72 protein-coding genes, 1 tRNA gene, 1 rRNA gene and 1 riboswitch (1 of these 75 only partly in view) are annotated in these 53,724 nt (G+C 40.6%); of the genes, 53 read left to right on the top strand and 21 right to left on the bottom strand.

What is annotated here, in order from left to right:
- The 6 genes from gcvH to HNQ84_RS11890 form a co-directional block, all read left to right on the top strand.
- Positions 1–381 carry the 3' portion of a glycine cleavage system protein GcvH gene (gene gcvH, locus HNQ84_RS11915; RefSeq protein ID WP_183249784.1) on the top strand. It extends 3 nt beyond the left edge of the window, so only the last 381 of its 384 coding nucleotides appear in the window; its start codon lies beyond the left edge, outside the window; its stop codon occupies positions 379–381.
- Positions 382–414: 33 nt separating this feature from the next.
- Positions 415–663, top strand: a complete 249-nt coding sequence (locus HNQ84_RS11910) for a YusG family protein (protein ID WP_435622241.1) — start codon at positions 415–417, stop codon at positions 661–663.
- 97 nt (positions 664–760) lie between these two features.
- On the top strand, positions 761–1,108 hold the full coding sequence (locus HNQ84_RS11905; protein ID WP_032101142.1) for a toprim domain-containing protein: 348 nt from the start codon (positions 761–763) through the stop codon (positions 1,106–1,108).
- An 8-nt stretch (positions 1,109–1,116) separates the two neighbouring features.
- Positions 1,117–1,386, top strand: a complete 270-nt coding sequence (locus HNQ84_RS11900) for a thioredoxin family protein (protein ID WP_435622240.1) — start codon at positions 1,117–1,119, stop codon at positions 1,384–1,386.
- A gap of 129 nt (positions 1,387–1,515) precedes the next feature.
- Positions 1,516–1,815: a sterol-binding protein gene (locus HNQ84_RS11895; RefSeq protein WP_183249786.1), complete on the top strand. Its 300-nt coding sequence runs from the start codon at positions 1,516–1,518 to the stop codon at positions 1,813–1,815.
- A 64-nt stretch (positions 1,816–1,879) separates the two neighbouring features.
- Positions 1,880–3,172: an O-acetylhomoserine aminocarboxypropyltransferase/cysteine synthase family protein gene (locus HNQ84_RS11890; RefSeq protein WP_435622239.1), complete on the top strand. Its 1,293-nt coding sequence runs from the start codon at positions 1,880–1,882 to the stop codon at positions 3,170–3,172.
- A gap of 39 nt (positions 3,173–3,211) precedes the next feature.
- Here HNQ84_RS11890 and HNQ84_RS11885 read toward each other — a convergent pair whose 3' ends face one another.
- Positions 3,212–3,811 (bottom strand): response regulator transcription factor, encoded by a 600-nt coding sequence (locus tag HNQ84_RS11885; RefSeq protein ID WP_035048553.1) that lies wholly within the window; start codon positions 3,809–3,811, stop codon positions 3,212–3,214.
- Between the two features lie 349 nt (positions 3,812–4,160).
- Between HNQ84_RS11885 and HNQ84_RS11880 the strand changes: the two genes are divergently transcribed.
- From HNQ84_RS11880 to HNQ84_RS11800, 17 genes are all read left to right on the top strand, one after another.
- A complete protein-coding gene (locus HNQ84_RS11880; protein ID WP_435622238.1) occupies positions 4,161–4,634 on the top strand; it encodes a hypothetical protein in 474 nt (157 codons plus the stop codon).
- 303 nt (positions 4,635–4,937) lie between these two features.
- Positions 4,938–5,043: riboswitch (SAM riboswitch) on the top strand.
- 75 nt (positions 5,044–5,118) lie between these two features.
- Positions 5,119–6,147, top strand: coding sequence for a methionine ABC transporter ATP-binding protein (locus tag HNQ84_RS11875; RefSeq protein WP_435622237.1), 1,029 nt, complete (start codon positions 5,119–5,121; stop codon positions 6,145–6,147).
- Positions 6,137–6,805 carry a methionine ABC transporter permease gene (locus HNQ84_RS11870; protein WP_183249800.1) on the top strand — a complete coding sequence of 223 codons (669 nt, stop codon included), beginning with the start codon at positions 6,137–6,139 and terminating at the stop codon, positions 6,803–6,805. Before HNQ84_RS11875 ends, HNQ84_RS11870 begins: the two co-directional genes overlap by 11 nt.
- 17 nt (positions 6,806–6,822) lie before the next feature.
- The gene (locus tag HNQ84_RS11865; protein WP_183249802.1) at positions 6,823–7,647 is read left to right on the top strand and encodes a MetQ/NlpA family ABC transporter substrate-binding protein; all 825 of its coding nucleotides are present in this window, start codon (positions 6,823–6,825) and stop codon (positions 7,645–7,647) included.
- 71 nt (positions 7,648–7,718) lie between these two features.
- Positions 7,719–8,063 (top strand): carboxymuconolactone decarboxylase family protein, encoded by a 345-nt coding sequence (locus HNQ84_RS11860; protein ID WP_183249804.1) that lies wholly within the window; start codon positions 7,719–7,721, stop codon positions 8,061–8,063.
- 183 nt (positions 8,064–8,246) lie between these two features.
- Positions 8,247–9,026 carry a Fe-S cluster assembly ATPase SufC gene (gene sufC / locus HNQ84_RS11855; RefSeq protein WP_009362262.1) on the top strand — a complete coding sequence of 260 codons (780 nt, stop codon included), beginning with the start codon at positions 8,247–8,249 and terminating at the stop codon, positions 9,024–9,026.
- Between the two features lie 15 nt (positions 9,027–9,041).
- On the top strand, positions 9,042–10,346 hold the full coding sequence (sufD, locus tag HNQ84_RS11850) for a Fe-S cluster assembly protein SufD (RefSeq protein ID WP_183249806.1): 1,305 nt from the start codon (positions 9,042–9,044) through the stop codon (positions 10,344–10,346).
- Positions 10,346–11,566, top strand: a complete 1,221-nt coding sequence (locus tag HNQ84_RS11845; RefSeq protein WP_435622236.1) for a cysteine desulfurase — start codon at positions 10,346–10,348, stop codon at positions 11,564–11,566. The genes sufD and HNQ84_RS11845 overlap by 1 nt, the downstream gene beginning before the upstream one ends.
- Entirely contained in the window at positions 11,556–11,996 is a 441-nt protein-coding gene (gene sufU / locus HNQ84_RS11840; RefSeq protein WP_435622235.1) for a Fe-S cluster assembly sulfur transfer protein SufU, read from the top strand. The genes HNQ84_RS11845 and sufU overlap by 11 nt, the downstream gene beginning before the upstream one ends.
- 22 nt (positions 11,997–12,018) lie before the next feature.
- On the top strand, positions 12,019–13,416 hold the full coding sequence (sufB, locus tag HNQ84_RS11835; protein WP_183243904.1) for a Fe-S cluster assembly protein SufB: 1,398 nt from the start codon (positions 12,019–12,021) through the stop codon (positions 13,414–13,416).
- A 78-nt stretch (positions 13,417–13,494) separates the two neighbouring features.
- Positions 13,495–14,343, top strand: coding sequence for a DUF72 domain-containing protein (locus tag HNQ84_RS11830; RefSeq protein WP_435622234.1), 849 nt, complete (start codon positions 13,495–13,497; stop codon positions 14,341–14,343).
- A 12-nt stretch (positions 14,344–14,355) separates the two neighbouring features.
- Positions 14,356–15,174 carry a sulfite exporter TauE/SafE family protein gene (locus HNQ84_RS11825; RefSeq protein ID WP_435622233.1) on the top strand — a complete coding sequence of 273 codons (819 nt, stop codon included), beginning with the start codon at positions 14,356–14,358 and terminating at the stop codon, positions 15,172–15,174.
- A 22-nt stretch (positions 15,175–15,196) separates the two neighbouring features.
- Positions 15,197–16,588 carry a bifunctional metallophosphatase/5'-nucleotidase gene (locus tag HNQ84_RS11820; protein WP_435622232.1) on the top strand — a complete coding sequence of 464 codons (1,392 nt, stop codon included), beginning with the start codon at positions 15,197–15,199 and terminating at the stop codon, positions 16,586–16,588.
- A gap of 53 nt (positions 16,589–16,641) precedes the next feature.
- On the top strand, positions 16,642–16,944 hold the full coding sequence (locus tag HNQ84_RS11815) for a YunC family protein (protein ID WP_183243910.1): 303 nt from the start codon (positions 16,642–16,644) through the stop codon (positions 16,942–16,944).
- A gap of 51 nt (positions 16,945–16,995) precedes the next feature.
- Positions 16,996–17,742 (top strand): sporulation protein YunB, encoded by a 747-nt coding sequence (yunB, locus tag HNQ84_RS11810; protein ID WP_183243912.1) that lies wholly within the window; start codon positions 16,996–16,998, stop codon positions 17,740–17,742.
- Positions 17,743–17,926: 184 nt separating this feature from the next.
- Positions 17,927–19,438 carry a sodium-dependent transporter gene (locus HNQ84_RS11805; protein ID WP_435622231.1) on the top strand — a complete coding sequence of 504 codons (1,512 nt, stop codon included), beginning with the start codon at positions 17,927–17,929 and terminating at the stop codon, positions 19,436–19,438.
- Entirely contained in the window at positions 19,438–19,542 is a 105-nt protein-coding gene (locus HNQ84_RS11800; protein ID WP_183243916.1) for a methionine/alanine import family NSS transporter small subunit, read from the top strand. Before HNQ84_RS11805 ends, HNQ84_RS11800 begins: the two co-directional genes overlap by 1 nt.
- A 20-nt stretch (positions 19,543–19,562) precedes the next feature.
- On the opposite strand, the gene HNQ84_RS11795 is transcribed toward HNQ84_RS11800, so the two are convergent.
- On the bottom strand, positions 19,563–20,534 hold the full coding sequence (locus tag HNQ84_RS11795; protein WP_183243918.1) for a peptidoglycan DD-metalloendopeptidase family protein: 972 nt from the start codon (positions 20,532–20,534) through the stop codon (positions 19,563–19,565).
- 125 nt (positions 20,535–20,659) lie between these two features.
- Between HNQ84_RS11795 and lipA the strand changes: the two genes are divergently transcribed.
- Complete coding sequence (lipA, locus tag HNQ84_RS11790) at positions 20,660–21,574, top strand: lipoyl synthase (RefSeq protein WP_435622230.1); 915 nt, start codon at positions 20,660–20,662, stop codon at positions 21,572–21,574.
- Between the two features lie 49 nt (positions 21,575–21,623).
- Here lipA and HNQ84_RS11785 read toward each other — a convergent pair whose 3' ends face one another.
- On the bottom strand, positions 21,624–22,256 hold the full coding sequence (locus tag HNQ84_RS11785; RefSeq protein WP_435622229.1) for a YhcN/YlaJ family sporulation lipoprotein: 633 nt from the start codon (positions 22,254–22,256) through the stop codon (positions 21,624–21,626).
- A 111-nt stretch (positions 22,257–22,367) separates the two neighbouring features.
- Here HNQ84_RS11785 and HNQ84_RS11780 point away from each other — a divergent pair, with 111 nt between their 5' ends.
- The gene (locus tag HNQ84_RS11780) at positions 22,368–22,643 is read left to right on the top strand and encodes a YutD family protein (RefSeq protein WP_003398297.1); all 276 of its coding nucleotides are present in this window, start codon (positions 22,368–22,370) and stop codon (positions 22,641–22,643) included.
- A gap of 22 nt (positions 22,644–22,665) precedes the next feature.
- On the opposite strand, the gene HNQ84_RS11775 is transcribed toward HNQ84_RS11780, so the two are convergent.
- Both HNQ84_RS11775 and HNQ84_RS11770 read right to left on the bottom strand, forming a co-directional pair.
- A complete protein-coding gene (locus tag HNQ84_RS11775) occupies positions 22,666–22,938 on the bottom strand; it encodes a cytosolic protein (RefSeq protein ID WP_435622228.1) in 273 nt (90 codons plus the stop codon).
- Positions 22,939–22,975: 37 nt separating this feature from the next.
- On the bottom strand, positions 22,976–23,242 hold the full coding sequence (locus HNQ84_RS11770; protein ID WP_435622227.1) for a DUF3055 domain-containing protein: 267 nt from the start codon (positions 23,240–23,242) through the stop codon (positions 22,976–22,978).
- A 115-nt stretch (positions 23,243–23,357) separates the two neighbouring features.
- Between HNQ84_RS11770 and HNQ84_RS11765 the strand changes: the two genes are divergently transcribed.
- From HNQ84_RS11765 to HNQ84_RS11755, 3 genes are all read left to right on the top strand, one after another.
- The gene (locus HNQ84_RS11765; protein ID WP_032101119.1) at positions 23,358–23,798 is read left to right on the top strand and encodes a DUF86 domain-containing protein; all 441 of its coding nucleotides are present in this window, start codon (positions 23,358–23,360) and stop codon (positions 23,796–23,798) included.
- Positions 23,799–23,848: 50 nt separating this feature from the next.
- Positions 23,849–24,481, top strand: coding sequence for a helix-turn-helix transcriptional regulator (locus HNQ84_RS11760; RefSeq protein WP_032101118.1), 633 nt, complete (start codon positions 23,849–23,851; stop codon positions 24,479–24,481).
- 92 nt (positions 24,482–24,573) lie between these two features.
- Complete coding sequence (locus HNQ84_RS11755; RefSeq protein WP_183249832.1) at positions 24,574–25,344, top strand: TIGR01457 family HAD-type hydrolase; 771 nt, start codon at positions 24,574–24,576, stop codon at positions 25,342–25,344.
- A gap of 29 nt (positions 25,345–25,373) precedes the next feature.
- Here the strand turns inward: HNQ84_RS11755 and HNQ84_RS11750 are convergent, their stop codons facing one another.
- The gene (locus tag HNQ84_RS11750) at positions 25,374–25,871 is read right to left on the bottom strand and encodes a phosphatidylglycerophosphatase A family protein (protein WP_183249834.1); all 498 of its coding nucleotides are present in this window, start codon (positions 25,869–25,871) and stop codon (positions 25,374–25,376) included.
- A 134-nt stretch (positions 25,872–26,005) separates the two neighbouring features.
- On the opposite strand from HNQ84_RS11750, the gene yutH reads away from it, so the two are divergent.
- The 5 genes from yutH (at position 26,006) to thrB (ending at position 31,387) form a co-directional block, all read left to right on the top strand.
- Positions 26,006–26,944: a spore coat putative kinase YutH gene (gene yutH / locus HNQ84_RS11745; RefSeq protein WP_435622226.1), complete on the top strand. Its 939-nt coding sequence runs from the start codon at positions 26,006–26,008 to the stop codon at positions 26,942–26,944.
- 47 nt (positions 26,945–26,991) lie between these two features.
- Positions 26,992–27,963 (top strand): 2-hydroxyacid dehydrogenase, encoded by a 972-nt coding sequence (locus tag HNQ84_RS11740; protein ID WP_183249838.1) that lies wholly within the window; start codon positions 26,992–26,994, stop codon positions 27,961–27,963.
- 153 nt (positions 27,964–28,116) lie between these two features.
- Positions 28,117–29,418: a homoserine dehydrogenase gene (locus HNQ84_RS11735; protein ID WP_183249840.1), complete on the top strand. Its 1,302-nt coding sequence runs from the start codon at positions 28,117–28,119 to the stop codon at positions 29,416–29,418.
- The gene (thrC, locus tag HNQ84_RS11730; protein ID WP_183249842.1) at positions 29,418–30,476 is read left to right on the top strand and encodes a threonine synthase; all 1,059 of its coding nucleotides are present in this window, start codon (positions 29,418–29,420) and stop codon (positions 30,474–30,476) included. The genes HNQ84_RS11735 and thrC overlap by 1 nt, the downstream gene beginning before the upstream one ends.
- Entirely contained in the window at positions 30,473–31,387 is a 915-nt protein-coding gene (thrB, locus tag HNQ84_RS11725) for a homoserine kinase (RefSeq protein ID WP_183249844.1), read from the top strand. Before thrC ends, thrB begins: the two co-directional genes overlap by 4 nt.
- A 38-nt stretch (positions 31,388–31,425) precedes the next feature.
- On the opposite strand, the gene HNQ84_RS11720 is transcribed toward thrB, so the two are convergent.
- Entirely contained in the window at positions 31,426–31,662 is a 237-nt protein-coding gene (locus tag HNQ84_RS11720; protein ID WP_003398276.1) for a NifU family protein, read from the bottom strand.
- Between the two features lie 94 nt (positions 31,663–31,756).
- Between HNQ84_RS11720 and HNQ84_RS11715 the strand changes: the two genes are divergently transcribed.
- Entirely contained in the window at positions 31,757–32,062 is a 306-nt protein-coding gene (locus tag HNQ84_RS11715; protein ID WP_183249845.1) for a YuzD family protein, read from the top strand.
- A 37-nt stretch (positions 32,063–32,099) separates the two neighbouring features.
- Here the strand turns inward: HNQ84_RS11715 and HNQ84_RS11710 are convergent, their stop codons facing one another.
- A complete protein-coding gene (locus HNQ84_RS11710; protein ID WP_183243954.1) occupies positions 32,100–33,167 on the bottom strand; it encodes an NAD(P)/FAD-dependent oxidoreductase in 1,068 nt (355 codons plus the stop codon).
- A 166-nt stretch (positions 33,168–33,333) separates the two neighbouring features.
- On the opposite strand from HNQ84_RS11710, the gene HNQ84_RS11705 reads away from it, so the two are divergent.
- Positions 33,334–33,573, top strand: a complete 240-nt coding sequence (locus tag HNQ84_RS11705; RefSeq protein ID WP_183249847.1) for a YuzB family protein — start codon at positions 33,334–33,336, stop codon at positions 33,571–33,573.
- Between the two features lie 4 nt (positions 33,574–33,577).
- Here the strand turns inward: HNQ84_RS11705 and HNQ84_RS11700 are convergent, their stop codons facing one another.
- A complete protein-coding gene (locus HNQ84_RS11700) occupies positions 33,578–34,261 on the bottom strand; it encodes a DUF2225 domain-containing protein (protein WP_183249849.1) in 684 nt (227 codons plus the stop codon).
- Between the two features lie 145 nt (positions 34,262–34,406).
- On the opposite strand from HNQ84_RS11700, the gene dapF reads away from it, so the two are divergent.
- Together dapF and HNQ84_RS11690 are read left to right on the top strand one after the other, a co-directional pair.
- Positions 34,407–35,261, top strand: coding sequence for a diaminopimelate epimerase (dapF, locus tag HNQ84_RS11695; RefSeq protein ID WP_435622225.1), 855 nt, complete (start codon positions 34,407–34,409; stop codon positions 35,259–35,261).
- Between the two features lie 16 nt (positions 35,262–35,277).
- A complete protein-coding gene (locus HNQ84_RS11690; RefSeq protein WP_032101105.1) occupies positions 35,278–35,640 on the top strand; it encodes a HesB/IscA family protein in 363 nt (120 codons plus the stop codon).
- Positions 35,641–35,667: 27 nt separating this feature from the next.
- Here HNQ84_RS11690 and HNQ84_RS11685 read toward each other — a convergent pair whose 3' ends face one another.
- Positions 35,668–36,663, bottom strand: a complete 996-nt coding sequence (locus HNQ84_RS11685; protein WP_435622224.1) for an NAD(P)/FAD-dependent oxidoreductase — start codon at positions 36,661–36,663, stop codon at positions 35,668–35,670.
- Between the two features lie 293 nt (positions 36,664–36,956).
- On the opposite strand from HNQ84_RS11685, the gene HNQ84_RS11680 reads away from it, so the two are divergent.
- The 4 genes from HNQ84_RS11680 to spsC all read left to right on the top strand — a co-directional run bounded on the left by HNQ84_RS11680 (position 36,957) and on the right by spsC (position 39,585).
- Positions 36,957–38,183, top strand: coding sequence for an NAD(P)/FAD-dependent oxidoreductase (locus HNQ84_RS11680; RefSeq protein ID WP_435622223.1), 1,227 nt, complete (start codon positions 36,957–36,959; stop codon positions 38,181–38,183).
- A gap of 93 nt (positions 38,184–38,276) precedes the next feature.
- The gene (locus HNQ84_RS11675) at positions 38,277–38,405 is read left to right on the top strand and encodes a YuiA family protein (RefSeq protein WP_167338106.1); all 129 of its coding nucleotides are present in this window, start codon (positions 38,277–38,279) and stop codon (positions 38,403–38,405) included.
- A 57-nt stretch (positions 38,406–38,462) separates the two neighbouring features.
- Positions 38,463–38,786 carry a YuiB family protein gene (locus HNQ84_RS11670; protein WP_032101102.1) on the top strand — a complete coding sequence of 108 codons (324 nt, stop codon included), beginning with the start codon at positions 38,463–38,465 and terminating at the stop codon, positions 38,784–38,786.
- A 97-nt stretch (positions 38,787–38,883) separates the two neighbouring features.
- Positions 38,884–39,585, top strand: a complete 702-nt coding sequence (gene spsC / locus HNQ84_RS11665; protein WP_032101101.1) for a stationary phase survival protein SpsC — start codon at positions 38,884–38,886, stop codon at positions 39,583–39,585.
- An 18-nt stretch (positions 39,586–39,603) separates the two neighbouring features.
- Here spsC and HNQ84_RS11660 read toward each other — a convergent pair whose 3' ends face one another.
- Positions 39,604–40,188: a biotin transporter BioY gene (locus HNQ84_RS11660; RefSeq protein WP_032101100.1), complete on the bottom strand. Its 585-nt coding sequence runs from the start codon at positions 40,186–40,188 to the stop codon at positions 39,604–39,606.
- A gap of 110 nt (positions 40,189–40,298) precedes the next feature.
- On the opposite strand from HNQ84_RS11660, the gene HNQ84_RS11655 reads away from it, so the two are divergent.
- A complete protein-coding gene (locus HNQ84_RS11655; protein WP_435622222.1) occupies positions 40,299–40,448 on the top strand; it encodes a hypothetical protein in 150 nt (49 codons plus the stop codon).
- On the opposite strand, the gene HNQ84_RS11650 is transcribed toward HNQ84_RS11655, so the two are convergent.
- The 3 genes from HNQ84_RS11650 to HNQ84_RS11640 form a co-directional block, all read right to left on the bottom strand.
- Positions 40,436–40,732 carry a YuzC family spore coat inner layer protein gene (locus tag HNQ84_RS11650; RefSeq protein WP_032101099.1) on the bottom strand — a complete coding sequence of 99 codons (297 nt, stop codon included), beginning with the start codon at positions 40,730–40,732 and terminating at the stop codon, positions 40,436–40,438. The genes HNQ84_RS11655 and HNQ84_RS11650 overlap by 13 nt on opposite strands.
- Before the next feature lie 61 nt (positions 40,733–40,793).
- A complete protein-coding gene (locus HNQ84_RS11645; protein ID WP_435622256.1) occupies positions 40,794–42,107 on the bottom strand; it encodes an ArsB/NhaD family transporter in 1,314 nt (437 codons plus the stop codon).
- A 34-nt stretch (positions 42,108–42,141) separates the two neighbouring features.
- Positions 42,142–42,570: a hypothetical protein gene (locus HNQ84_RS11640; RefSeq protein WP_435622221.1), complete on the bottom strand. Its 429-nt coding sequence runs from the start codon at positions 42,568–42,570 to the stop codon at positions 42,142–42,144.
- A gap of 113 nt (positions 42,571–42,683) precedes the next feature.
- Here HNQ84_RS11640 and HNQ84_RS11635 point away from each other — a divergent pair, with 113 nt between their 5' ends.
- The 4 genes from HNQ84_RS11635 to HNQ84_RS11620 all read left to right on the top strand — a co-directional run bounded on the left by HNQ84_RS11635 (position 42,684) and on the right by HNQ84_RS11620 (position 45,206).
- Positions 42,684–42,881: a hypothetical protein gene (locus HNQ84_RS11635; protein WP_032101096.1), complete on the top strand. Its 198-nt coding sequence runs from the start codon at positions 42,684–42,686 to the stop codon at positions 42,879–42,881.
- 53 nt (positions 42,882–42,934) lie between these two features.
- On the top strand, positions 42,935–43,447 hold the full coding sequence (locus HNQ84_RS11630) for a superoxide dismutase family protein (RefSeq protein ID WP_032101095.1): 513 nt from the start codon (positions 42,935–42,937) through the stop codon (positions 43,445–43,447).
- A gap of 92 nt (positions 43,448–43,539) precedes the next feature.
- Positions 43,540–44,040: an Lrp/AsnC family transcriptional regulator gene (locus tag HNQ84_RS11625; protein ID WP_032101094.1), complete on the top strand. Its 501-nt coding sequence runs from the start codon at positions 43,540–43,542 to the stop codon at positions 44,038–44,040.
- Positions 44,040–45,206: an aminotransferase gene (locus tag HNQ84_RS11620; protein ID WP_435622220.1), complete on the top strand. Its 1,167-nt coding sequence runs from the start codon at positions 44,040–44,042 to the stop codon at positions 45,204–45,206. Before HNQ84_RS11625 ends, HNQ84_RS11620 begins: the two co-directional genes overlap by 1 nt.
- Positions 45,207–45,222: 16 nt before the next feature.
- On the opposite strand, the gene HNQ84_RS11615 is transcribed toward HNQ84_RS11620, so the two are convergent.
- Complete coding sequence (locus HNQ84_RS11615) at positions 45,223–45,588, bottom strand: helix-turn-helix domain-containing protein (protein WP_009362214.1); 366 nt, start codon at positions 45,586–45,588, stop codon at positions 45,223–45,225.
- Between the two features lie 130 nt (positions 45,589–45,718).
- Between HNQ84_RS11615 and HNQ84_RS11610 the strand changes: the two genes are divergently transcribed.
- Positions 45,719–46,063 (top strand): CvfD/Ygs/GSP13 family RNA-binding post-transcriptional regulator, encoded by a 345-nt coding sequence (locus HNQ84_RS11610; RefSeq protein ID WP_435622219.1) that lies wholly within the window; start codon positions 45,719–45,721, stop codon positions 46,061–46,063.
- Positions 46,064–46,078: 15 nt separating this feature from the next.
- Here the strand turns inward: HNQ84_RS11610 and HNQ84_RS11605 are convergent, their stop codons facing one another.
- Entirely contained in the window at positions 46,079–46,312 is a 234-nt protein-coding gene (locus tag HNQ84_RS11605; RefSeq protein WP_004892293.1) for a DUF378 domain-containing protein, read from the bottom strand.
- Positions 46,313–46,441: 129 nt separating this feature from the next.
- On the opposite strand from HNQ84_RS11605, the gene HNQ84_RS11600 reads away from it, so the two are divergent.
- The 3 genes from HNQ84_RS11600 to HNQ84_RS11590 all read left to right on the top strand — a co-directional run bounded on the left by HNQ84_RS11600 (position 46,442) and on the right by HNQ84_RS11590 (position 49,540).
- Positions 46,442–47,602, top strand: a complete 1,161-nt coding sequence (locus HNQ84_RS11600; RefSeq protein ID WP_435622218.1) for an iron-containing alcohol dehydrogenase — start codon at positions 46,442–46,444, stop codon at positions 47,600–47,602.
- A 110-nt stretch (positions 47,603–47,712) separates the two neighbouring features.
- Entirely contained in the window at positions 47,713–49,062 is a 1,350-nt protein-coding gene (locus HNQ84_RS11595) for a glucose-6-phosphate isomerase (protein ID WP_435622217.1), read from the top strand.
- Between the two features lie 73 nt (positions 49,063–49,135).
- The gene (locus HNQ84_RS11590) at positions 49,136–49,540 is read left to right on the top strand and encodes a YugN-like family protein (protein WP_435622216.1); all 405 of its coding nucleotides are present in this window, start codon (positions 49,136–49,138) and stop codon (positions 49,538–49,540) included.
- Here HNQ84_RS11590 and HNQ84_RS11585 read toward each other — a convergent pair.
- Positions 49,532–50,500 (bottom strand): potassium channel family protein, encoded by a 969-nt coding sequence (locus HNQ84_RS11585; RefSeq protein ID WP_435622215.1) that lies wholly within the window; start codon positions 50,498–50,500, stop codon positions 49,532–49,534. The two genes, HNQ84_RS11590 and HNQ84_RS11585, sit on opposite strands and share 9 nt — an antisense overlap.
- 102 nt (positions 50,501–50,602) lie before the next feature.
- Between HNQ84_RS11585 and HNQ84_RS11580 the strand changes: the two genes are divergently transcribed.
- Entirely contained in the window at positions 50,603–50,782 is a 180-nt protein-coding gene (locus HNQ84_RS11580) for an H-type small acid-soluble spore protein (protein WP_435622214.1), read from the top strand.
- Between the two features lie 29 nt (positions 50,783–50,811).
- On the opposite strand, the gene HNQ84_RS11575 is transcribed toward HNQ84_RS11580, so the two are convergent.
- The 4 genes from HNQ84_RS11575 to HNQ84_RS11565 all read right to left on the bottom strand — a co-directional run bounded on the left by HNQ84_RS11575 (position 50,812) and on the right by HNQ84_RS11565 (position 52,303).
- Positions 50,812–50,884, bottom strand: a tRNA-Ala gene (locus HNQ84_RS11575).
- Positions 50,885–50,929: 45 nt separating this feature from the next.
- Complete coding sequence (locus tag HNQ84_RS14320) at positions 50,930–51,301, bottom strand: HD-GYP domain-containing protein (protein WP_492226403.1); 372 nt, start codon at positions 51,299–51,301, stop codon at positions 50,930–50,932.
- Positions 51,302–51,318: 17 nt separating this feature from the next.
- On the bottom strand, positions 51,319–51,513 hold the full coding sequence (locus HNQ84_RS14315; protein WP_492226402.1) for an HD-GYP domain-containing protein: 195 nt from the start codon (positions 51,511–51,513) through the stop codon (positions 51,319–51,321).
- Positions 51,514–51,625: 112 nt separating this feature from the next.
- On the bottom strand, positions 51,626–52,303 hold the full coding sequence (locus HNQ84_RS11565; protein ID WP_435622213.1) for an MgtC/SapB family protein: 678 nt from the start codon (positions 52,301–52,303) through the stop codon (positions 51,626–51,628).
- Positions 52,304–52,351: 48 nt separating this feature from the next.
- Between HNQ84_RS11565 and HNQ84_RS11560 the strand changes: the two genes are divergently transcribed.
- Together HNQ84_RS11560 and HNQ84_RS11555 are read left to right on the top strand one after the other, a co-directional pair.
- A complete protein-coding gene (locus HNQ84_RS11560) occupies positions 52,352–53,218 on the top strand; it encodes a DMT family transporter (RefSeq protein WP_245191164.1) in 867 nt (288 codons plus the stop codon).
- A 198-nt stretch (positions 53,219–53,416) separates the two neighbouring features.
- Positions 53,417–53,724, top strand: a 16S ribosomal RNA gene (locus HNQ84_RS11555); the annotation flags it as partial.

Genomic DNA, 53,724 nt, shown 5'->3' with positions numbered 1-53,724 from the left:
AACATTCCAAAAGAGCTACGTTATTCACAAGAACATGAATGGGTGCGTGTCGAAGGAAGTACGGTTCGTATCGGGATTACGCATTTTGCTCAGTCAGAGCTCGGCGATATCGTATTCGTTGAATTGCCAGAAGTCGGGGCACAACTCACAGCGAACGAACCATTTGGTAGCGTGGAATCAGTAAAAACTGTGTCTGAATTATACGCTCCAATTAGCGGAAAAGTAGTAGCTGTGAATGAAGAGTTGAACGACAACCCAGAGTATGTAAACGAATCACCGTATGATAAAGCATGGATGATCGTCATTGAGCCGAGCGATCTAAGTGAAGTGGACAACTTGTTAACAGCGGAACAATATGAACAAATGATTAACGAAGACTAAAAAAGAACTTGCAGGGCACCCTATACAACAGGGGTGTCTTTTTTGCTAAAACAAACAACAATGGATATTACACAACACGTCATCGGCAAATTGAATGAAAACGGTGATTTTCAATTGTTTTATGACAATGAATGTGTTGGGCAATTCGTCCGAGAATCGAATACGTTTAAGTTGAAACATGGATATGAACAGCAAAATGGGCGCATATTGAAAAGCGTGACAGTTACTGAAAATCCAGACGCAAAATACGTCGATTGTGATACAGAAGGTGGTTGGTGTTAAGGGCAGCGACATCGCTGTCCTTTTCTATGGGATAAAAGGGGAAAAAGTGTGCGATCACGAATATAATATACATAAATAAATGTACAAGGTGATGACGATGGCGATTGTTGAAGTAGAAAAAGTGATTATTGTCGAAGGGCGCTCAGATAAACGAAAAATCGAAAGTATCATTAGTGAACCTGTTGAAATTATATGTACAAACGGAACGCTTAGCACCACCAAACTTGATGAATTAATCGATGCTTTGTACGATAAAGATGTGTACATTTTAGTTGATTCCGATGAAGCAGGGGAAAAATTGCGTCGTCAACTTCGTCGAGAGTTTCCTCATGCTGAGCATTTATATATTGATAAAATGTATCGTGAGGTGGCAGCCGCTCCGAAGCATCACATCGCGGTTGTATTATTAAGTGCAAACATTGATGTACACGCACAATATTTATAGAAAGTTGTGTGATTGTCGTGAAAGTTGTCTATATGTACACACCATTATGTGGCACGTGTCAAGTGGCAAGTCGAATGGTTGATGTACTTGAACAGTTATTGCCAACCGTTACATTTGAGCGTCAAGATTTAAACTATGTGCCGGACAAAGCGGTTGAGTGGTGCATTGAAAGCGTTCCTTGCTTACTTATTTTTCAACATGGCGAACTTGTACAAAAAATATACGCCTTTCATTCGGTTCCATACTTATACGAAACGTTGCGAAAGCTGACTGAATAAGCCAGCTTTCGACATATTTCTTGGGAAATTGGCGAGGAAGAAAGACATTTGTCGAGCGTTTATAGCAGGAACTACTCGTCCTCATATGGAAACAATGGATATGAGAAATATGGGACGGGGGGCGGTTGAATGAACATGTTAACACCGATTTTGCCGAGTGACTGTTTATATATTCAATTGCAATGGGAAAATGAGCAAATATTATTGTGTATATCAAAAGAGGGCATTCGTCGTGTTGAAGAGGTAAATGCGGAGCGAATGATTACGATACGCGGTTCAGCACAAGCGATGATGTCATTATTAAAAGGTTCGTTAAAACTCCAACAACAGCTTCGCTTAAATGAATTATCCGTCACAGCATCGTTTCGTCACATTTTATTGTTAGAGTCGATCTTTTTTCTTGCTAAACCGTACGACCTTGTTCATTGACGAGCTATTTTTATCGTGTTAAAATTCAAAATATTCAACAATTATTCGTGCAGGAGGAGAAACGATGAAATTTGAAACGATTGCTGTTCATGGCGGATTGCAAACCGATCCAGTAACGAAAGCGCGTGCGGTGCCAATTTATCAGTCCAATGCGTATTTGTTTGATCATACGGAGCATGCGGCAAACTTATTTGCATTAAAAGAAGCAGGATACATTTATACGCGCATTCATAATCCGACGGTAACGGTGTTTGAAGAGCGTGTCGCTCAACTTGAAGGGGGCATTGGTGCTTTAGCGGCTGCGAGCGGCATGGCTGCTATTACGATGGCAATATTAAACGTCGCTCAAGCCGGGGATGATATTGTGTCTGCTTCTACGCTGTATGGAGGGACGTACAATTTGTTTGCAAATACGTTGCCGAAATACGGCATTACGACCCATTTTGTCGATCCATCTGATCCAGAAAATTTCCGTGCTGCCATTACGCCGAAAACGAAAGCTATTTTCGCGGAGACGATCGGCAATCCAAGCTTGCACGTGTTAGACATTGAAGCGGTCGCCCACATTGCTCACGAAGCAGGCATTCCGTTGATTATTGACAACACGTTTGCAACTCCGTACCTTTGCCGACCAATCGAGCATGGAGCAGATATCGTCGTTCATTCGGCAACGAAATGGTTGCTCGGTAACGGAACGACGTTAGGTGGTATCATTGTCGATGGTGGAAAATTTGATTGGAATTCGCCGAAGTTTCCAGCGTTTACGGCGCCAGATCCAAGTTACCATAATCTCGTATACGCAGAAATCGGTGCGGCGGCGTATATCGTGAAAGCGCGCGTGCAATTGTTGCGTGACTTAGGTCCGGCGATTAGCCCATTCAACGCGTTTCAGTTTAATTTAGGACTGGAAACGTTACACGTCCGCATGAAAGAACATATTGCCAATACGAGAAAAATTGTTGATTATTTAAACAACCACCCTGCAGTCAATTGGGTGTTGTACCCTGAACATGACAATCATCCAGCGAAAGAGTTGGCAAAAAAATATATGCCAAAAGGAGCAGGAGCAGTCGTTGTATTTGGTATTCAAGGTGGCCGTGAAGCAGGAGCGACATTGATTAACAACGTCAAGCTTTGGTCGCATGTTGCGAATGTCGGCGATGCGAAAAGTTTAATTATCCATCCAGCAAGCACGACGCATCAACAGTTAAGTGAAGAAGATTTACAAGCATCCGGCGTAACGGAAGATATGATTCGTTTATCGGTCGGTATTGAAAATGTCGATGATTTAATCGAAGACTTAGAACAAGCGATCGAAGCGGCAACAGGTGTACGTTCGATGTATTCGCGGGTGTAGGGATGAAAGGTGCTAGTTAGATTTTTCGACTAGCACCTTTCATTTTATGAGTTGCCATCGTAGCGCTTGAGCAACCGCTCCTGTTCGTGACAAAACCCCTAATTTTTCGAAAATAGAAGAAAGGTGCCGTTCAAACGTTCGTTTACTCATATTTAGATGTTCGCTGATTTGTACACTTGTTTTATCGTCTGCTAACATTTGTAATATATCTATTTCAATTTTTGTCAAACAACTTGTCATGTGACATGTAGCTTCACTGTCAAGTAAAAGAAGTCTCTCTCCTTCATTGCTGTGGCGAATCGCATGTGCCAAATGAGTAGAAACTTTTTCTTTTGATAATATCACGGATACACCTGCTTCATATGCACATAGAGCGAATGGTGGATAGTTGCATAGCGTAATGACATTTATCATAGGGTGTGTTTTCTTCGCACTTTTTATCCAGTCCAATACTTTTATTATGTGCATGTGCATATTTATCACAATGACATCTGGTACATGTATATGTATGAGAGTCTCTAGTGAATCAATACAAGAAATAGAACCGACAATAGTTATTCCTCTCTCTTCTTCTAATAATTTTTCCAAACCAAGCAAATAGACAGGATCGGAATCAACAAGCAATGTACGAATAGTCATGCGATTTCCCTCTCTACTCTTTTCCTAAATTCTACTTCATTTAATAAACTTTGTCATTTATTTTGAAGAAAATGGCGGATTTTCGCCAAAAAATTGGCGGAAAATACTGATTTTTTTTTTTTTTATTCTTGATAAATTGAAAATAGCTGATCAGCTATTTTTTGAAGTTAGGAGGAGCATAAGCAATGTATAAGTTAAAATAAAGAACTTCCGATTTTTATCTAAAACAGGCTAACATAGCATATCTCGGATGAGTAATCAATTAAATAAGAATTAAGATCTCTAAAATCCACGGTACTGATGTTCAACTAGCATTATGAGTAAATATACGATGTGAGGAGAAAAAGTAATGAAAATTAAATTTAAAAATTTGGTTTTAGCTACTACCCTAGCATTTGCTTTTACCCTGTCATTAGAGGGTTTTTTTGGATCGTTAATTACAACTGAAGCTAGTACTCTCCAGAAGCAAGTATATAAAGAGGGGAATGTAACAATTACAGTTACTCCTACAGTAGGGAGTTCAATAGCCAATTTAAGCAATTCAAAGTCAAAAATTACCCCACTTGATACTATCGTTCGAGGAAATAAAAAGACGAAAACAGTTCAGAGTATGTATGGTACGGTCACAATGACAGTTACTTATGATCGAAATCTAACAACTAAGACTTCTACGATTACGGGGATTTATTCTTTAGAAAACACCGACTCTTACTTGAAATTAGTTGATAAATGGTATACTTCCAGTGTTGCACAAGCCGACTACTATGACTCATTTCATAAAGTTTATGTAACGATTAGAATTACAAAAGAAGAATGTGATTAATGTATTCACTCAGCCTGTAGCTATATAGATACAATCGAAAAGTTTACCCTCATTTTTTTGGACTGAAGGGGCTGATCGAAAACGTATTAGTGTTTTGGATCAGCCCTTTACTCTTTCGCGTAAGCGGTTGTTGCTCGGTCGCCCGACATTAGCAATATAATGATTTCTTATATTGAAGTCAAAAAATGAAGTCAAAAAATTTTTTATTGACATCGTCCTTCTTTCGATGATATACTCACATTCGTAGTTCAGCATCATTCTTGAATACATTAAAACGTTAACTGAATAAAGCGTTTAAAAGAGCTCTTATCAAGAGAGGTGGAGGGATGTGCCCGATGAAACCCGGCAACCGTCAGCGCTGCTGAAATGGTGCCAATTCACACAAAGCGTTTGCTTTGAGAGATAAGAGACAGAATGGACGATTCGCGCCTTTCTGTTCTCTTGAGCAGAAAGGCTTTTTTCATGGAAGGAAGGTGACAGCAACGTGATCACATTATCGAATGTAACAAAAGTGTACAAAGCAGCAAGTGGGAATGTAACGGCAGTCGATCATGTAAACTTGCATATCGAACAAGGAGAAATTTTCGGCATCATCGGTTATAGTGGGGCAGGGAAAAGTTCCCTCATTCGATTGTTAAATGGACTAGAAAAGCCGACAAGTGGTGAAGTCATTGTCGATGGAAAAGATATGGGGAAAATTAGCGGAAAGCAGTTGCGTCAAGCGCGCCAACAAATCGGGATGATTTTCCAACATTTTAATTTACTTTGGTCGCGAACGGTGCGTGAAAACATTGCTTTTCCGTTAGAAATTGCAGGCGTGCCGAAAGAAGAACGAATGAAACGCGTCGATGAACTCGTTCAACTTGTCGGTTTGCAAGGGAGAGAACATGCGTATCCGTCACAACTGAGCGGAGGACAAAAGCAGCGCGTCGGCATTGCGCGCGCATTAGCGAACAACCCGAAAGTGTTATTATGTGATGAAGCAACGTCGGCGCTTGATCCACAAACGACCGATTCAATTTTAGATTTGCTTGTTGATATTAACAAACGCCTCGGCTTAACGATCGTATTAATTACACACGAAATGCACGTTATTCGTAAAATTTGTGATCGTGTAGCGGTAATGGAAAACGGAAAAATTGTCGAAATGGGCGAAGTGCTTCACGTGTTCCGTAAGCCAGAACAACCGATTACGAAACGATTTGTTCAGCAAGTCACAGAGCCGGAGGAAACAAAAGAAGCGATGTTGCATCTTCTTGAACGTTATCCGAACGGGAAAGTCGTTCAACTTACGTTTGTCGGCGAAGCGGCTGAGCAGCCGCTCATTACACAACTTATTCGCCAATTCGATTTGAATATAAATATTTTACAAGGGAAAATTTCACAAACGCATCACGGTTCATACGGGGTGTTGTTCATTCACTTAGATGGTGCGAATGAAGAAATTGAGCGAGCGCTCGCTTTTATTCGCCAGCAAGAAGTTGAAGTGGAGGTGTTGGCGAATGTCCAATGAACTATTTCCGAATGTCGTTTGGGAAAAAATATGGGCGGCAACGATGGAAACGTTGTATATGACCGCTATTTCTGTTGTAGCAACATTTGTGCTCGGTATTTTACTTGGGTTGTTGTTGTTTCTAACGTCTAAGGGAAACATATGGGAAAATCGTTTGATTAACGGTGTGATCGCATCGTTCGTCAATATTTTCCGTTCCATCCCGTTCATTATTTTAATTATTTTGCTCATTCCGTTTACAAAGCTCGTTGTCGGCACGATTCTTGGAGCGAATGCTGCGCTACCAGCGCTTATTATTGGTGCTGCACCGTTTTATGCACGCATGGTTGAAATTGCGCTTCGTGAAATTGATAAAGGTGTCATTGAAGCGGCAAAAGCGATGGGAGCGACGACGACAACAATCATTTGGAAAGTGCTTCTTCCAGAAGCGCTCCCTGCCCTTGTATCTGGGATTACGGTAACAGCGATCGCGCTCGTTGGTTACACAGCGATGGCAGGAGTTGTTGGTGCTGGGGGGCTTGGAAACTTAGCGTATTTAGAAGGATTTCAACGCAACAATAACGACGTCACGTTTGTTGCGACAGTGCTCATTTTAATCATCGTCTTTATTATTCAGTTTATTGGTGACTTTGTCACTTCTAAAATAGATAAACGATAAAAAGGAGGAAGAAACAGATGAAAAAATGGATTTCTCTACTTGTTGTTGCAATGGTTGTTTTAGCGCTTTCTGCTTGCGGAAAAAGCGAAAGTGCGGAAGAAAAGACGAATAAGCTTGTCGTTGGGGCATCAAACGTGCCACATGCGGAAATTTTAGAACAAGCAAAACCGATTTTAAAAGAAAAAGGTATTGAATTAGAAATTGTGACATTCCAAGATTACGTATTACCGAACAAAGCGTTAGCAGATAAAGAGTTAGATGCAAACTATTTCCAACACATTCCTTATTTAGAAGCACAAATGAAAGAACATGGCTATGACTTTGTAAATGCTGGTGGCATTCATATTGAGCCAATCGGCGTATACTCTAAAAAATATAAAAGCCTTGAAGAGCTACCAAACGGTGCGAAAATTATTATGAGCAACTCGGTTGCTGACCACGGTCGCATTTTATCGATGCTTGAAGAAAAAGGGTTAATTAAGTTAAAAGAAGGTGTCGACAAAACGAAAGCAACTGTTGATGATATCGTTGAAAATCCGAAAAATTTAGTGTTTGAAGCAGATGTCGAAGCAGGATTGCTTCCACAAGTATATAAAAACAACGAAGGAGATGCAGTATTAATTAACGCAAACTATGCGTTAGATGCTGGTTTAGATCCAGCAAAAGATCCGATTGCGGTTGAATCGCCAGAAAACAACCCATATGTGAACATTATTGCCGTTCGCAAAGGTGACGAAAAACGTAAAGAAATTCAAACGCTTGTAGAAGTATTGCAATCAAAAGATATTCAAGACTTCATTTTACAAAAGTATAATGGCGCAGTTATTCCAGCGACAAAATAAGGATGTCCAATCGGGCATCCTTTTATATTTTTTGAAAAACGACGCATGATAAAAAGGAAGGAGGAGTGCATATGTCGATGGAACAATTTTTGCACGAATATAAGCAAGGGTTAGGAACGTTTACGCAACATATGCCGAAAGTTGGGCAAACGTTTAACGCGTTTACAGAAGCATGTTTTGCAGAAGGTGAGTTGTCGAAAAAAGAAAAGCAATTGATCGCATTAGGCATTAGCGTCGCCAAACAAGATGAATATTGCACCATCTATCATACGAAAGGGTGCATTGATGAAGGAGCGACAGAAGAAGAAATATTTGAAGCGTGCGCCGTTGCGGCTGCTTTAGCGGGTGGAGCGACGATGAGCCAAGCGGTTACGCTCGTTCGGCAATGTGTTGATGAATTTACTCGCATGCATTAAAAGGATAGGGAGGTCTCCTATCCTTTTTTACATACGTGATTAAGCGAACAAACTTTAGAAACAAAAAAGTATCAAAATGCTTGCAATAAGGTTGCTAATACTTTTCATCTGTTATAAAATTGTAATGAGAATAAAATGAGAATTACGTTTTATGAATATAAGTGAAACTGGAGGTATTTTTTTATGGCAACATTAACGATTAAAGATCTTCACGTTGCAATTGACGGAAAAGAAATTTTAAAAGGTGTTAACCTTGAAATTAAAGGCGGCGAGTTTCATGCAATTATGGGACCGAACGGAACAGGAAAATCGACATTATCTGCGGCCATTATGGGTCATCCAAAATATGAAGTAACAAAAGGAAGCATTACATTAGATGGTCAAGATGTATTAGAAATGGAAGTAGACGAGCGTGCTCGTGCTGGGTTGTTTTTAGCGATGCAATATCCGAGCGAAATTAGCGGTGTGACAAATGCCGACTTCTTGCGTTCAGCGATTAATGCGCGTCGTGGAGAAGGAAACGAGATTTCATTAATGAAATTTATTCGTCAACTAGATGAAAAAATGGCGTTTTTAGAAATGAATCCAGATATGGCGCATCGTTATTTAAATGAAGGATTTTCAGGCGGAGAGAAAAAGAGAAATGAAATTTTGCAATTAATGATGTTACAACCGAAAATTGCAATTTTAGATGAAATTGACTCAGGTCTTGACATTGATGCATTAAAAGTTGTTGCAAAAGGTGTTAATGAAATGCGTAGCAGCGACTTCGGCTGTTTAATCATTACGCACTATCAGCGTTTATTAAACTATATTACACCAGATTATGTGCATGTCATGATGCAAGGACGTATTGTAAAATCTGGTGGTCCAGAGTTAGCACAACGTCTTGAGGCGGAAGGATACGATTGGATTAAAAAAGAGCTAGGCATTGAAGATGAAGTCGTTGAGCAAGAAGCGTAAGCGTTAGGAGGATTTGTGATGATTGAGACGAAACTACCATTCGACCAACAGTATGTACGCTCTTTTTCTGAAGGGCGTGGAGAACCGGACTGGCTTTTACATGTTCGCTTACAAGCTCTTGCACAAGCGGAACAACTTCCTTTACCGAAGCCAGATAAAACAAAAATTGATCGTTGGAATTTCACGCAATTTTCTACTCATCTCGTTGAAAGTGCGCCACTTTCTTCGTTAGAAGAGTTGCCAGAAGAAGTGAAAGTGCTAATCGATATCGACGAAGAGCAAAAAAACGTATATGTGCAACGCGATCATACATGTGCATACGTATCGCTTGCTGATGAATTAAAAGAAAAAGGTGTCATTTTTACAGACTTAGCGACAGCTGTCCGTGAACATAGCGAGCTTGTGCAAAAATATTTTATGGACGGCGTGAAAGTAAACGAACATCGCCTGGCTGCGCTTCATGCTGCACTTGTAAACGGCGGAATGTTTGTATACGTACCAAAGCACGTGCAAGTGAATGTGCCGTTGCAAGCGGTATATGTGCATGAAAAAGCGGAAGCGTTATTTAACCATGTCATTATTGTTGCGGACGTCGGTAGTAAAGTAACGTATGTCGAAAACTACATTTCAACATGTGAACGTTCCGAAGCGATCGTTAACATCATTGCGGAAGTGTTTGCATTAGACGACGCGCAAGTATTTTTCGGCGCCGTGGATAGTTTAGCAAAAGGGACAACGACATATGTGAACCGTCGCGGCATTACGGGGCGTCATGCACGCATTGAATGGGCGCTCGGTTTAATGAACGACGGAAACACGATTTCAGAAAACGTCACGCGCCTCATTGGCGACGGCTCATTCGGCGACACGAAGACGGTTGTGGTAAGCCGTGGAGAGCAAGTACAAAACTTTACGACAAGCGTCATCCATTACGGAAAGCATACAGAAGGCTACATTTTAAAACATGGCGTTGTGAAAGATGAAGCGACTTCCATTTTTAACGGTATTGGTAAAATTGAGCACGGGGCATCGAAATCAAACGCAGAACAAGAATCACGTGTGCTTATGTTAAGCCCAAAAGGACGCGGGGATGCGAATCCGATTTTATTAATTGACGAAGATGATGTGACAGCCGGTCATGCGGCATCTGTCGGTCGTGTTGATCCGACGCAATTGTATTATTTAATGAGCCGTGGTATTTCGAAAACGGAAGCAGAGCGATTAATTATTCATGGCTTTTTAGCGCCAGTCGTCAATGAAATTCCGATTGAACGTGTGAAAAAACAATTAATCGAAGTGATCGAAAGGAAAGTTAAATGATGAACGTAAAAGAACTTCGTCAACTATTTCCGATTTTAGATCAACAAGTAAACGGCAAGCCACTCGTTTATTTAGATAGCGCGGCGACGTCACAAAAACCGTTGTCGGTCATTGAAGCGATTGACAATTATTATCGTCAATACAATTCAAACGTTCATCGCGGCGTGCATACGCTTGGTACGAAGGCAACCGATGCATACGAAGGGGCGCGCGAAAAAGTGCGTCGCTTCATTGGTGCTGCCTCAACGGAAGAAATTATTTTTACACGCGGGACGACAACGGCGATTAATCTAGTGGCGGCAAGCTACGGTCGCGCTAACGTGCGTGAAGGCGATGAAATTGTCATTACGTACATGGAGCACCATAGCAACATCATCCCATGGCAACAAGTTGCCAGACAAACAGGGGCAACGTTAAAATACATTCCGCTTCAACCAGACGGCACGATTCGCTTAGCAGATGTGGAACAAACAGTCACGTCGAACACAAAAATTGTGGCTGTGATGCACGTATCAAACGTACTCGGTACAATTAACCCAGTAAAAGAAATTGCGCAAATCGCGCACAAAAACGGTGCCGTTGTTGTTGTTGACGGGGCGCAAAGTACGCCGCATATGAAAGTGAACGTACAGGAGCTAGATTGTGATTTTTATGCGTTTTCAGGCCATAAAATGTGCGGGCCGACAGGTATTGGCGTATTATACGGTAAAAAACGCTTACTTGAGCAAATGGAGCCTGTTGAATTTGGTGGCGAAATGATTGATTTCGTTGGTTTGTATGAGTCAACATGGAAAGAGCTTCCGTGGAAATTTGAAGGCGGCACGCCAATTATCGCAGGAGCGATTGGTTTAGGAGCTGCGATCGATTTCCTTGAACAAATTGGGTTAGATTATATTGCTGAGCATGAACATCGTTTAGCACAATATGCACTTGAACAGCTGTCAACAATTGACGGGTTAACGATTTACGGTCCGAAAGAACGGGCAGGGCTCGTGACATTTAATATTGACGGTGTTCATCCGCACGATGTTGCGACCGTTTTAGACGCTGAAGGCATTGCTGTTCGTGCTGGTCACCATTGTGCGCAGCCGCTCATGAAATGGCTCAACGTGACAGCGACTGCACGGGCAAGTTTTTACTTATACAATACGGAAGAAGAAATTGACGCACTTGTTTCAGCATTAAAGAAAACGAAGGAGTATTTTAGCTATGTCTTTTAATAGCCATTTAGATACGCTGTATCGACAAGTCATTATGGATCATTATAAAAATCCGAGAAATCGTGGTGTGTTAGAGGGGGAGCACGTCGATATAAATATGAACAACCCGACGTGTGGCGATCGCATTCACTTAACATTAAAAATAGAAGATGGGAAAATTGTCGATGCGAAGTTTGAAGGAGAAGGCTGTTCTATTTCGATGTCTTCTGCATCGATGATGACAGAGGCGATTAAAGGAAAAACAATTGAAGAAGCGCTTAAGCTATCAACGATTTTTTCCGACATGATGCAAGGAAAAGATTATGACGATTCCATCGATTTAGGTGATATTGAAGCACTTCAAGGAGTGTCAAAATTCCCAGCTCGCATTAAATGCGCGACATTAGCTTGGAAAGCAATGGAAAAAGGATTGCATGAGCAACAAGGCTAGTCATAAAAAGGAGGCGAACGAGATGGCGAAAAAAATGCCAGAAATCGGTGAATATAAGTACGGTTTCGCCGATAAAGATGTATCTGTTTTCCGCGCTGAGCGCGGATTAACGCGTGAAATTGTAGAAGAAATTTCGCGCATGAAAAATGAACCAGAGTGGATGCTCGAATTTCGCTTAAAAGCGTTAGATATTTTTTACAGCATGCCGATGCCGCAATGGGGTGGCGATTTATCAAGCTTAGATTTCGATGAAATTACGTATTACGTCAAACCTTCAGAAAAATCTGGGCGGTCATGGGATGAAGTGCCGGAAGAAATTAAAGCAACGTTCGATAAGCTCGGTATTCCAGAAGCGGAACAAAAATATTTAGCAGGAGTATCGGCGCAATACGAGTCAGAAGTTGTATACCATAACATGAAAGAAGACCTAGAGAAACTAGGTGTCATTTTTAAAGATACAGACTCGGCGTTAAAAGAAAATGAAGATTTATTCCGTGAGCATTGGGCGAAAGTCGTTCCGCCGACAGATAATAAATTTGCGGCACTGAACTCTGCCGTTTGGTCGGGTGGTTCGTTCATTTATGTGCCAAAAGGTGTAAAAGTCGACACACCGCTGCAAGCGTATTTCCGCATTAACTCGGAAAATATGGGACAGTTTGAGCGGACATTAATTATCGTTGATGAAGGGGCGCATGTTCATTATGTGGAAGGCTGTACGGCGCCTGTCTATACGACAAACTCACTTCATAGCGCAGTCGTTGAAATTATCGTGAAAAAAGGTGCGTATTGCCGTTATACGACGATTCAAAACTGGGCAAACAACGTCTTTAACCTTGTGACAAAGCGTGCCGTTTGCGAAGAAAACGCAACGATGGAATGGATCGATGGAAATATCGGTTCAAAATTAACGATGAAATACCCAGCAGTCATTTTAAAAGGAGAAGGCGCGCGTGGTTTGACACTTTCGATTGCGATTGCTGGCAAAGGACAACATCAAGACGCAGGTGCAAAAATGATCCATTTAGCACCAAACACGTCATCGACGATCGTATCAAAATCAATTTCGAAACAAGGTGGAAAAGTCACATATCGCGGTATCGTTCATTTTGGACGGAAAGCGGATGGCTCTCGCTCAAATATTGAGTGCGACACGCTCATTATGGATAATCAATCGACATCTGATACGATTCCATACAATGAAATTTTAAACGACAACATTTCGCTTGAGCATGAAGCAAAAGTGTCGAAAGTATCAGAAGAACAACTATTTTATTTAATGAGCCGCGGCATTTCTGAACAAGAAGCGACAGAAATGATCGTTATGGGCTTTATTGAGCCATTTACGAGAGAATTACCGATGGAATACGCCGTTGAAATGAACCGACTCATTAAGTTTGAAATGGAAGGTAGTATTGGTTAATCAACAGCTGATGATCTGCGTGCGGCAGATCATCGGCTTTTTTTGTATGTTATGGTAAGATAAATGTAGGTGATGCATATGATTTATGTCGGATTAACGGGATGGGGCGACCATGACAGTTTATATCCGTCACGGCTTGCGTCAAAAGATAAGTTACAAGCGTATGCCGCTCATTTTCCAACCGTTGAGGTCGATGCGTATTTTTATGCGATTCAGCCACGCCAGAACGTTGAAAAATGGACGATGGAAACACCGGAATGTTTTCAATTTATCGTTAAAGCGTATCAAGGAATGACGGGTCATCAACGTGGTGATATTCCGTATGCAAATAAAGATGAGATGTTTACAGCATTTTTACAATCGATTGAGCCGTTTCAGCAGGCACATAAGCTTGGGATGGTATTATTCCAATTTCCACCGTGGTTCGATTGTCAAAAAAAGCATGTTCACTATTTGCGTTGGTGTCGGGAGCGAATGGGAGATGTCCCTGTGGCGCTTGAATTTCGTCATCAATCGTGGTTTTCGCCTTCCTTTTACGAAAAGACGTTACGTTTTATGGAAGAAGAGCGATGGATTCATAGCATTTGTGACGAACCGCAAGCAGGAGAAGGATCGGTACCGACCGTTCTTCATCCAACTGATGCGCATAAAACACTCATTCGTTTACATGGACGAAATGTAGCTGGCTGGAATAAACGAGATGATGAAAATTGGCGTGCTGTTCGTTATTTATATCGATACAATGAGCAAGAGTTACAAGAGTGGGTACATCATATTCGCATGCTACAAACGAAATGTGAACACATTTACGTCTTATTCAACAATAACTCAGGTGGAGATGCCGCTCATAATGCAAAGCAGCTCCTGCGGATGTTAGGCATTGAATATACGAACTTAGCACCGCGTCAATTAGACTTGTTTTCATAATGGGGGATGAGAATGGAATATATATTTCTTTTACTGATCGGCTTTTTAGCAGGAACGATCGGAAGCCTTGTCGGTTTAGGGGGAGGGGTGATTATCGTTCCCATGCTTCTTTTTTTAAGCGCGGCACATGTATTGCCAACCATTTCACCACAAGTAGCGGTTGGCACATCGCTTGTCGTCATTATTTTTAATGGGTTATCATCAACTTTAACATATATGAAGCATAAAATGGTGGACTATAAAAGCGGTTTATTTTTCTTCATCGGTAGTGGGCCAGGGGCAATGCTTGGTGCATGGGTGAATCAACATGTGCATATGCAACATTTTTCGCTTTATTTTGGATTATTTTTAATTGCTGTTTCGTTTTTGCTTATGTTTCAATCTCGGCTATCACCGTCTAGCAAACGTACGTTTCCTGTTGTACGGACATATGTTACGAATGAAGGGGAGGAAGTGACGTACGGGTATCATCCGCTCATCGCCACATTCATTTCGTTTGTTGTCGGATTTGTCGGCGGGTTTTTCGGAATTGGCGGTGGATCGCTTATGGTGCCTGCGATGATTTTATTATTTTTGTTTCCTCCCCACGTAGCTGTTGCCACATCGATGTTTATCGTTTTTTTATCGTCCATTGTTAGCTCACTAACTCATGTGCTTATAGGAAATGTTGCATGGACGTTTGCGCTTTCGCTTATCCCGGGTGTATGGATTGGAGCGAAATGTGGAGCATGGCTCAATCGACGATTAAAAGGAAAAACGGTCGTGACGTTATTACGAATTGTGCTTATTTTACTCGGCGTTCGTTTAATTATGCAAGGGCTTGGATTGTAAAAAGAAAGGTGTGTTGCAAACGTTGAGGGAGACAATACATATTTATCATACAAACGATGTGCATAGCCATTTTGAACGATGGCCGAACATTGTTCGTTATTTACAAAACGAGAGAAAAAAGCATCAGAAAAATCGCGAGCATATGGTGTTGCTCGATATCGGTGACTTTATTGATCGGTTTCATCCGCTGACAGAGGCATCAGGCGGAAAGGCAAACGTCATTCTTTTAAACGATGCAGCATACGATGCAGTCACAATCGGGAATAACGAAGGGATTACACTTAGTCATGAACAGCTTGATACGTTATATGCACATGCCAAGTTCCCTGTTATTGTCGCAAACGTTTTTTATGAAAACGGAGAGCGTCCGCACTGGATGAAGCCGTATGTTATCATGACGTTTGGAAACGTCCGCGTTGCGTTTATTGGGGTGACGGTTCCGTTTCAGACATTTTATGAGCTGCTTGGATGGCGCGTTGCCAATCCGTTTGATACGGTTGTTCAACTTATTGAAGAGCTTTCGGAAAAAGTGGATGCGATCGTTTTATTATCTCACTTGGGAGTGAATGATGATGAAAAAATGGCGGAAACATTTCCACAATTAACGGCGATTTTAGGTGGTCATACGCATCATGTATTTGAACACGGAAAACGAGTGAATAAAACGTTGCTTTGTGGAGCTGGAAAATTTGGACATTATGTTGGGTGTTTAACCTTGACGATCGATAAAAATGGTCGAAAAGTTGATACACATGCCTATGTACAACATATGGATGCAGTTGAACATGCATGCGAGGAAACGAAGCAAAAGTTAAATGATATGATTGAGCAAGCAACTAATGCGCTGGCACAACCGATTGTATATTTGCCTGAGTCGCTGACGATCGATTGGTTTTCACCATCGCCATTAGCAAACGTTCTTGCTCAAGCATTAAACGAATGGTGTGAGGGCGATGTGGCGATGGTGAATGCAGGGGTACTACTGTCTTCGCTCCCGAAAGGTGTTGTGACGAAAGGAGATATTCATCGCATTTGTCCACATCCGATTAATCCGTGCAAAGTATATTTGCGCGGAAGTGAATTAAAAGAAGTTATTTTACAAGCGGAAACGGAACAAATGAGGCAGTTACGGGTGAAAGGATTCGGATTTCGTGGTGAAGTGATGGGACAAATGGTGTACGACCGTATCACTGTTGAAAAAGGGCAACTGATTGATGGTCAAGCACATGTGCGTCGCATTTTCATTAATCACCAACCAATTGAAGAGCAAAAAACGTATGCCGTCGCAACGATTGATATGTTTACGTTTGGTCACTTATATCCAGAAATATATCGCGCGAAAAAGAAATATTATATGCCAGAAATGTTGCGTGATGTGCTTGCATGGAAGCTAAAAAACATGTATCAACAATAGGCACCCTTCGTTCCTTTATTCATACATTGAATAAAGGAAAGGAGCGTGAATATATGATTGAGGTAAAACCGTTATGGATTAGCGGAGAACCTTTTACAGCCATTTCTGTTCAGTTGCCTAAAACAACGTTATTAGCTGTTGCCAATAATAAAGGATATATTATGTGTGGAGCGTTAGATGTGGCGCTGTTAAATGAAAAATTGCGTGATCGAGGCATTATCGCAGGAAGAGCGGTAGGAGTGCGAACAATTGACCAACTGTTAGAAGCGCCGCTTGAGTCTGTTACATTTGCTGCTGAACAATTAGGTATTTCGCGTGGAATGAAAGGAAAAGACGCTTTGCTTCTTATGAAATAAAATAATAATCCCCTGCTTGATCGCATACATATAGCGTGAGAGGGGGGATTTTTGTTGTACCAACAACTACGTAAACGAAGAAAACCGCTACCCGTCCGCTATATCTTTTTAATTACGTTTGTTTTTTTTATCATTTCGACTGTCGGAAGCCTTTGGTTTATTAATAGAGGAATCGAGCCGACACTTATGGCAATCGCCGAAAAAGAAACGCGCCGTTTAGCTAATTTAGTCATTAATAACGCAATTAGTCAACAAATTGCGGAAGATGATTTTAATGTTGAAAACTTCATCAAAATTGAAAAAGATGGACAAGGGAAAATTTCAGCCATAGATTTTAATGCGACTGTCGTGAATCGCGTATTAGCAAAAACGACAAATCGTGTGCAGAGAAATTTAAAGGCAGCTTCAGAAGGAAAATTATCAGCGCTTGAATTTCCTGACGTTCAAGTTGAAACAGAAAAGGAAAAAGGAATTATTTATTACATCCCTCTCGGACAAGCAACGAATAACGTATTGTTAGGAAATCTAGGACCGCGTATCCCGGTTCGTTTTTATGTCATTGGCGATGTTCATTCGGATGTAAATAAAAATATTCGTCCGTTCGGAATAAATAATGCTTTAATAGAAATAGCAATTCATATCGAAGTAAATGTGCAAATTATTATTCCATTCGCAACAAAAACTGCAACGATTCAAAACGATATTCCTGTGGCGATTCAAATTATTCAAGGGGAAGTTCCTCAATTTTATAACCAAGGTGGAGATGGAAATACATCTATCGAGCTTCCTATTGAATAATAAAAATTCTGAAAATTTTATTTTTTAAAATATTATTTTGACAAAAGGCTTGTCCGTTGATATACTTAAAACTAAAATGAAACAAAAAAGTCTGAAAAATTAAAATAATCGAACAAGGGGGTGCTTGTATTTTCTACATTCTTGCATTTTAAAGATCACAACTGACTAAGGAGGGTATTTTGTTATGGAAAATCGTCAACAATGGGGCACACGCGCTGGATTTATTTTAGCAGCGGCTGGCTCGGCAATTGGGTTAGGAAACATCTGGAGGTTCCCAGCTGTCGCATATGAAAATGGTGGAGGGGCATTTTTTTTCCCGTATTTATTCGCTTTATTAACAGCAGGGATTCCAATTCTTATATTGGAATTTGCGCTTGGACATAAGTATCGTGGTTCAGCACCGTTAACGTTTGCTCGTCTCAGCAAAGGAGCCGAATGGATCGGTTGGTGGCAAGTGCTTATTTCATTCGTTATTTCGACGTATTATTCCGTCGTTATCGCATGGGCAATGTCTTATACGTATTTTGCTTTTACGTCAAAATGGGGAGAAAACACAGGAGACTTTTTGTTCGGTGAGTATTTGAAACTAGCGGAAACACCGGGGACGTTCGGCAGTTTAGTCCCAGCTGTCCTTATTCCACTTCTTCTTGTTTGGGTTATTAACTTGGCGGTTTTATATAAAGGTGTTCGTAAAGGAATTGAAGCAGCAAATAAAATTTTCTTACCAACGCTCATTGTTCTTTTCTTTATCATCGTCATTCGTGCAGTAACGTTAGATGGAGCGGTTGAAGGATTAAATGCCTTTTTTAAACCAAACTGGGATCAAATTATGAACGGAAAAGTATGGCTTGCTGCATATAGCCAAATTTTCTTTAGCTTATCGATTGCGTTCGCTATTATGATTACTTATTCGAGTTATTTACCAAAAAAATCGGATATTACAAATAACGCATTTATTACAGGTTTTGCAAACTCTGGGTTCGAACTATTAGCTGGTATTGGCGTATTTAGCGTCCTTGGCTTTTTAGCACAACAACAAGGTGTAGAGGTAAGCGAAGTCGTTAAGGGTGGCGTTGGATTAGCGTTCGTTGTCTTCCCGCAAATCATTAATCAGTTTCCTGCGTTTAATGAGCTTTTCGGCGTGTTATTTTTCCTTTCATTAACGTTAGCAGGTCTTACATCGCTTATTTCTATTTCAGAGACGTACGTTTCAGCAGTTCAAGAAAAATTCGGTATATCACGCACAAAAGCTGTTCTTGGCGGTGGTGGAGTCGCTGCGCTCATCGCTCTCGTATTTGCTTCGAACGGTGGATTATATTTCTTAGATGTTGTCGATTACTTCATTAACAACTTTGGTGTTGCACTTGTTGGTTTAGTTGAGGTAGTTACAATCGCTTGGGTATTAAAAGAACTGAACGCGCTTCAAACGCATGCAAACAGCGTATCAGATATTATGGTTGGCGCGTGGTGGAAAGTTTCGCTCTCTGTCGTTACACCAATCGTATTAGGTTATATGATGTTTGATAGCATTAAAACGAACTTGAAAGAAAATTATGGTGGATACGATACACTATTTGTTGTGAAGTATGGATGGACGATTGCGGCGCTCGTTATCGTTCTCGGTTTTGTTCTTTCAGTCAAACGTTGGAGAGACGGCGTACTTTCCGTTCCAACGGATAAGGAGGTTTCAAGCTGATGGAAACAAGTGCACTCATCATGATGATTGTTGGTATGATTATTATTTGGGGAGGCTTTGCAGCGAGCGTTGCTCATGCGGTAAAGAAAAGCCGTCAATCGTAAAAAAGATGGGGCGAGAAGCCTCATCTTTTTTTCGCACGTTCTTGTCGTTCCCATTGTTTTAAGTAAGGATACGGATCGAAAGACCATTCAGTATAGCCGTTATCCTTATACATGCCGTAATGAAGATGCGGCGGGAATTTACCTGATGTTCCAGGCGGCCCGTATCCAGAGCTGCCAACGGATCCAATTAACATACCAGGCTCCACAATTGTTCCTTCTTCTAAACCGTTAGCAAATCCGTTTAAGTGTGCGAAGTAATGATACGTATTGTTTATATCGCGAATGCCGATACGCCATCCCCCATATTTGTTCCATCCTTTTAATTCAACGATACCGTAACATGTTGAGCGAACGGGGGTGCCATAATGGGCAAAAATGTCTGTTCCTTCATGAATACGTCGCCCACCCCAGCCACGTGCATCTCCCCATGTACTGCGGTAACTATACTCAAACCGTCGCGGAATCGGGAAGGCGTATTGATCAAGTTGTATTGTTCCAAAATGTTTATAAAGTTTCACTTTTCCTAAAATGATATCGACGGTTTTGCTTCGTTCGTAGTAATCCCATAGCGCCATTTTAATATGTGTATGATCTGTGCCATATGACCGTAAAAAGCGAGCAAATGCAAATAATACGTCTTCATCGTTTGTTCGGTCTGCGATGCCGTCGCCGTTTCCGTCTATACCGATGCCGCCGAATTGGCTAATGGTAAACGGATTTTGATCTTCTTGATTTTTGTTGAGTGGTCCCGCCCATCGCTCAGGAGGAATGTAGATGCCAATCACTCCTATTTGTTTTGGCAAATCGCGACGCGCTTGGCGAACGTTCCGTTCATATTGATCGACAGCTGCGAAATAGTACCATGGAATGAAAGAAATCGCTTCGGCTTTTTTATAAAGTTCCATTCGTTTATCATACAAATCATTTGGTGCAGCAGCGAATGATTGTAGCGGAATGAAAAGAAGAAGGATGATGCACCATAATGTTTTCACGCACTTTTTCTCCTTTCACCAATGTTCATACCATTAGTTTGAGGTAATCGGCTGTTTTCATAAATAAAAAATGTTGGAAAAACAAACTGTTTTGTATTATAAGTTAATAACTCGTATAATGGGTAATGTACATTAACGAGTGGAGCGTGAAAAAGATGTCAACAAAAGAACAGCACCTTCGCAAACCGGAATGGTTAAAAATAAAGTTAAATACGAACGAACATTATACAGGCTTAAAGAAAATGATGCGCGAAAAACAATTGCATACCGTATGCGAAGAAGCGCGTTGTCCAAACATTCATGAATGTTGGGCGGTTCGCCGAACAGCGACGTTTATGATTTTAGGCGATGTATGTACGCGCGCTTGCCGTTTTTGCGCTGTGAAAACAGGCTTACCAACGGAATTAGACTGGCAAGAGCCAGAACGTGTCGCTGAATCGGTTCGTTTAATGAATTTAAAACATGTCGTTGTGACAGCTGTAGCGCGTGACGATTTAAAAGATGGTGGGGCAGCCGTATTTGCTGAGACAGTTCGCGCCATTCGTCGTAAAAATCCGTTAACGACGATTGAGGTATTGCCATCTGATATGGGCGGTGTGTATGAAAACTTAAAAACGTTAATGGACGCCCGTCCGGATATTTTAAACCATAATATTGAAACCGTTCGTCGTCTTACTCCGCGTGTTCGTGCACGTGCCACATATGAACGTTCACTCGAATTTTTGCGTCGTGCAAAAGAAATGCACCCAGATATTCCAACAAAATCAAGCTTAATGGTCGGGCTTGGTGAAACGAAGGAAGAAATTTTAGAGACAATGGACGATTTACGTGCAGTCGGAGTGAATATTTTGACAATCGGACAATATTTACAGCCGACAAAAAAGCATTTGAAAGTAGAAAAATACTACCATCCACATGAGTTTATGGAATTAAAAGAGATTGCGTTAGCGAAAGGATTTAGTCATTGTGAATCTGGTCCGCTCGTTCGATCTTCTTATCATGCAGACGAACAAGTACAATCGGCAAAAGCGAATCAGTAAATATATAAAAAAGGATGTCCCTTCCATATGGGTGGGACATCCTTCTCCTTTATTGCATCATATTCATTTCTTCTCGTTGTACACCATTTTCGTTTTCACCGCTACTTATTTTTCTCCCTTGTGGCGATTTCAGCATGTCGTTAATGGTTTGTTGTAAAATTTGATCAACATTTTGACTATTTGCGTCTAAACGGCCGAAACGCTCAATGTCTTGGAACATGCGTGGGTTGTCTGAAACGTACACGTGATAATAGCGCGGTACAACGGAAATCGCTGTTTTCTTTACTTGATCGGCCGTTTCAAACCGATTTGTGCTGTCCGTTTTGTAAACAACAAAGACCGTATCGTCTGTGACAAGCGTTCCAACGTCATAAACGTTCGGAAGTTGTGTACATAACTTACTGATTAAATCAGCAACATTTTCACGATTTAACACAGGGATGGTTGCATATTGTGTCGTGTCCCCGGGAATAGGGCTTTTTTGATGACGGACATAACCGAAATTCGTTAAACGTGAATCCATCCCATTTCGCACACCATGTTCGTTATATAAATCGTTTCGTGAACGAACATTAATAGTTGTTCCGCTTTTTTCGTACAAGGATGTCGATTCATTCATTTGAGCACAGCCAGATAATAAAGCAATGGCGCTCATTCCTGTGATAAGCCATGTATTCCGCAAAGTAACTCCTCCCTTCTTTTTTATTATTCGTTTTATGGAAAGGATCATAATGGTGATTGCTTGGGAGAAAGACATGTTTTATGATAGAAATGGAAAGAAGAGGTGAGAACGATGATTTGCATTCATAATACATGTTATGAGCTGGTAGAAAATGTGCGGAACGGGTTTAATGAAGAAGCGTTCCGCGCTCGCTATACAGACATTTTAAATAAATATGACTACATTGTTGGGGATTGGGGATATAACCAACTTCGTTTGCGCGGGTTTTTTGATGATCATAACCAAAAAGCGACGTATGATACGAAAATAAGTACGTTATCCGAATATTTATTTGAATATTGCAATTTTGGTTGTGCATATTTTGTGTTGCGAAAAGTAAAAAAATAGGTCAGGACAACTGACCTATTTTTCATGAATACGGTTGTTGTCCGTTCTCATCTGGATCATCATGAACGGGATGTGCACCTGGATCTTGACGCGGAATGTCTTGATGTAGTGATTTGTATTCATAATTAAATGCGCTGTAATATCGTTGTCCTTTCTGCCATGGCGTACTTTTGTTTTGTACCGGTTTATCTTTCCCTCTTGGGGCACCGTATGGTCCTTCTGGCAATGTCTCTGGCACAAGAAAGTTTTTCCTTGCTTCTACCGTTGAAAAATCATGATATGTTTCATCGGTCATATGAACGCTTCCTTTCGTTTTTTACATAGCGTGCCACTTAACTGACGATTTCATGTAAAAAGCTTCGCAACTCATTTGCATCTTCTTCGTTTAAGTTGTATACGTGCTCAATATATCCAGATTCTTGTAAGTCATCTGAGCCGATAATTGCATATCGATTACTTTGTAAATCAAGCACAAGCACTTTTCCATAAAAACGATCTGTTTGGACGATCGCTAAATCAAATCGCTCATTTTTACTAACGAAGCTGACAAAACGTGTTTTTGTGTCGACTGTATCATCGTATAAGAAAAAACGTTCCATGTTCAATCCCTCCATAACATATGTAGTTGCTTTTTCATCTTAACAAATTTCTGTTAGCTGTGTAAAAGAAAGCGCTATGCTACAATAAAATAAAAAGCAGAAAGGAAGAGGAATGATGTATTTTGTTGATCGTCAAAAAATTGAGAAGACATTGCAATATATGGAGAACGTCGTTTCTTATATACAACCATCGTTTCATACACCGGTCGAGAAATTGGCGCTTGAACGTATAGGGCATGTTATTATTGAATCGATCATTGACGTTGGCAACGCAATGATTGACGGTTTTATTATGCGCGACCCGGGAAGTTATGAGGACATTATTGACATTTTAGTTGATGAACGTGTCTTGTCAGTTGAAGATGGAGAAGCATTAAAACGAGTCATTCATTTTCGTAAAAAGCTCGTTCAACAATACATCGCGGTGCCGCATGACGAATTGTTTGAAGTACTGCAGAAACATAAACAAGTACTCGAGTCATTTCCACTTGCTATTCGCACGTATTTACACAATGAACTCGGGCCCGTGTCCGCCTTTTTAAATGAAAATGTTTAAAAATTGTGTGTATAGGGAAAATCGTATAAAATGGAAGAGGGTGAAAAGTGATGCGAAAAAAAACCTCTTCTACGAAAGAGCAAATTTTGAAAATGTTAAAAGTACAAAAGCGGTTAACTGTCGGTGAAATGGCGGAACAATTACAAATTACAGAAATGGCTGTGCGCCGTCACTTAAGTGCGTTAGAACGTGAAGAACTCATTGAATCGACGCTTGTTCGTCAACCGATGGGGAGACCGACAAACGTGTATCAATTAAGCGTGAAAGGACATCAGCGGTTTCCGCGCCATTATCAACAAACAATGCTTGATTTTTTAGCTGATTTAGAACAAATGGGCGGAAAACAAATCGTAGCAGAGTTGTTTCAAAATCGACAAGAGCGAATGAGAAAGCTATATGAGCAACAATTTGGCGATAAATCGTTTGATGAGAAAATAAAAGAACTTGTAGCGGTACAAAATGAGCATGGATATATGTCGGAGTTGTTACAATACGACGATGGTTCATTTGAATTAGTGGAACATAACTGTCCGATCGCAGAAGTCGCACAAGCGTATCCGATTGCTTGTGAGTGCGAACGAAATTTGTTTGAAACGCTCATTCACGAGGCAGAAATTGTGCCGAAGACGTGTTTAGCTGATGGGGATGATGCGTGTCGTTACCATATTAAGCGAAAAAAATGAACAATCGTTGACATTCGTTGCGCTCTTTTTGACAAGTGCAGTTGTTTTGCGTTAAAGTGTGAACGTGCAAGTTGTCAAAAGGAGTGGCAAAGGTGAAAACGTATAAAGGATATTTAATTGATTTAGATGGTACGATGTATCGTGGGACAGAACGCATTGAAGAGGCATGCGCTTTCGTGCATCGTCTTTATGAAAAAGGCATTCCGTATTTGTTCGTCACTAATAATTCTTCACGCACGCCAGAACAAGTGGCTGAAAAGCTACGGAAATTTGGCATCCCTGCTACGAAGGATCAAGTATTTACGACAAGCCAAGCAACAGCAAATTATATTTATGAGAAAAAGCCAAATGCCTCAGTTTATGTCATCGGAGAAGATGGTATTCGCCGAGCGCTTGAAGAAAAAGGGTTTACATTTGCGAATGAAGATGCCGAGGTTGTTGTGATGGGCATTGATCGTAGCATTAACTATGAAAAATTGGCCATTGCCTGTTTAGCTGTTCGCAACGGAGCGCTGTTTATTTCGACAAATGGAGATATTGCGATTCCGACGGAGCGCGGACTTTTACCTGGAAACGGTTCGCTTACATCGGTTGTTGCTGTGTCGACGCAAACAAAACCTATTTTTATTGGGAAACCAGAAAAAATTATTATGGAACAAGCGCTTGAAGTGCTTGGTGTGCCGAAAGAAGAGACTTTAATGATCGGGGATAACTACGATACGGATATTATGGCGGGAATGAATGCCGGGATTGATACGCTTCTCGTTCATACAGGCGTGACGACGAGAGAAATGTTACAAACGTATGAGCAACGACCAACGTATGTCGTTGATTCATTAAAAGAATGGACGGATCGCATATAAAAGGTGCCTAGTGCAGGCACCTTTTATATTTATTCAACGTGAGCCGCCCGATGTGCTAAACGGCTTGAAGCGGCAGCGGCAATCGCCCCAACGATATCATCTAAAAATGTATGACAGTAACCAGAAGATTTATCATTTAATTGTTTTAAAATACCTGGTTTTTGTTTGTCAATATAACCGTAATTCGTAAAACCAATGGAACCATACACATTGACGATCGAAAGCGCTAAAATTTCATCTACTCCATATAATCCTTCATCTTTTGCGATAAATGATTGAAGCGGCTCCTGTAGTAACCCTTTCTCTGCCAACATATCGAGCTGGATGCCTGTAAATAATGCATTTTGCACTTCGCGTTTCGCAATAACTCGATTCACGTTATAAATACACTCGTCCATTTGTAAGTTCGGATGATATTTCGATTGTAAATAATAAACGAGTTCAGCAATATGTTCGATTGTTACCCCGCGATCCGCAAGCCATTGTCGTGCGATTTTCTCCATTTTTCCTATCTTTTTTTCCTCCATTCCAACTTCACCTATTTCATTTTTTATTTTTTACAATGTATGTGCGATTTTTATGAAACGTGCGTTGATTTCTTCTCTCATATGAAGTTTATACGTATTTTTTAAACATATACATGAAAGAAGGAGGGATGTGCATGGATTATTATTTTCGTATCGATCATATGGAAACAAAAAATGATCGTTTTCTTGTTCGAAGTGGAAATGACATATATATTGCGGTGCCAACAAATGAAAAAGAAAGCGATATGCAACAATTATATTACATGGCGATGTATATGCGGGCACAAGGTGACGACACGATCGCCACGTTGCTACCAACGAAAACGGGGCGGTTTGCTGGTGTGCTGCAAGGGAAACAAGTGAGTGTATGGAAAATTGAAAATCGGATGCAAACGGGTGATATTGCACACCAGCTCGCATTATTTCACCAGCGTGGACGCACATATCCGTATGCAGTTTCATCGCGTAGTCGATTTGGGCAATGGGGAGAGCTATGGGGGCAACGGATTGATCAATTAGAACAATTTTGGCAATTGCAAGTGAGATCTTATGAAAAGAGTAAAATAGACGAACAGTTTATTGAAACGTTTCCGTATTATGTCGGATTGGTTGAAAATGCGATTCAGTATGTTATGGATACGCAGTTAGATGAAGTTCCGTTGCGTAGTGATCTACCGACGATTTGTCATGAGCAATTTGCTCCTGAAACATGGGCAATGGGGAAAATACCGACGGATTGGGTGTTTGATCATGCAAGTCGCGATGTTTCCGAATGGATACGAAAGCAATGGCTTATGAAACAATCAGACGAAACGATTGTCCTTTTTTTACGAACGTACGAACAGGTGCAACCGCTTAGCCAGTTTTTTTGGCGAATGATTTATGCTCGTTTGCTCTTTCCGCTTCATTATTTTCAAGCGATTGAAAAATATTATGGAGCTGAAGGAGACATAAGACAAGGATATGAGCAGCAATTACGCAAAGTGTTTGAAGAGATCGATATATATGAACAAAAGCTTCGTCATTTTCATGACATGACTACTGTTTCCATTCCTCGTCTTGATTGGTTATAAATATGTTACAATGAAGCGGAGGACGATGTGCGAAAGGGGTCAAAAATATGGGGAGACCATATGTATTTATTACAAGAAAACTACCAGACGATATTGTTGCTCCGTTATACGACAAATATGATGTAAACATGTGGCCGCATGAGCATCTTGCCGTACCGCGCGATGTGTTGTTCAAAGAAGCAAATCAAGCGGAAGCGTTGATCACGATGCTATCTGATCGCATTGATGAGGAGTTATTGAAACAAAGTGTAAAGCTTCGTGTTATTGCGAATGTAGCTGTCGGTTACGACAATATTGATGTAGAAACAGCGACAAAACGAGGGATTATTGTTTGTAACACCCCAGATGTATTGACAGAAACAACGGCGGATTTAACATTTGCTCTCCTGTTAACAACGGCAAGAAGATTAATTGAAGCAGCTGAGTTTATAAAAGAAGGAAAATGGAAAAGTTGGAGTCCGCTTTTACTTGCAGGGACAGATGTTCACCATAAAACAATTGGGATTGTCGGAATGGGTAAAATTGGTCAAGCGGTTGCGCAGCGAGCAAAAGGGTTTCATATGCGCGTCTTATACTATAATCGTTCGCGAAATATAGAAGCGGAACGAGCGCTCGATGCGACGTATTGTTCGTTTGATGAATTGCTAGAACAAGCAGACTTTGTCGTCTGTTTAGCTCCGTTAACGAACGAAACGTATCAATTGTTTAACAGTAGGGCATTTATGAAAATGAAATCATCAGCAATCTTTATTAATGTCGGACGTGGAGCGGTTGTTGACGAAGAAGCGTTATATGAGGCGCTTATACATGAGCGTATTGCTGGTGCGGGATTGGATGTATTTGCACAAGAGCCGATTCGTTCGGATCATCCGCTCTTACAATTGCCAAACGTTGTTGCGTTACCGCACATCGGAAGCGCAACGAAAGAAACGAGATACGCGATGATGCAGCTATGTTGTCGAAACGTCATCGCTGTCTTAGAAGGGAGGAAACCTTATACAGCCATACAGAGCCAATAGGCTCTTTTTTGTTTTTTTTAGAAAATTTTTAAACATAAAACGTTTTCATGTGGTACGATAATGAAAATAAGGATTGTAAAAGAAATAGAGATCCTCTATAATGTCTACTATACAAAAACAAATGTTCATTACAGAAAAACAGAGGTGGGGAAGATGGTAAAAAGCGTATCAGTTGGATTGTTAGGATTAGGAACGGTTGGCAGTGGGGTAGTTAAAATTATTAAAAACCATCAAGATAAATTGATGCATCAAATTGGCTGTCCTGTTGAAATAAAAAAGGTTGCAGTTCGTGATCTTAGCAAAAAACGAGATGTCATTTTGCCAAGGGCGGTATTAACAACACATGTAGAAGAAGTGATTAATGACCCGGACATTGATGTTGTTATTGAAGTGATGGGGGGCATTGAAGAAACGCGACAACATATATTACAAGCATTAAAAAATGGAAAGCATGTCGTTACAGCGAATAAAGATTTAATGGCTTTATATGGAACAGAGTTGCTTTCGGTTGCATCTGAACACGGTTGCGATTTGTTTTATGAGGCAAGCGTAGCTGGAGGTATTCCGATTTTGCGCAGCCTCGTGGACGGATTAGCTTCCGATCGAATTACGAAAATGATGGGGATTGTGAACGGAACGACGAATTACATTTTAACAAAAATGAGCAAATTTAATCGACCATATGAAGAAGTATTGGCGGAGGCGCAAGCGCTTGGATATGCTGAATCGGATCCGTCATCAGATGTGGAAGGATTAGATGCGGCGCGGAAAATGGCAATTTTAGCTCGGCTCGGCTTTTCGATGCATATCGATTTACAAGATGTGTATGTGAAAGGAATTACAGGGATTACAGAGGAAGACTTAAACTACAGTAAACGACTCGGTTATACGATGAAATTAATTGGTATTGCTCATCGAGATGGTGACAAAGTAGAAGTAAGCGTACAACCAACATTGCTACCTGAAACGCATCCACTTGCGTCTGTGAACGATGAATATAATGCGGTTTACGTTTACGGTGAAGCAGTCGGAGAGACGATGTTTTACGGTCCGGGGGCAGGAAGCTTGCCGACAGCAACGTCTGTTGTGTCCGATTTAGTTGCTGTTATGAAAAATATGCGCCTCGGTGTGAACGGAAGAAGTGCGGTTACTCCGCAATATGACAAGTGTTTAAAAGACGATAGCGAAATATACTCTAAATATTTCTTACGCATCCATGTGAAAGATCAAGTGGGGGCGTTTGCGAAAATTACATCGCTCTTTTCAGAACGGGGAGTGAGTTTTGAAAAAATTTTACAACTTCCTTTAAAACAAAAAGACTTAGCTGAAATTGTGCTCGTTACACATCAAGCCTCTTTAAAAGATTATCGTGATGTATTGCAGCAGTTGCGTGATTTAGAAGTTGTTGAAGAAGTGAAAAGTTCGTATCGGGTAGAAGGGGAAGGTGCATTGTAATGTGGAGAGGGTTGCTGCATCATTATCGTGACTATTTACCAGTGACAGATCAAACGCCGATGTTATCGTTAAATGAAGGAAATACGCCTCTCATTCCGCTTATTCATTTGTCCGAAAAGCTTGGTGTCGAGTTATACGTCAAAACAGAAGGAACTAACCCGACAGGATCGTTTAAAGATCGCGGAATGGTGATGGCTGTAGCTAAGGCAAAGGAAGAAGGAAGCGATACGATTATTTGTGCTTCAACAGGTAACACGTCTGCAGCAGCAGCGGCATATGCTGCTCGGGCAAATATGCGTTGTATTATCGTTATTCCTGATGGGAAAATTGCGCTCGGGAAGTTGGCGCAAGCGGTCATGTATGGGGCAGAAATTGTTGCGATTCAAGGAAACTTCGATCACGCGTTAAAAATGGTGCGTCGTTTGAGTGAGATTGCCCCTGTCACGCTTGTCAACTCGGTCAATCCGTATCGGATTGAAGGGCAAAAAACAGCAGCGTTTGAAATTTGTGAACAACTAGGGCAAGCGCCTGATATTCTTGCGATTCCAGTAGGAAACGCAGGGAATATAACAGCATATTGGAAAGGGTTTAAGCAATTTCATGAAAAGCATGGGACGAAGCTACCAGAAATGCGCGGGTTTGAAGCGGAAGGAGCAGCAGCGATTGTACGCAATGAAGTGATTGAAAATCCTGAGACGATTGCGACAGCAATTCGAATTGGTAACCCAGCGAGTTGGGAATATGCTGTTCAAGCCGCCAACGAATCGGGCGGAAAAATTGATGAAGTAACAGACGAACAAATTTTAAATGCATATCGCTTACTTGCACGCGAAGAAGGAATTTTTGCAGAGCCTGCTTCGTGCGCATCTGTCGCCGGTGTGATGAAACAAGTAGAAAGTGGGGAAATTGCAAAAGGAAGCCGTGTTGTTGCTGTTCTTACAGGAAATGGATTGAAAGATCCGAATGTCGCGATGGAAGCAACGAATATACAGCCGATCGTTTTGCCGAATGATGAAGAAGCGGTGTTTGCACATATTCAAGGAGCTGTTCTTCAATGAATGATGGGGAGATGTTAAAAATTGTCGTGCCAGGAAGCACAGCCAATCTCGGTCCTGGCTTTGACTCGATCGGATTAGCTGTATCGCTACATTTAACGTTGGAAGTCGTGCGTGCAGAATCGTGGGAATTTATACCGAAAACAAATGAAGTAAAAAGCATTCCAACAGGGGAAAACAATTTAATTTATCAAGTAGCAAGCAAATTAGCGAGCGAGTATGGTGTGACGTTGCCGCCTTGTCACGTATTTGTCTCAAGTAATATTCCGTTTACTCGCGGGCTTGGCAGCAGTGCTGCAGCGATTGTAGCGGCTATTGAACTAGCAAATGAGCTTGGACGTCTCGGTTTGTCGAAAGAGGAAAAAATGCGGGTAGCTAGCATGTATGAAGGTCATCCTGATAATGTTGGTGCCTCTTTGTACGGGGGATTAGTTATTGGTAGCCATTTAGAAGAACGTACACATGTCGTGCATATTCCGCACATACCCCTTGATTTAATTGCTGTCATTCCAACATATGAATTGGAAACGAAAAAATCTCGCACCGTTCTTCCGAGTGTATTTATGCGTGAACAGGCAGTAGAGGCAAGCGCCATTAGTAACGTGCTCGTCGCTGCATTGTTAACGCACAACTGGTCGCTTGTTGGTGAAATGATGGATGCAGATGTATTTCATCAACCGTATCGGGAAAGTCTCGTGCCTGAATTGCAACATGTGCGCACAGTAGCGAAGCGGAATGGAGCGTTTGGTGTTGCGTTAAGTGGCGCTGGTCCGACGGTGCTCTGTTTTGCAGAACGAGGGAGAGGAAAAGAAGTATATGCTTCGTTACAAGTAGCTTTTCCGCATTGCGATGTTCGCATACTATCCGTAGAGACGACAGGTAGCTGTGTATATCGGATGGCGTTAGAAAAATAAAAAGGGTGCCCAAGCATTTTTGGGACACCCTTTTCTTATTAAAACACTTGTTCAACTTCAACGACGCCAGGAACTTCTTCAAGCAATGCGCGCTCAATGCCGGCTTTTAGTGTAATCGTTGAGCTTGGGCAGCTTCCGCATGCACCGAGAAGGCGAAGTTTAACAACGCCATCTTCCACATCGACTAACTCACAATCTCCGCCATCCCGAAGTAAAAATGGACGAAGTTTATCTAATACTTCTTGTACTTGTTGTTTAATATCTTGATCTGCCATTTTCATCGACTCCTTTCATTAATTTTATTATAATCATCATGATAAAAAAAATCTATTCACGTTACTTAACTTTTTTCCAGAGGAGAGAATGAATATGATCGAAATATGTGTGTATGGGGCGGATATCATTTGTCCTTCTTGTGTCGGTGCACCATCATCAAAAGATACGTATGAATGGCTTCAAGCGGCTATTTCACGCAAATATCCAGATGATTCATTTCAGTTCGTGTATGTCGATATTTTTTCGCCACCCGAAGATAAAGAAAAACGTCAATTTGCGCAAAAGGTCATTGATGAGGACTTGTTTTACCCTGTTGTTGTCATCAATGGTGAGATCGTTGACGAAGGAAACCCGAGACTGAAAAATATTTATGAAGCGATTGAAAAAAGGGCGAAGTAACTCGCCCTTATGGATTTGACTTAAACGGTGCGTCGAATTAATATCCATTATGGTACTTGTACATCCATAAAACGCCTGATTTAAGAAGGCGTGGGACACGCCCGGTTAGTGGACGATCAGCAACAAGACCGAATCCATGTTTTTTACCTAATGACCCTAAAACACCCTTTAATTTAATTGGTGGAAATTCACTCGGTGGTTCTTCGCCTTTCCACCGTTTTTGCAATACTTGAGCGATTTGTTCTGCTTGACCTTCAGCGAGTTGAGCGCTCGGGGCATGCGGTAAGCTCGCGCAATCCCCAACAACGTATACATTTTCTATATTCGGAATATGATGTCGCGGTGTTAACACGACGCGACCTTGGTTGTCTTTTTCAACATTCAGCTCGCGAACGACACGATTCGGTTGAATACCAGCAGTCCACACAATCGCATCACAGTGGATTGCTTCATCGTGGTTATACAGCGTATGTTCTTCGACTTTTGTAATGTTTGATTGACGAATGAGTTCAACACCATGTGAATGAAACCATTGTTCTACATAATGACTTAGTCGTTCAGGAAACATGGATAAAATACGTGTGCCTCGATCAAATAGTTTTACGTGTAAGTCTGGACGGCTTTCAACTAATTCACTTGCCAGTTCTACACCGCTTAATCCAGCTCCAACGACACCAACGATGCTATGCGGTGGGAGGTTGCTTAGTTTTTGATACGTTTCTCTTGCTTTATCGATTGTTTGAATGCTATAAGTAAAAATGTCTGCACCCGGCACACCGTGATATTTATCCTCGCAGCCTAAACCGATGACTAAGTCATCGTATGGAATACATGTCCCATCTTGAAGATGCACAACTTCATGATGTAAATCAATTTTTTTGACCTCACCGAACACGTAAGATAGGCGAGGGTGTTCTGGGAACGGGACGCGAATATGTTGATCGCTAATTGTTCCAGCAGCTAAAGCGTAATATTCTGTTTTTAAGCAATGGTATGGAACGCGATCAATTAATGTAATATGAATATGTTCTGGTAAATTTGGAAGGATGCGGAGCAAGATGCGCATATTTCCGTATCCGCCACCAAGTAGCACGAGGTTTCTCATGGAAGCTTTCCCCTTTTGATAAAATTCGACCATTAAAAGTATAACGAAATTGTGACAAAATAACAACATTTTTTCGAGAAGCATGAATAATTAAGCTGATTTTTACATGTCAATATTACATCATTTTTATTAAAAGTGTTATAATATTAGGATTGAGGTGAATACATTGTTAAAACCAATCGTTGAATTTTGTATAAGCAATTTAGCAAACGGATCTCAACGTGCACTAGAGCAATTGGAGAAAGATCCGAATTTAGATATTATTGAATATGGGTGTTTAGGGTACTGTGGGAAATGCGCCAATACGTTGTTTGCGATGGTAAATGGGGATATTGTTACAGCAGAAGATGTGGAACAACTTGTGGAACGAGTGTATGCATACATTGAGGAAAATCCAATGTTTTAGGGGGCTACTGTGCCCCCTTTTTTTCTTCGCGAATTTCTTGCCAACGGTCGTAAGCCATGTTGACGATCCCTTGTTCAATCGTCTCTTTTTTTCGAGCGATTACGCGTGAAAAGTAAATAATTGCTTGTTTTTCTTTTCCTAGTCTACGATATAACTCTCCGATTAAGTACAATAAGCGTACTTCGGACATATGCGTGTGAACAAAATCGTCTGCTTCATAAGAAGCGCTGTATTGCTCGAGCGCTAATCGCATAAATCGTTGTTCTTCTTCATGTTGTTGTTTTGAACGATACAACCATGCGAGGCGCATATAAAGTCCAGCGAGTGCAATATGTTTTTCTTTTTTCAATGTGGCTGAATAAATACCGAGTTTGTATGTATCAATCGCCTCAGCAAATGTTCGAGCTCCACCGTAGTTTTTCCCACGCCAATTGGCGCAAATATTTTGTTGGATTGCTTCCAATGTTTGTGGTGGGAAATATGTCGAAAACTCCTCTGTTGCCGCAAATCCACAGTGTGGACAAACATGAACGTAATACAAAAGAGGATTTGCTTCCTCGCTTGCATAATATGAACAAAAGTCAGTGTCATGTTGAATCGGACGGATGAAACGTGAACGAACTTTTTTCGTTGTATATGTTTGTTTGCAAACAAGACACGTGACGGTACGATCATACAAAATGTCCATGATGTTCCCTGCCTTATATGGTTGATAGTAACATTATACTATATGTTTGTTATGTTGCCTGTGACTTTTTATGTATTTGTAAAAAAGTTGTCACGTTTATTTCAACGATGTATAGTGTTATTAAACATGAATGCGGAGGGAAAATATGAGAAGTTTTTCATTTACGAAAATGCACGGTCTAGGGAATAGTTATATTTATGTCAATATGTTTACGGAATATATAGCAGAGGAGGAACTATCACATATTGCAAAACGTGTATCAAATGTGCATACGGGGGTTGGTTCAGATGGGCTTATTTTAATTTGTCCGTCCGATGTGGCTCCAGTGAAAATGCGTATTTTTAATAGCGATGGATCAGAAGGAAAAAACTGTGGTAACGGGTTGAGGTGTGTAGCGAAATATGCATATGAACACGGAATCGTTCAAGAAGAACAGTTTATAATTGAAACGTTATCCGGTCTTGTCGAAGCTCGTGTTTTTGTTGAAGATGGGAAGGTCAATAGTGTAGAGGTAAACATGGGAAAGCCTCGTTTATCTCGCGCCGAAATACCGATGATAGGAAAAGAGGATGACGTTGTTGTTAGCGAACCAATCGAATTTGAAGGATATACGTATTATGTGACAGGTGTATCAATGGGAAATCCTCATGCTGTGTTTTATGTTGATCATATCGAGAAAGCACCAGTTACAACGCTCGGGCCAATCGTGGAAAAAGATGAGCGTTTTCCAGAAGGGGTTAATGTCGAGTTTGTGGAAGTGGTCAATGAGCGTGAACTTCATTTTCGTGTATGGGAGCGAGGATCGGGTGTGACACAAGCGTGCGGAACAGGGGCGTGTGCAGCGGTTGTGGCCTCTGTGTTAAACGGAAAAACGAAGCGAAACGAAGAAACAGTTGTGCATTTAGCTGGTGGCGATTTATATATTACATGGAAGGAAAATGGAGATGTGTTGATGCGCGGTGCTGCAGAAACGATTTGTACAGGTGTATACTATTATTAAAAAGGAGAGGATTCGAATGGAACAAATCGTGTTGTTAACAGAAAAAGCAGTGGAGCAAGTGAAGCAGATGATGAAAGAAAGCGGGGAAGAAAACGCTTATTTCCGTGTTGGCGTCTATGGTGGAGGATGTAGCGGATTATCTTATGCGATGGGATTCGACCATCATAAGCGTGAAGATGATCATGAGTTTGAAAAGGATGGTTTACGTATATTAGTCGATAAAGAGAGCGCGCTTGTACTAAAAGGAACGACGATTGATTATGAACAAGGAGCGATGGGTGGGGGATTTACGATTCATAATCCGAACGCTATTGCTTCATGTGGCTGCGGTTCATCGTTCCGTACAGCGACTCATGCTGGAACACCAGAAGAATGTTAAAAGGCCCCCTGTATGGAGGCCTTTTTCTTACTCAAACATTGATGTAGAATGAAGTGGTTGCACTTTTGCGTTTGGATCGATGTATGATTTCGCATTGTTGACTGCTGTTGGTGCTTCACCAAATCCGCAAGCAATTAATTTCACTTTTCCTTCGTATGTGCAAATATCGCCTGCAGCATATACTCCTGGAATATTTGTTTCCATTTTGGAATTTACTTTAATGGAGTTTTTCTCAATTTCAAGTCCCCATTCTTTAATCGGACCGAGTGAAGAAATGAAGCCATAGTTAACAATGACTGCGTCAACGTCGATCGTTTCGCGTGTTTTCGTTTTTACTTCTTCTAGAACGACTTGTTTAATCCCGTTTTCATCTCCGATCAATTCGACAGGAACGAACGGCGTTTTTACATCAACAGCTGAGTTCATTAAATTTTCGACACTATGCTCATGTGCGCGGAATTTATCGCGACGATGTACGATCGTCACTTTTTTAGCAATCGGTTCAAGCATAAGTGCCCAGTCAACTGCAGAGTCGCCACCACCGCATACGAGCACATTTTGACCCGCGAATTTATTTAAATCATCAACGAAGTAATGTAAGTTTTTACCTTCGTACTGTGCTGCGCTTTCGAGCTCTAACCGACGAGGTTGAAATGCACCGTTTCCAGCAGTAATGATGACCGCTTTTGAATAGTGAATTTCTTTATTTGTTGTTAGTTTGAATGTACCATCTTCTAGTTTTTCTAATTTTTCAACAGACTGTTCTAGGCAAACGGTCGGGTTAAATTTGCTCATTTGTTCTTTCAAGTTGTCAATCAATTGTTGTGCGCGAATTTTCGGGAAACCTGCTACGTCATATATGTATTTTTCAGGATAAAGTGCGGAAAGTTGTCCGCCAAGTTGTGGAAGGCTTTCGATAATTTTGACGCTCGCTTGACGCATACCACCATAAAACGCTGTAAACAAGCCGACAGGTCCACCGCCGATAATGGTAATATCGTATAATTTTTGATCTTCTTTCACGTTCATTCCTCCTAAAACGCAAATTTTCATGTATTATCATACCATAAAAACTGGTTGCGCGCTTTTGTTGTTTTGAAAATTTCGACATACACTCGACAAAAATTATGGCCAAAAATTGAACAAATACCTCTTGAAAAAGAGAGAAAAAAAGAATAAGATGTTAACGTAGAAATGACAACTTTGTTACAAAACGTTGTATTTTTTTGGTCTATTTCGTGAATAAATTCACAAACTTTCTAAACGATAAAAATCGTTCAAAAAGCACATGCTAAAAAAAATAAGAAAAGGTGGAAGTGATTCGCTTGAAAAAGCCAAATGTTGTTGTACTAGGTGCAGGTTATGGTGGATTAATGACAGTGACGCGTTTACAAAAAATGATTGGCGTCAACGAAGCAAGCATTACGCTCGTCAACAAACATGATTATCATTATGAATCGACATGGTTGCATGAGGCAGCAGCAGGAACGTTGCACCATGAACGCGTTCGCTATGCGATTGCTGACGTCATCGACCAAAGTAAAGTAAAATTCATTCAAGATACGGTTGAAAAAATCAACCTTGAAGAGAAACAAGTGCTGCTTCAAAATCATGAACCATTAACGTATGATTATTTAGTTGTTGCGCTTGGATTTGAATCAGAAACGTTTGGCATTAAAGGACTAAAAGAGTATGCTTTTTCAATTGCCAACGTCAATGCTGCTCGCCAAATTCGCGAGCATATTGAGTATCAGTTTGCGACATATAGCACGGAAGAAGAAAAACGTGATGAGCGTTTGACGATTGTAGTTGGTGGTGCAGGATTTACAGGCATTGAATTTTTAGGAGAACTAGTAAATCGTGTGCCAGAACTTTGCCGTGAGTATGATGTCGATCCGAATAAAGTGCGCATCATTTGCGTAGAAGCGGCTCCAACCGTTCTCCCTGGCTTTGATCCAGAGCTTGTTGAATATGCGGTAAATGTGCTTGAGAAAAAAGGTGTTGAGTTTAAAATCGGCACAGCAATTAAAGAATGTACACCTGAAGGCATTATCGTTAGCAAAGATGACCAAGTTGAAGAAATTAAGGCTGGAACGGTTGTATGGGCAGCCGGAGTACGTGGAAGTCGTGTCATTGACGAATCGGGGTTTGAAGCGATGCGCGGTCGTGTCAAAGTCGATCCGTTCTTGCGTGCCCCAGGACATGAAGATGTATTTGTTGTCGGGGACTGTGCGTTAATGATTAACGAAGAAACGAACCGTCCATACCCGCCAACGGCCCAAATTGCGATGCAACAAGGGGAAGTTTGTGCGAAAAACTTAGCTGTATTAATTCGTGGTCAAGGTGAACTACAACCGTTTAAACCAGACTTAAAAGGAACAGTATGTTCGCTTGGTCACGATGATGCGATTGGTGTCGTATTCGGTAAGAAAATTTGGGGTGCAAAAGCAAGCGTCATGAAAAAAGTGATTGACAATCGTGCCCTTTACTTAATTGGTGGTCCAACACTTGTTGCGAAAAAAGGTAAATTCAAACTACTATAAAACGAGCGAAGGAATGTTTCGCTCGTTTTTTCTTTACAAATCATTTATCTTTATGTATAATTATCAGAAAATTAAGAAAAGGAGGAAAGTGTTATGAATAAAACAATGTGCCAATATTGTTCGGGGAACGGTTATGTTCATGTTGCAGTCGGTGGTTCGGAAACGTGTCACTATTGCGAGGGAACGGGGATAGAAAAAGATGAAGTGGTGATAAAGCAATAATTGACTCATGTTTTCGCTTTCAGTACACTTAAAATGGTGTATTGGAGGTGAGAACGTATGGAGATGAGCATCCCAGTTTTATTCATTTCTATTTTATTGTTTTTCGTTTTATTTTTCGGCATTGGCTTTTTATTAAATATGATTTTGCGAACGACGTGGACGATGGCGATATTAAGCCCATTTGTTTTATTATTGTGGATCGATCAAATTTCTGTAATGGACTACGTGACAAATCCATCTGCTTCCTTTGCGCATGTGAAAGAGCGCATTGGATCGTTAGCGGGTGCGGATTTAATGATTTTAAGTAGCGGTATTGTTGGTGCCATTGTTTCAGGTGTTGTCATTCAGACGTTACGAAAAAAAGGATATCGAATGTTTTAAACCTTCACATTTGTGGAGGTTTTTTTATTTCCCTCACGGTTGATGTATATTTTTTTTGAATGTTGGAAAGAAATACAACCGTGGGAGGAGTGAATAAATGGGTATAAAATGGTTAAGACGAACGACCATGGTTGTGTTGTTTTTGTGTGCATTCATGACGACATTTCAATCTATATCGGGCGTTGAAGCAAAGATGTTATCTGATTGGTTTTCACCTTCACGTTTTTCTTTTTTCTCGTTTAAATCGTTATTTTCATCAGATACGTATGAATATGTCACCGATCGCTTTCGAAAACATGAAAAGCAAGTGACACAGCTATCGTCAAGACAAACAACGAACGAATCGCTGACGTTAGAAGAAGCATTTGATTGGTCACAATATCCGTCTGTTACGGTTGTAGCGACGGGATATACAGCAGGAGTGGAGTCAACGGGAAAAACGCCCGATCACCCGAGTTATGGCATTACATATTCGGGTGTGCGTGTGAAACGTGATTTGTATTCGACGATTGCTGCAGATTTGAATGTTTTCCCCATTGGAACGATTTTATTTATCCCGGGATACGGATATGGTGTCGTTGCAGATACGGGTTCGGCAATTAAAGGCCATAAAATTGATTTGTATTACGAAACGGTAGATGATGTGTATAAGCATTGGGGAAAGAAAAAAGTAAACGTGTATGTTGTTAAACGTGGAGACGGGAAATTATCGGAGCAAGAGATGATGGCACTAAACGAAAATGAATCGATGCAAGTGTTTCGACAACAATATATAAAGAAAAAGGAAGTCGGGCTATAACCGAACTTCCTTTTTTCTTTAGGCAACATATTTGTTATATGTTTGTTGATCGTTTAACGCTCGATAAATACGCGGTGCAATGATGCCGGCGACGATTGATAAAATGATGTCCTTTGGAAGTGGAACGAGCATCCAACTCCATGCCATTGTATACGAGAAACCTTCAGGTGCTTCAGCCCATAATTTAAATGCCATATACATCCAATTTGTTCCGAATATGTAGTTAATGACCATACCGATGATTGTTGCGATCACAAAACGCCCGATCGAACGATTTTTGCTTTTTTCAATAAGCAAGCCAGTTACGTATGCCGCGAGAATAAAAGAAAGAATAAATCCAAATGTTGGAGAGATCACTGTTGAAAATCCTCCGCTAAAACGTGCAAAAACAGGTGCGCCGAACAATCCAATTAGCATATAAACCGTCATAGCGATCGCGCCGCGTTTTGCTCCGAGAATGGCCCCAGCTAATACGCAAAAAAATGTTTGTAGCGTAATCGGAACGCCCCCGATGATGAGAAAAGGAGCCCATGATGTAATATTTGCTCCAATCGCCATTAATGCTGCGAACATAGCAATAAACGTTAAATCTTTCGCACGCATTTGTTAACCCCCTTTTTTTATTCGTTAACGAAATGGTATATGATAAAACAAAACATGTCAATACATAAGTGGGATGCACTTGTACAACATAACAATATGGAGGGATGAAAATGAGGGAAGAAGAACAACTGCTTCGCGCAAATCGATTAGGTGCAAAAGAAGATATCATTCATGTCATCGAAACAGATGATGGGCATGATTTGCGCGATGCAGCGTATATTGGTGAAAAACAAATGGCGGCACCGAATTATCGCCAGTAAAGAAAAAAGGTGAGTTGGCAACAAGGCGACTCGCCTTTTTTTGGAGAAAGGGTAATATGGATTGTATTTGGATTAAAAGAAATTTTTATTTCTGATTCGATGCCAATCGATTGAAGTTGTTTCTGTACTTCTTCTTGTTTTGATTGTTGCGCTTTCTCCATCAATTGTTTTGCAAAGGTCGGATCTTTTTCAATTTTTGTAGAAATAGCAGTCGCATCTTTAAAGAGCTTTTGTATCGCTTTTGCTGATTGTGTAAATTGCGTAATATCAACATTTGGATACATCTTTTTCCCTCCTTGCAAGCAGTATATGATAAAAAGAAAAAAACGCTCAAAGGCGAGCGTTTTATAAGTAACGAATGAAAATGTAAGCGTGTGAAATCAGTAAAGAAATGAGCGTAAGTGGCGCTCCAATTTTCAGAAAATCAAAGTAGCTAAACCCATGCCCTTCACGTGAAGCGATACCTGCAACGATCACGTTAGCAGACGCCCCAATTAGCGTTCCGTTTCCACCTAAGCAAGCGCCAAGCGCTAATGACCACCATAGTACATCAATTTGTGCTGAATCCGGAGATAGCCCCATACCAACAGCCATATCTTGAATGAGCGGGATCATCGTTGCAACGAATGGGATATTGTCGATCGTTGCAGAAGCGATGCCAGATACCCAAAGAATTAAGTAAGATGCGAAGTGAATATCGCCCCCTGTGACTTCCAAAGCTTTCTCTGCCAAACTTTTAATCAGCCCAATATCAACAAGCCCACCGACGAGTGTAAACAATCCGGCAAAGAAGAAAATGGTTGTCCACTCAACAGAAGCGAATACTTCCTCTAAATCATGCTCTTTTACCCCAATAAGCATCAAAAAGACAGCTCCCGTCATCGCGATGACTGCTGCGTCAACGTGAATGATTGAATGAAGTGTAAAACCTAAAATGGTTAACGCAAGAACGGAAACAGACTTTTTCAATAAAACCGCGTCTTTAATATATTGTTTTTCATCGATTTTCATAAGCCGTTCGATAAGCGCAGTATTCGCTTGGAGACGCTTGCGATAAAAAACGTACAAAATAGCGACAATGACAAGCATAATAATCAAAACAACAGGACCTAAATTAAATAAAAAGTCGTTAAATGTTAAATGTTTATTGGCAGAGCCAATCATAATGTTTGGTGGATCTCCAATTAATGTTGCTGTACCACCAATATTTGAGAAAAGCACTTCAGAAATTAAAAATGGAACAGGCTCTACTTCTAACATACGTGTAATAGAGAATGTAACCGGGACGATTAATAAAACAGTTGTGACATTGTCGAGAAAGGCAGAAAGAACAGCTGTTAGCAATGATAAAATGATTAAAATGTGAATTGGGCTTCCTTTCGCCATTTTTGCAGCTTTGACCGCAACATATTGGAAAAAGCCTGACTTACTCGTAATGCTAACAAGAATCATCATTCCGATTAAAAGCGTAATCGTTCCCCACTCGATATGATGCGTGTACGCTTGATGTAAATCGACGATGCCGAAAATGATCATAAAAGCGGCACCTAATAAAGCAATCACAGCTCGATTCACTTTTTCTGAAATAATGATGGCGTATGTAATCAAAAAGATTGCAATGGCCGCATAATATTGGAAGTTGTTTACTTCATGAGTCATTGCCTCATGCACGATCTGTCATTCCTTTCTTCTTTCAGTTTTTTAGTAGTTGAAGGCAGCTTGGACATTTTAAATGTGTTGTGTCAGCGTTTACATTGCGAACATAAAAAGAAAATCCACATTGTGAACATTCGATTTGTGATAAACGATCGATAAACAGTTTCGTCGATGGCGACCCTTGTTTCGTTGTATCGATCACTTCCACATGCATATGTTCACGTGAGTCATCTTCTGCAAGCACTTGTCCTTCTGTCTCTTCTTTTACACGCCAACCGTGATCTAAAATATGTTGTTCGAGCTGGCTATGAGAAGAGTTTGCTAACATGTCTTCGGCTAATGCCATCAACTGATCATTTGTTAAAGATTCAAATGGAATTTTTTGTTTCTGTTCGTTCCAATACCCCCTCAATTGTGCCTCCGTGAATACAAATGTAATAACTTTGTGGATTACGACGTTTTTCAAACGAATACGCCTCCCCTTTTTTGTTTACGAATCCAATTATATTCCTTTTTGCAAAGTGATACAATTGTCTTTATGATATAATGAGTGAGACGATATATGGAAAGGTTGATCGTATGGCTAACATCATATTTGGATTGTTCCTATACTTTCCGGAAGATAAAACAGAATACATTCCTGCGGCGATTTCATTTACAGCATTTTTTATCGCTGCGGTGTTGACGATGAGGCTGATTATAAAAATTTCAAAGCGTCAAGAGGAAAAAGCGAAACAATTAGAAGAACAGTTGAAAAAACAACAAGTAGACGATTAAATGAACATAGAAGGGGCATAATAAGGGGTAAATATGTAGTTGGGGGGCTTATTGTGCGCCAAGTCATTGTATGTGTCGTTTTATTACTTATAAGCGGTTGTATGGAACAACAAGTAAAAAACGTCAATGTCAATATGATTAATGAAGACGGGGACTCGCTTGGAACGATTAAAATGTCCCAACAACCTCAAGGGGTAAAACTAGATATTGATTTAAAAGGACTTCCACCAGGGGAGCATGCGATGCATATTCATGACAAAGGAACATGCGAACCGCCTGAATTTAAATCAGCGGGGGAACATTTTAATCCAGAAGGAAAAGAACATGGTCTTCTGCATCCAGAAGGGGCGCACGCAGGTGATTTACCGAATTTGATCGTGAAAGAAGATGGAACGGTCAAAGTACAATTCATAGCTCCAAATGTCAATTTATCAGAAGAGAAAAATGGTCTATTTACAAAAGAAGGAACATCCATTGTGATCCATGAAGGGAAAGATGATGGAATGTCTCAGCCAGCAGGAAATGCAGGCAAGCGAATCGCATGCGGTATCATAAAAAAACGGTAGTAGAAAGCGGTGTCGTCTTGCTTCTTTTTTTTTGAAAAAATGCGTGCATTTTTTTCTAAATTATGTGAAAATTTATGACAGGGGGGATTCATATGAAGCTAAGTGAAAAAGAACTTGAAATTGTTGAACTGCTAGAAAAACACGCACGATTGCCGATCGATACAATGGCGAAAATGGTGTCTCTTTCTGTTTCGGAAGTGGAGCATATTATAAAAAAGCTAGAAGAAGCAAAAGTCATTGTGCAATATGCAACGATCGTTGACTGGCGAAAAGTTGATGGGCATGAAGGTGTGACGGCTATGATTGATGTGAAAGTAACACCAAAGCGAGGTGTCGGATTCGATGAAGTAGCAGAACGTATTTATCGCTTCCCGGAGGTCAAATCCGTCTATTTAATGTCGGGTGCATATGATTTATCGGTTGTTATTGAAGGACGTTCCATGTCTGAGATCGCTCATTTTGTTTCTGAAAAATTATCAACGCTTGACTCCGTTATTTCAACGACAACTCACTTTATTTTGAAGAAGTATAAACATGATGGCACCGTATTCGAACAAGGTGATCAAGATCGAAGAATCGTGGTGGCTCCGTGATGCAAAAGACGAAGACGTACGTATCTGATACCGTGTCGCGTTTACAACCATCCGGTATTCGTCGTTTTTTTGATTTAGCAGCAAGCATGGAAGGAGTCATTTCACTAGGGGTTGGTGAGCCAGATTTTATTACCCCTTGGAGTGTACGAGAAGCTTGTATTTTATCATTAGAACAAGGATATACATCATACACAGCAAACGCAGGTTTATGGGAATTACGAAAAGAAATTAGCGATTATTTAGCGCGTCGCTTCGAAGTATTATACGATCCAGCGAATGAAATTATTGTGACGGTCGGAGCGAGTCAGGCGCTTGATGTTTCTCTTCGAGCGATTTTGAATCCGGGGGATGAAGTCATTGTTGTTGAGCCGAGTTTCGTTTCGTACGCACCGCTTGTTGCGTTAGCAGGAGGTGTGCCAATTTCAATTCAAACGAGTGGAAAACATCAGTTTAAGCTTCAGCCTGAACAAATTGAACAAGTCGTGACACCGAAAACGAAAGCATTAATTATTTGTTCTCCAAACAACCCGACAGGAACGGTATTGAATAGGGAAGAGCTGGCACAAATCGCACGCATCGTAGCAAAACATGATTTGCTCGTCATTTCAGATGAAATTTATGCGGAGTTATGTTACGACGAACAATACACAAGCTTTCCTGCCATTGCACATATGCGAGAACGGACGATTTTAATTAATGGATTTTCAAAAGGATTTGCGATGACGGGGTGGCGACTAGGTTTTATCGCGGCACCGAAAGATTTAGCGACAGCCATGTTAAAAATTCATCAATATACGATGATGTGTGCACCAACGATGGCTCAATATGCAGCTATTGAAGCGTTGCAAAACGGAGCAGGCGATGTCGAAGAAATGAAAAAAAGTTACCGACAACGACGCAACTTTTTTGTTCAATCATTAAATGAAATTGGCCTTTCCTGTCATATGCCAGGTGGAGCATTTTATGCATTTCCGTCCATTCAGTCAACAGGCATGACATCAGAACAGTTTGCTGAGCGTTTATTGTTAGAGGAAAAAGTTGCTGTTGTTCCCGGCCATGTGTTTGGAGCAAGTGGAGAAGGATATATTCGTTGTTCATATGCATCATCGCTCGAACAGCTGCAAGAAGCCATTCGGCGCATGAAGCGATTTCTTGAGCGGCTGTAAAGAAAGCTGACAATCGTCAGCTTTCTTTATTGTATTTGAGTTCATATAACATTTGCATGACGCGCAAAAAATCTTCCTCGCTAAATTCTTTTGCTTTTCGTAAAATGAGTTTTGCGCGCTTAATGCCAATTTCTTTAATTAAGTATTCAATTTCTGGGTCGAGACTAGACGAATTGGACAAATCTGCCCGTTCTAACAATTCTGATGCAGGAACATCGAGTGCAGTACAAAGTTTTAAAATCGTTGGTGTGTCAGGAACTTGCTCACCTGACTCATATTTTTGAATCGTCGCTACCCCCACACGAACTTTCATCGCCAATTCTTGTTGTGACATATTTCGCTGTTCACGGTACATGCGAATATTTTCACCAATTGTGCTCATTTATTCTCCCACCTCTCCGAAATTCGTTTACATGTTTATCATACCATGTTCTGACTTATACTCACCTACAAAATTAACACTTTTTAAGCGAATTATGTTACAATTTTTCAAAAAACGAGGAGTGTTTCATTTGAATTGGAAAGAGGGTGCGATCGTTACTGGCATTGTCACAGGAATACAGCCATACGGTATATTTGTATCGCTTGATGAACGAACACAAGGGCTTATTCATATTTCGGAAATTACCGATGGGTATGTAAAAAATATTTATGACTATGTAAATGTAGGGGAGTCTGTTCGGGTAAAAATTATCGCTATTGATGAAAAAACAAAGCGAATTAGCTTATCGTTACGGGACGTCGATCATGACACAACACATATCGAGACCCCTTCAGGATTTCAACCGTTAAAAATCCAACTTGAAAAATGGATTGCGGAAGCTAAGAAAAAATACAACTCACCGAACGATCGGTGAGTTGTTCGTTTATGTTTATGTTCTTGACATTTTTGGCTCTGTACGTCCGAGCTCTTCCGTCGGTTTAAACAGAAGTACGAGATTAATGAGCCCTGCAATGCCGACGAGAGCATAAACAATGCGAGCAAATGCTGATGCTTGCCCACCAAAAATGGCTGCAACAAGATCAAAGCGGAAAAAGCCAATGAGCCCCCAGTTAAGTGCTCCAATAACAGTAAGCAGTAGTGCGATTCGTTGTAACGTACTCATGTTCATCCTCCTTTAAAACATCGTATTCATTTATAGAATGAATCATTGTTAGAGAAGTATACATAAAAAATACAATTTTCTTTACTTATTTGTTTCTTTTGGAAATAATGAAAGGAAGGAGGGATCAACATGGAAAATTTCGTTTTTCATAATCCAACGAAATTAATTTTCGGTAAGGGACAAATTGAGCAATTGAAGAAAGAACTCACTGCGTATGAACATATTTTAATTGTATACGGTGGGGGAAGTATTAAGAAAAACGGAGTATATGATGATGTCGTATCCATTTTGCGTTCATTGAACAAGTCTTGGTCGGAGTTAGGAGGAGTTGAGCCAAACCCACGTTTATCTACGGTGCGAAAAGGTATTGACATATGTCGTAAAGAAAACGTCGATTTTATTTTAGCGGTTGGTGGCGGAAGTGTCATTGATTGTGCCAAAGCGATTGCCGCAGGAGCTTTATACGATGGGGACGCCTGGGATTTTATTTCGCGAAAGACAACGGTCCAGCAGGCTCTCCCGCTCGGGACGGTATTAACGTTAGCTGCGACAGGTTCAGAAATGAATGCAAATTCTGTTATTACCAATTGGGATACGAAAGAAAAATACGGTTGGAGTAGCCCAGCTGTTTTTCCACATTTTTCAATTTTAGATCCTATATATACAACAACTGTTCCGAAAGATCATACAGTATATGGCGTTGTTGATATCATGTCACACGTATTAGAACAATATTTCCATCATGCCCCAAATACACCACTACAAGATCGAATGTGTGAAGCGATTTTACGAACGGTTATTGAAACAGCACCAAAACTTATCGAAGACTTAAAAAATGTAGATCATCGTGAAACGATTTTATACTGTGGAACGATGGCTTTAAATGGGATTTTACGCATGGGGCTACGTGGCGATTGGGCAACGCACAATATTGAGCATGCTGTATCAGCGGTGCACGATATTCCACATGCAGGTGGACTATCTATTTTATTCCCGAACTGGATGAAACATGTGCTTGATGAACATGTCGAGCGGTTTAAGCAACTAGCTATTCGCGTGTTTAACGTGTATCCAGAAGGGAAAGGAGACCGTGAAATCGCGTTAGAAGGAATTGAAAAGCTTCGTGCATTTTGGAATAGCTTGGGCGCTCCGAGCCGATTAGCCGATTATGACATTGGTGAAGACTCATTGCCACTTATCGCTGAAAAAGCAATGGCATTCGGGCCGTTTGGCAATTTTAAAAAGTTGCATCATCACGATGTCATGACGATTTTACAAGCCTCGTTGTAAAGTGCGAAAAATGTCATAATGAATCCGTTTACATCATTTCTGTCAACTTGATTCTCGCTAATTGTTTCGCTAAAGTGAAAGAGGATACTATCATTGAGGAGGAAACGTACATGACGCATATTCAGTTTGACTATTCAAAAGCGTTGTCTTTTTTCGGTGAACATGAGCTAATGTATTTGCGTGACGCAGTAAAAGTAGCACATCATGCGCTTCATGAAAAAACAGGACAAGGGAACGACTTTTTAGGATGGATTGATCTTCCTATCGCATATGACCGAGAAGAATTTGCTCGCATTCAACAAGCAGCGAAAAAAATTCAAGAAGACTCTGATGTATTGCTAGTTGTCGGCATTGGTGGCTCTTATTTAGGCGCTCGTGCAGCAATTGAAATGTTGCAACATTCATTTTACAATGCGCTTCCAACAGAAAAACGGAAAACGCCACAAATTATTTTCGTTGGTAACAATATTAGTTCTACATATATGCGCGATGTCATGGATTTACTTGAAGGGAAAGATTTTTCGATCAATGTCATTTCGAAATCAGGAACGACGACAGAACCTGCAATTGCCTTTCGTATTTTCCGCAAGCTTCTTGAAGAAAAATACGGAAAAGAAGAAGCGCGTAAACGCATTTACGCAACAACAGACCGTGCGCGCGGAGCGTTAAAAACGTTAGCGACAGAAGAAGGATACGAAACATTTGTCATTCCAGATGATGTCGGTGGGCGCTACTCCGTTTTAACAGCGGTTGGATTATTGCCGATTGCTGTAAGTGGGGCGGACATTGAAGCGATGATGAAAGGTGCGGCACAAGCGCGCGAAGATTTCAGTAAATCGGAGTTAGAGGAAAACATCGCTTATCAATATGCTGCGGTGCGTAACGTGCTATACAACAAAGGAAAAACAATTGAAATGCTCATTAACTACGAGCCAGCATTACAATATTTTGCGGAATGGTGGAAGCAATTGTTTGGTGAGAGCGAAGGAAAAGATCAAAAAGGTATTTTCCCAGCTTCAGCAAACTTTTCAACAGATCTCCATTCATTAGGTCAATACGTGCAAGAAGGACGTCGCGATTTGTTTGAAACAGTGCTAAAAGTAGAAACGCCGCGTCATGAGTTAACGATTGAGGCAGAAGATAACGATTTAGACGGTTTAAATTATTTAGCAGGAAAAACAGTCGACTTTGTCAACACAAAAGCGTTTGAAGGTACATTGTTGGCGCATACAGATGGAGGTGTACCGAATTTAGTCGTTACACTGCCGCGATTAGATGAATATACGTTTGGTTATCTTGTTTATTTCTTTGAAAAAGCGTGCGCCATGAGTGGGTATTTACTTGGAGTTAATCCGTTTGACCAACCGGGTGTTGAAGCGTACAAAGTGAACATGTTCGCCCTCCTCGGTAAACCGGGATATGAAGAGAAAAAGGCAGAACTTGAAAAACGCTTGAAATAATCCAAAAAGAGCTTTCCTGGGTGCAGGGAAGCTCTTTTTTTGGACATAATAAGCAAGAGGAGGAGTGATCAAGATGATTGAAATTCCGTCTAGATTAGAAGGAAAAACGTTTTTGTTAAATGTGTTAGAACAACAATTAAAACCGCTCGGTTACGTAATCGGTGGAAATTGGGATTATGATCACGGTTCGTTTGATTATAAAATGGCGGATGATGTTGGATACCAGTTTTTACGAATTCCATTTATTGCGATAGATGGACAGCTCGATTCGTATGGGGCGACGGTTGAACTGAAGCGACCATACGTCTTATGTCATAAATATCAGCGCGGATTAGACGACAACGTGCATATTGGAAATGTGACTGCGTCGTTTAATCAGTTTTCTGAACCAGAAGACCCGGATGCAACGGTGCCTAATCAATATGTAGCCATGGCAAAAACGCTCGTAAAAGATTTAGAGGAGCGGTTACTACGCTAGTACAATAAGTTCGTCTGTCGATTGAATGATCGTATGCGATGGAGGATTAATTGAGACGTATTGATCGTTTGCAATACCGATAAGCAATACGTCTTCTTTTTTTAATTCGTTAAGTATCGCTGCAAAAGACATACCGATCCATTCATCGCGCACAGTTAAACGTTTCATCGGATGTTTTTTGAATTCCTCAATATCGTTTAACACACTTGGAGATGAAAGACAATTTGCCATTAAAAAGCTGATCCATTTGTTTGTCTCAATAATTTTATCTGCTCCAGCACGTTTCGCATTATCGACTTGTGGTGTGGTCAATATTTCTACAACGGTATATACGGATGGATGAAGCGCTTTAACTGTCAAAAGGGTGACGATAGATGCTAAGTCAGCATCGACTTCATTTTTATGTTGATTGGCGGTAATGATGACGGTGTGAGCTTCAAACACGTTTGCTTTTTCCCATATATCGTCATGAGTCGGATTTCCTTTAATGAAATGAATATGTTTTGGCACATCCCAACGTTTTAGTGTCTCATCGATGACGAGACATGGCATGTTAGTAGGCATAAGTGCAAGTAGTTGACGAATGCGCTCATTCCAGCCAACTAAAATGACGTGTCCGTCTTTTGTATACGGCAATTGTCCAACGGATAAGGCGTTTTCTTTTGTAATAGCCTTCGTGGATAGTGTTACAAAATAGGCTGAAACAAATGCGGTACCAAGCAAAATGAGAACGATAGCGACAAATTTGCCACTTATTGTTTTCGGTACGAAATCGCCATAGCCGATTGTTGTTGTTGTAATTAATGCCCACCATATACCATCAAAAATGGTTGAAAATGTTTTTGGTTCAACGATATGAATAGTGACCCCGAATAAAAAAATAATGGTTGTAATTGTTAAAATAATGCGTACGAGCGGAGAAAGCCGCCAATATGAAGCGAGAAATTCATACCATCTCATTTATTTTCCCTCCTGTTTTTATCATTGTAGACGAGATGGGGCGATTTCTTACATATTTTTCTCCATAAAAACAAACGATATAAACGAAAGGAGGGATGGTGAGTGGATATGAATCGTGTGAAACAAATTGTTTCTTCCCCAGATGATATTCGTGTTTGTTACCATGGACAATCGGTTTGGATTGATGGGTACGATGAAGCCAACCGAACAGCGACCGTACATATGCGTGGCCGAGACTATGAACGTCACATCGTTCCGATGGAAGAATTAACAGAGGAGTAAAAAACCCTTGCATCGCAAGGGTTTTTTTATGGAGCATACCGGGCTCGAACCGGTGACCTTCGCGCTGCCAGCACGACGCTCTCCCAACTGAGCTAATGCCCCTTTCTCTTTTATTGTAAAAACATTTTGTTTTTTCGTCAATGGATATTATGAGATGCTCGGGATTGTTTGTATGATCGTTTCTGTGTTTTGTTCAATTGGAATCACATGATTTTCCATCCATAACAAAAAGGAAGTTGTCAATCGTGGATCAAATTGTGTACCAGCTCCTTTTCTTATTTCCTTATAAGCGTCCTCCCATGTAAGAGGTGCACGATATGGTCGAATACCAGTCATCGCTTCGAGTGAATCGGCCAAAGCTACGAGACGAGCAAAAAACGGAATATTCTCTCCTCTCTTTTTGTGTGGGTATCCTTTTCCGTCCCATCGTTCATGATGATATAAAACGATATGGGAAATTTCAGGTGAAACATGATAATGTTGTAATATATGTATGCCAAATAGCGGATGTTTTTTTATTTCAGCAAATTCTTCTTCTAATAACTTCCCTTTTTTGTTAAAATATGAGCGGGAACGTGCAATTTGCCGATATCGTGAATGAGTGCTCCAAATTGAAGCTCACGTTTTTCTTCATCGGCTAATTTTAAAAACGAAGCTAAAGATAGAGCAATTTTTGTCACGCGATATGAATGAAGAAAAGTGAGCTCGTCCTTTGCTGAGAGTTGACGCATAAGAAAGCAAAGCTCCATATTTTTTATAATAGAGGACATGTAGTTCGCCACCTATTTGATTTGAGTGTAAGTTTCACCATATATGCTAGTTTAAATGATAATGATTTTCAAGTTAAAAGTTCTCGATATCCACCCCACGAATAGCAGGAATTTGATGAATAAACTCGTATACATCTGTTGTTGCTCGTTTTTGATCGACAGATACTTTCAATTCAACGAAGTGGTTCCCGTTATCTAAATCTTTAATGCGCACGGTTTTAATGCGAATATTTTGTTGTTTGATGACTTGGATTACGTCTGAAATTTTGGTTGCGTCTAGTACGATCAGCTTGACAAGAAGCTCTTTTTCCCTTAGTTGTTTTGGACCAAAAACAGCTGTTACGAGCGGGATAAGCTCGACGCTAGCGATAAGAAAGACAACACCGAGAATGGCTTCAATATAAAAATTTGCTCCGACAGCAACGCCGACACCCGCCGCTCCCCAGATGAGCGCAGCAGTTGTCAAACCAGAAATGCTGTCGTTTCCGCGACGAAGAATAACACCTGCTCCGAGAAAACCGATACCTGATACAATTTGGGCTGCGAGGCGAAGCGGGTCCATGTTAATATGTTCGGCTTTTGGAAATGTATATGCTGATTCGATTGATACGATTGTTAGTAAACAGCTCACAATCGAAATGACAAGACATGTTTTGAGACCGACTGGCTTTCTTTTTAGTTCTCGTTCCAAACCGATAATAAGTCCAAGGATGGCAGAGATTCCAAGTTTCATAAACACATGAGCATCCACGAGACATTCCCCCTTTTTTCAATAAGTATATTCGAAAGGATGATGGGCATGAAAGCATATATTGCATTAATTATTGGGGCATTTTCAATTTCTACATCAGCTATTTTTGTAAAATTTACAGATGCTCCATCAGCCGTTACAGCTTTTTATCGTCTTTTTTTTGCAGTTGTTTTGATGACACCGCTGTTTGTTGTAAGGCACAGAAAAGAAACGAAAGGGATGAATCGAAAAGATTGGGTTTTCGCTACCCTATCTGGAACGTTGCTTGCGTTTCATTTTATTCTTTGGTTTGAATCACTTCGTTACACATCAGTTGCAAGTTCAGTTGTTTTAGTGACATTGCAACCATTATTCGCTTTTGTTGGTGGGTTTATCTTTTTTAAAGAAAAAATGACAATAAGTGAATGGGTAAGTGCGCTACTTGCGATTGTAGGTAGTGTCATTATTAGTTGGGGGGATTTTCGAATAAGTGGCAAAGCCCTTTATGGAGATATGCTTGCATTAATAGCATGTGCTATGGTAACAGGTTATTGGCTAGTTGGTCAACATTTACGAAAGCAACTTTCTTTAATTACATATACGTATATCGTCTATGGTATTGCTTCTATTGTATTAAGTGGATATGTAGTATTGTTTCGATATTCATTTTTTTCATATGATTTGGATGACTGGAGTTATTTTATTTTGTTAGCTGTAATCCCAACATTGTTTGGTCATTCTCTTTTTAATTGGGCGATGAAATGGGTAAATGCTGCAATGGTGTCGATGGCTATTTTATTTGAACCGATTGGAGCAATTGTATTAGCTTATATATGGCTAGGTGAAAAAATTTATTTATCGCAAGCAATCGGCTCTTTTTTTATCATTGTGGGAATAGGAGTGTATATGTTCGGAAAACATGTAAAAAGAATTTAAAAAAAGTGGTTGCATTTTAAAAAAGAACGTGTTATATTTTAAAGCGTCGCTGTTATAGTGCGACAATAAAAAATATAAGAAAATTGTTCTTGACACAAAAAAAGCGATATGTTAAATTAAAAAAGTCGCAAAAAAAAGTAAAGATGTTCCTTGAAAACTGAACGAAGCGAAAAGCGTACAAAAGCTAAGGATAACTTTTCTTTGGAGAGTTTGATCCTGGCTCAGGACGAACGCTGGCGGCGTGCCTAATACATGCAAGTCGAGCGGACCAAATAGAAGCTTGCTTCTATTTGGTTAGCGGCGGACGGGTGAGTAACACGTGGGCAACCTGCCCTGTAGACGGGGATAACACCGAGAAATCGGTGCTAATACCGGATAACACGGAATGTCGCATGACGTTTCGTTGAAAGGCGGCGCAAGCTGTCGCTACAGGATGGGCCCGCGGCGCATTAGCTAGTTGGTGAGGTAACGGCTCACCAAGGCGACGATGCGTAGCCGACCTGAGA

This window comes from Anoxybacillus eryuanensis (assembly GCF_051200995.1).
Lineage (GTDB): Bacteria > Bacillota > Bacilli > Bacillales > Anoxybacillaceae > Anoxybacillus > Anoxybacillus tengchongensis.
Note: the sequence above shows the minus strand (reverse complement) of the source record. Positions and strands in the feature narration are given on the sequence as shown.

What these genes read in the sequence shown, in the direction of transcription:
- HNQ84_RS11825 (WP_435622233.1), top strand. Translation starts at nt 14,356, where the DNA reads ATGGAATATATATTTCTTTTACTGATCGGCTTTTTAGCAGGAACGATC.
- lipA (WP_435622230.1), top strand. Translation starts at nt 20,660, where the DNA reads ATGTACATTAACGAGTGGAGCGTGAAAAAGATGTCAACAAAAGAACAG.
- HNQ84_RS11715 (WP_183249845.1), top strand. Translation starts at nt 31,757, where the DNA reads ATGATCGAAATATGTGTGTATGGGGCGGATATCATTTGTCCTTCTTGT.
- HNQ84_RS11620 (WP_435622220.1), top strand. Translation starts at nt 44,040, where the DNA reads ATGCAAAAGACGAAGACGTACGTATCTGATACCGTGTCGCGTTTACAA.
- HNQ84_RS11860 (WP_183249804.1), top strand. Translation starts at nt 7,719, where the DNA reads ATGTCGATGGAACAATTTTTGCACGAATATAAGCAAGGGTTAGGAACG.
- HNQ84_RS11905 (WP_032101142.1), top strand. Translation starts at nt 761, where the DNA reads ATGGCGATTGTTGAAGTAGAAAAAGTGATTATTGTCGAAGGGCGCTCA.
- HNQ84_RS11890 (WP_435622239.1), top strand. Translation starts at nt 1,880, where the DNA reads ATGAAATTTGAAACGATTGCTGTTCATGGCGGATTGCAAACCGATCCA.
- sufC (WP_009362262.1), top strand. Translation starts at nt 8,247, where the DNA reads ATGGCAACATTAACGATTAAAGATCTTCACGTTGCAATTGACGGAAAA.
- HNQ84_RS11760 (WP_032101118.1), top strand. Translation starts at nt 23,849, where the DNA reads ATGCGAAAAAAAACCTCTTCTACGAAAGAGCAAATTTTGAAAATGTTA.
- HNQ84_RS11845 (WP_435622236.1), top strand. Translation starts at nt 10,346, where the DNA reads ATGAACGTAAAAGAACTTCGTCAACTATTTCCGATTTTAGATCAACAA.
- HNQ84_RS11605 (WP_004892293.1), bottom strand. Translation starts at nt 46,312, where the DNA reads ATGAGTACGTTACAACGAATCGCACTACTGCTTACTGTTATTGGAGCA.
- spsC (WP_032101101.1), top strand. Translation starts at nt 38,884, where the DNA reads ATGGGTATAAAATGGTTAAGACGAACGACCATGGTTGTGTTGTTTTTG.
- HNQ84_RS11815 (WP_183243910.1), top strand. Translation starts at nt 16,642, where the DNA reads ATGATTGAGGTAAAACCGTTATGGATTAGCGGAGAACCTTTTACAGCC.
- sufB (WP_183243904.1), top strand. Translation starts at nt 12,019, where the DNA reads ATGGCGAAAAAAATGCCAGAAATCGGTGAATATAAGTACGGTTTCGCC.
- HNQ84_RS11600 (WP_435622218.1), top strand. Translation starts at nt 46,442, where the DNA reads ATGGAAAATTTCGTTTTTCATAATCCAACGAAATTAATTTTCGGTAAG.
- yutH (WP_435622226.1), top strand. Translation starts at nt 26,006, where the DNA reads ATGGATTATTATTTTCGTATCGATCATATGGAAACAAAAAATGATCGT.
- HNQ84_RS11750 (WP_183249834.1), bottom strand. Translation starts at nt 25,871, where the DNA reads ATGGAGGAAAAAAAGATAGGAAAAATGGAGAAAATCGCACGACAATGG.
- HNQ84_RS11700 (WP_183249849.1), bottom strand. Translation starts at nt 34,261, where the DNA reads ATGGACATTTTGTATGATCGTACCGTCACGTGTCTTGTTTGCAAACAA.
- HNQ84_RS11865 (WP_183249802.1), top strand. Translation starts at nt 6,823, where the DNA reads ATGAAAAAATGGATTTCTCTACTTGTTGTTGCAATGGTTGTTTTAGCG.
- sufU (WP_435622235.1), top strand. Translation starts at nt 11,556, where the DNA reads ATGTCTTTTAATAGCCATTTAGATACGCTGTATCGACAAGTCATTATG.
- HNQ84_RS11895 (WP_183249786.1), top strand. Translation starts at nt 1,516, where the DNA reads ATGAACATGTTAACACCGATTTTGCCGAGTGACTGTTTATATATTCAA.
- thrB (WP_183249844.1), top strand. Translation starts at nt 30,473, where the DNA reads ATGAATGATGGGGAGATGTTAAAAATTGTCGTGCCAGGAAGCACAGCC.
- HNQ84_RS11635 (WP_032101096.1), top strand. Translation starts at nt 42,684, where the DNA reads ATGGCTAACATCATATTTGGATTGTTCCTATACTTTCCGGAAGATAAA.
- HNQ84_RS11650 (WP_032101099.1), bottom strand. Translation starts at nt 40,732, where the DNA reads ATGTATCCAAATGTTGATATTACGCAATTTACACAATCAGCAAAAGCG.
- HNQ84_RS11830 (WP_435622234.1), top strand. Translation starts at nt 13,495, where the DNA reads ATGATTTATGTCGGATTAACGGGATGGGGCGACCATGACAGTTTATAT.
- HNQ84_RS11645 (WP_435622256.1), bottom strand. Translation starts at nt 42,107, where the DNA reads ATGACTCATGAAGTAAACAACTTCCAATATTATGCGGCCATTGCAATC.
- HNQ84_RS11655 (WP_435622222.1), top strand. Translation starts at nt 40,299, where the DNA reads ATGAGGGAAGAAGAACAACTGCTTCGCGCAAATCGATTAGGTGCAAAA.
- HNQ84_RS11670 (WP_032101102.1), top strand. Translation starts at nt 38,463, where the DNA reads ATGGAGATGAGCATCCCAGTTTTATTCATTTCTATTTTATTGTTTTTC.
- HNQ84_RS11690 (WP_032101105.1), top strand. Translation starts at nt 35,278, where the DNA reads ATGGAACAAATCGTGTTGTTAACAGAAAAAGCAGTGGAGCAAGTGAAG.
- HNQ84_RS14315 (WP_492226402.1), bottom strand. Translation starts at nt 51,513, where the DNA reads ATGCGTCAACTCTCAGCAAAGGACGAGCTCACTTTTCTTCATTCATAT.
- HNQ84_RS11720 (WP_003398276.1), bottom strand. Translation starts at nt 31,662, where the DNA reads ATGGCAGATCAAGATATTAAACAACAAGTACAAGAAGTATTAGATAAA.
- HNQ84_RS11770 (WP_435622227.1), bottom strand. Translation starts at nt 23,242, where the DNA reads ATGGAACGTTTTTTCTTATACGATGATACAGTCGACACAAAAACACGT.
- HNQ84_RS11710 (WP_183243954.1), bottom strand. Translation starts at nt 33,167, where the DNA reads ATGAGAAACCTCGTGCTACTTGGTGGCGGATACGGAAATATGCGCATC.
- HNQ84_RS11780 (WP_003398297.1), top strand. Translation starts at nt 22,368, where the DNA reads ATGATTTGCATTCATAATACATGTTATGAGCTGGTAGAAAATGTGCGG.
- HNQ84_RS11585 (WP_435622215.1), bottom strand. Translation starts at nt 50,500, where the DNA reads ATGAGATGGTATGAATTTCTCGCTTCATATTGGCGGCTTTCTCCGCTC.
- HNQ84_RS11870 (WP_183249800.1), top strand. Translation starts at nt 6,137, where the DNA reads ATGTCCAATGAACTATTTCCGAATGTCGTTTGGGAAAAAATATGGGCG.
- thrC (WP_183249842.1), top strand. Translation starts at nt 29,418, where the DNA reads ATGTGGAGAGGGTTGCTGCATCATTATCGTGACTATTTACCAGTGACA.
- HNQ84_RS11595 (WP_435622217.1), top strand. Translation starts at nt 47,713, where the DNA reads ATGACGCATATTCAGTTTGACTATTCAAAAGCGTTGTCTTTTTTCGGT.
- dapF (WP_435622225.1), top strand. Translation starts at nt 34,407, where the DNA reads ATGAGAAGTTTTTCATTTACGAAAATGCACGGTCTAGGGAATAGTTAT.
- HNQ84_RS11880 (WP_435622238.1), top strand. Translation starts at nt 4,161, where the DNA reads ATGAAAATTAAATTTAAAAATTTGGTTTTAGCTACTACCCTAGCATTT.
- HNQ84_RS11560 (WP_245191164.1), top strand. Translation starts at nt 52,352, where the DNA reads ATGAAAGCATATATTGCATTAATTATTGGGGCATTTTCAATTTCTACA.
- HNQ84_RS11625 (WP_032101094.1), top strand. Translation starts at nt 43,540, where the DNA reads ATGAAGCTAAGTGAAAAAGAACTTGAAATTGTTGAACTGCTAGAAAAA.
- HNQ84_RS11675 (WP_167338106.1), top strand. Translation starts at nt 38,277, where the DNA reads ATGAATAAAACAATGTGCCAATATTGTTCGGGGAACGGTTATGTTCAT.
- HNQ84_RS11740 (WP_183249838.1), top strand. Translation starts at nt 26,992, where the DNA reads ATGGGGAGACCATATGTATTTATTACAAGAAAACTACCAGACGATATT.
- HNQ84_RS11765 (WP_032101119.1), top strand. Translation starts at nt 23,358, where the DNA reads ATGTATTTTGTTGATCGTCAAAAAATTGAGAAGACATTGCAATATATG.
- HNQ84_RS11615 (WP_009362214.1), bottom strand. Translation starts at nt 45,588, where the DNA reads ATGAGCACAATTGGTGAAAATATTCGCATGTACCGTGAACAGCGAAAT.
- HNQ84_RS11885 (WP_035048553.1), bottom strand. Translation starts at nt 3,811, where the DNA reads ATGACTATTCGTACATTGCTTGTTGATTCCGATCCTGTCTATTTGCTT.
- HNQ84_RS11660 (WP_032101100.1), bottom strand. Translation starts at nt 40,188, where the DNA reads ATGCGTGCGAAAGATTTAACGTTTATTGCTATGTTCGCAGCATTAATG.
- HNQ84_RS11590 (WP_435622216.1), top strand. Translation starts at nt 49,136, where the DNA reads ATGATTGAAATTCCGTCTAGATTAGAAGGAAAAACGTTTTTGTTAAAT.
- HNQ84_RS11775 (WP_435622228.1), bottom strand. Translation starts at nt 22,938, where the DNA reads ATGACCGATGAAACATATCATGATTTTTCAACGGTAGAAGCAAGGAAA.
- HNQ84_RS11805 (WP_435622231.1), top strand. Translation starts at nt 17,927, where the DNA reads ATGGAAAATCGTCAACAATGGGGCACACGCGCTGGATTTATTTTAGCA.
- HNQ84_RS11735 (WP_183249840.1), top strand. Translation starts at nt 28,117, where the DNA reads ATGGTAAAAAGCGTATCAGTTGGATTGTTAGGATTAGGAACGGTTGGC.
- HNQ84_RS11800 (WP_183243916.1), top strand. Translation starts at nt 19,438, where the DNA reads ATGGAAACAAGTGCACTCATCATGATGATTGTTGGTATGATTATTATT.